The organism is Myxococcus sp. CA040A (assembly GCF_013336725.1).
Classification (GTDB): Bacteria; Myxococcota; Myxococcia; order Myxococcales; family Myxococcaceae; genus Myxococcus; species Myxococcus llanfairpwllgwyngyllgogerychwyrndrobwllllantysiliogogogochensis.
In genome coordinates this window covers 1,146,159-1,203,829 of sequence record NZ_JABUMR010000004.1, presented here as the reverse complement: position 1 = coordinate 1,203,829, position 57,671 = coordinate 1,146,159, and the positions used below count along the sequence as shown (strand labels likewise).

The 57,671-nt window shown below is 69.1% G+C and carries 23 protein-coding genes (1 of these 23 only partly in view); 11 read left to right on the top strand and 12 right to left on the bottom strand.

What is annotated here, in order from left to right; all coding sequences use genetic code 11:
* A protein-coding gene (locus tag HUA75_RS21805) for a M4 family metallopeptidase (protein ID WP_174487454.1) crosses the window boundary here: on the bottom strand, window positions 1–1,801 show its 5' portion. 416 nt of this gene lie to the left of the window's left edge; only the first 1,801 of its 2,217 coding nucleotides appear in the window; the start codon lies at window positions 1,799–1,801; its stop codon lies beyond the left edge, outside the window.
* Window positions 1,802–2,118: 317 nt separating this feature from the next.
* Window positions 2,119–4,335, bottom strand: coding sequence for a M4 family metallopeptidase (locus HUA75_RS21800; protein ID WP_174487453.1), 2,217 nt, complete (start codon window positions 4,333–4,335; stop codon window positions 2,119–2,121).
* A gap of 262 nt (window positions 4,336–4,597) precedes the next feature.
* On the opposite strand from HUA75_RS21800, the gene HUA75_RS21795 reads away from it, so the two are divergent.
* Window positions 4,598–5,188 carry a DUF4291 domain-containing protein gene (locus HUA75_RS21795; RefSeq protein ID WP_174487452.1) on the top strand — a complete coding sequence of 197 codons (591 nt, stop codon included), beginning with the start codon at window positions 4,598–4,600 and terminating at the stop codon, window positions 5,186–5,188.
* A 62-nt stretch (window positions 5,189–5,250) separates the two neighbouring features.
* Here the strand turns inward: HUA75_RS21795 and HUA75_RS21790 are convergent, their stop codons facing one another.
* Window positions 5,251–8,061, bottom strand: a complete 2,811-nt coding sequence (locus tag HUA75_RS21790; RefSeq protein ID WP_174487451.1) for a hypothetical protein — start codon at window positions 8,059–8,061, stop codon at window positions 5,251–5,253.
* Between the two features lie 555 nt (window positions 8,062–8,616).
* On the opposite strand from HUA75_RS21790, the gene HUA75_RS21785 reads away from it, so the two are divergent.
* Window positions 8,617–9,360, top strand: a complete 744-nt coding sequence (locus HUA75_RS21785; protein WP_254627656.1) for a class I SAM-dependent methyltransferase — start codon at window positions 8,617–8,619, stop codon at window positions 9,358–9,360.
* A gap of 59 nt (window positions 9,361–9,419) precedes the next feature.
* On the opposite strand, the gene HUA75_RS21780 is transcribed toward HUA75_RS21785, so the two are convergent.
* From HUA75_RS21780 to HUA75_RS21760, 5 genes are all read right to left on the bottom strand, one after another.
* Window positions 9,420–9,578 carry a XapX domain-containing protein gene (locus HUA75_RS21780; protein ID WP_141648147.1) on the bottom strand — a complete coding sequence of 53 codons (159 nt, stop codon included), beginning with the start codon at window positions 9,576–9,578 and terminating at the stop codon, window positions 9,420–9,422.
* Entirely contained in the window at window positions 9,575–9,802 is a 228-nt protein-coding gene (locus tag HUA75_RS21775; RefSeq protein ID WP_141648148.1) for a DUF1427 family protein, read from the bottom strand. The genes HUA75_RS21780 and HUA75_RS21775 overlap by 4 nt, the downstream gene beginning before the upstream one ends.
* Window positions 9,799–11,454 (bottom strand): MFS transporter, encoded by a 1,656-nt coding sequence (locus HUA75_RS21770; protein ID WP_174487449.1) that lies wholly within the window; start codon window positions 11,452–11,454, stop codon window positions 9,799–9,801. Before HUA75_RS21770 ends, HUA75_RS21775 begins: the two co-directional genes overlap by 4 nt.
* Window positions 11,444–13,300: an amidohydrolase gene (locus tag HUA75_RS21765; protein WP_174487448.1), complete on the bottom strand. Its 1,857-nt coding sequence runs from the start codon at window positions 13,298–13,300 to the stop codon at window positions 11,444–11,446. The genes HUA75_RS21770 and HUA75_RS21765 overlap by 11 nt, the downstream gene beginning before the upstream one ends.
* Before the next feature lie 111 nt (window positions 13,301–13,411).
* The gene (locus tag HUA75_RS21760) at window positions 13,412–14,071 is read right to left on the bottom strand and encodes a hydrolase (protein WP_174487447.1); all 660 of its coding nucleotides are present in this window, start codon (window positions 14,069–14,071) and stop codon (window positions 13,412–13,414) included.
* 425 nt (window positions 14,072–14,496) lie between these two features.
* Here HUA75_RS21760 and HUA75_RS21755 point away from each other — a divergent pair, with 425 nt between their 5' ends.
* Window positions 14,497–15,129, top strand: a complete 633-nt coding sequence (locus tag HUA75_RS21755; protein ID WP_174487446.1) for a response regulator transcription factor — start codon at window positions 14,497–14,499, stop codon at window positions 15,127–15,129.
* Between the two features lie 267 nt (window positions 15,130–15,396).
* Window positions 15,397–17,847 (top strand): lectin-like protein, encoded by a 2,451-nt coding sequence (locus HUA75_RS21750; protein ID WP_174487445.1) that lies wholly within the window; start codon window positions 15,397–15,399, stop codon window positions 17,845–17,847.
* A 60-nt stretch (window positions 17,848–17,907) separates the two neighbouring features.
* Here the strand turns inward: HUA75_RS21750 and HUA75_RS21745 are convergent, their stop codons facing one another.
* Complete coding sequence (locus HUA75_RS21745) at window positions 17,908–18,402, bottom strand: GNAT family N-acetyltransferase (protein WP_174457258.1); 495 nt, start codon at window positions 18,400–18,402, stop codon at window positions 17,908–17,910.
* Window positions 18,403–18,687: 285 nt separating this feature from the next.
* Here HUA75_RS21745 and HUA75_RS21740 point away from each other — a divergent pair, with 285 nt between their 5' ends.
* The gene (locus HUA75_RS21740; RefSeq protein WP_174487444.1) at window positions 18,688–19,797 is read left to right on the top strand and encodes a hypothetical protein; all 1,110 of its coding nucleotides are present in this window, start codon (window positions 18,688–18,690) and stop codon (window positions 19,795–19,797) included.
* A 27-nt stretch (window positions 19,798–19,824) separates the two neighbouring features.
* Here the strand turns inward: HUA75_RS21740 and HUA75_RS21735 are convergent, their stop codons facing one another.
* Complete coding sequence (locus tag HUA75_RS21735; RefSeq protein ID WP_141648903.1) at window positions 19,825–20,322, bottom strand: DUF3592 domain-containing protein; 498 nt, start codon at window positions 20,320–20,322, stop codon at window positions 19,825–19,827.
* A 226-nt stretch (window positions 20,323–20,548) separates the two neighbouring features.
* On the opposite strand from HUA75_RS21735, the gene HUA75_RS21730 reads away from it, so the two are divergent.
* Window positions 20,549–21,382: a 3'(2'),5'-bisphosphate nucleotidase CysQ gene (locus HUA75_RS21730; RefSeq protein ID WP_141648904.1), complete on the top strand. Its 834-nt coding sequence runs from the start codon at window positions 20,549–20,551 to the stop codon at window positions 21,380–21,382.
* A 7-nt stretch (window positions 21,383–21,389) separates the two neighbouring features.
* On the opposite strand, the gene mug is transcribed toward HUA75_RS21730, so the two are convergent.
* Window positions 21,390–21,947 carry a G/U mismatch-specific DNA glycosylase gene (gene mug, locus HUA75_RS21725; RefSeq protein WP_305794736.1) on the bottom strand — a complete coding sequence of 186 codons (558 nt, stop codon included), beginning with the start codon at window positions 21,945–21,947 and terminating at the stop codon, window positions 21,390–21,392.
* A 128-nt stretch (window positions 21,948–22,075) separates the two neighbouring features.
* On the opposite strand from mug, the gene HUA75_RS21720 reads away from it, so the two are divergent.
* A complete protein-coding gene (locus HUA75_RS21720; RefSeq protein WP_174487443.1) occupies window positions 22,076–23,026 on the top strand; it encodes a 1-phosphofructokinase family hexose kinase in 951 nt (316 codons plus the stop codon).
* Between the two features lie 112 nt (window positions 23,027–23,138).
* Window positions 23,139–24,461, top strand: coding sequence for a glycosyltransferase family 87 protein (locus HUA75_RS21715; protein WP_174487442.1), 1,323 nt, complete (start codon window positions 23,139–23,141; stop codon window positions 24,459–24,461).
* On the opposite strand, the gene HUA75_RS21710 is transcribed toward HUA75_RS21715, so the two are convergent.
* A complete protein-coding gene (locus HUA75_RS21710; RefSeq protein WP_174487441.1) occupies window positions 24,449–25,729 on the bottom strand; it encodes an amidohydrolase family protein in 1,281 nt (426 codons plus the stop codon). The genes HUA75_RS21715 and HUA75_RS21710 overlap by 13 nt on opposite strands.
* A gap of 167 nt (window positions 25,730–25,896) precedes the next feature.
* Between HUA75_RS21710 and HUA75_RS21705 the strand changes: the two genes are divergently transcribed.
* From HUA75_RS21705 to HUA75_RS21695, 3 genes are all read left to right on the top strand, one after another.
* Complete coding sequence (locus HUA75_RS21705; protein WP_141646878.1) at window positions 25,897–26,205, top strand: hypothetical protein; 309 nt, start codon at window positions 25,897–25,899, stop codon at window positions 26,203–26,205.
* Window positions 26,206–27,504: 1,299 nt separating this feature from the next.
* Window positions 27,505–28,401 (top strand): peptidyl-prolyl cis-trans isomerase, encoded by an 897-nt coding sequence (locus tag HUA75_RS21700; RefSeq protein WP_174487440.1) that lies wholly within the window; start codon window positions 27,505–27,507, stop codon window positions 28,399–28,401.
* Window positions 28,402–28,444: 43 nt separating this feature from the next.
* Window positions 28,445–57,671: Ig-like domain-containing protein (locus HUA75_RS21695; RefSeq protein ID WP_174487439.1), on the top strand; the 29,227-nt coding region annotated here is incomplete at its 3' end.

Here is a 57,671-nt window from a genome sequence, read left to right as displayed (position 1 = left end):
CGAAGGAGCACGCCTCGTTGTTGCCGGTGATATACGGCCGGCAGTCATAGGAGGAGGTCGTCGGGGCGTTGCCGAAGCGGACATAGAGGTCCGCGTCGCCCGTTCCACCCGACAGGGCGAAGCGCAGGTTCGTCGCGCCTTCGGGCACCTCACCCCAGGCATACTCCTTGACGCCACGGGCGGCGGAGAAGACCACGGGGACGTTGGGAACCAGGGGGGGAGGGAGCGGGGGCAGGATGATGACGCCCACCTGAACGGCCTTCCACGCGGCGGTGACGGAGGCGATGGTCGCCGCGTCGTAGCCCAACTGGGCGGCGGCCTGTTCCGTGGCGACCTTCGCCGTCTCGAAGCGGGAGGACGGAGTCAGGAGGTCCACGTTCGCCTTGTAGAAGATGCGGGCGGCCTTCTCGATGCCGATGCCTTCCACGAAGGGCCAGTCCGGATGGCTCGGGTGATGGCCCCCCTGGGAGAGCAGATAGAACGCCAGGTTGGCGATGCCCGAGCTGTAGTGGACGTCGACACCCGAGCTGTAGTCGGCGTAGTCATCCAGCGACTCCCCATCCAGCTTGGGGTTGAACAGGTAGCGAAGCGCGTCCCCGGGGGTCTCCGGCGTCCAGACGTCCTCGCCAATCATGAACGTCCCCTCGTCGATGACCTTGCCCTCCGAGTGCCACTCGCACACGGCGCCGAAGATGTCGGAGATGGCCTCGTTCAGGCCGCCGGACTCGCCGGAGTAGATGAGGTCCGACTCATGCTCCGTCACCGCGTGAGTCAGCTCATGGGCCGTGATGTCGACGGCATAGGGCAGGATGGAGGCGGTGGTCCCGTCGCCGTCGCCGAACACCATCTGCACGCCATCCCAGTACGCGTTCACATAGTTCACCCGGTGGTGAACGGTGGTGATGAGCGCGGCGCCCGCGTTGTCGTAGGAGTCGCGGTTGAACAGCTCCTTGTAGCAACGCCAGACGGCGCCCGTGTTGTCATAGGCCGCGTTGACGACGGGGTCGAGGACCGGCGGTTGTCCCTCCATGCGGCTCGGGGTGCCGGGAAGGCCGGGTCCGTTTTTGCCGTCGTAGACCCGGCGGTTCAGCGCGCCGTGGAGGTTGGTGATTCGCTCGAACACGTCGCCCGAGCGTGCGTTGACGAGCACCGTGTCATCCAAGCGCTCACCCCCGCGTGTCTCGCCCGTCATGCGCAGCCGGTAGGCGAGCAGGAGCTGTCCGTCATCTCGCCAGTAGACGAGCTCGGGCTTGCCCACGAGGGTGGCGTCGGGCGGCGAGGCGCGGTCCTTCCGGGCCTCCTCCACCGCGAGCTCCATGGAGACGCTGGCGCCCTCGGGGGCGGGCAGGTCCGTGCGTGCGTCACCGTTCGCGGCGAAGACCTGGCCATCGCGAGCGTGCAGCCTCAGCTCCGCGCCCATGACCTCCACGTCGTTGACTCGCACCCCGTAGCGGAAGTGCGCATCCCCGTCGAAGCCGACGTAGGCCTTCTTCAGGAAGAGCTGCTCGGGCTTCACCTTGAACAGCGGCGCCACCCGCGCGAGGACCGGCGCCAGCGTCGCCGGCTGGAGCCCCCGGAGGGCGTCGGCGCTCGTCGGCGCGGCGCCGAATGGCCCGTTGACGAAGGTGGGAACCCGGTCCTGGTCCACGGCGATGACCTGGTGCGCGCCGGTGAGCGCCTCCGAGGACTTCTTGCTCACCGCGTCCTTGCCTTCCTTCGGCGTGGTGGCCTCGGTGCAGGCTCCCAATGTCAGGCATAGCAGCGTGGCACCTATGACTCCGCGACCTCTCTTCAAGAGCATGCGCTTCCCCCAGCCGGATGATGAGGTCGTCATGTTGACGCCAAAGGCAGCTCAGTGACAAGGCGCACCCCGACTTCATCGCGATTCACGCAACAGGCAGGTCTGGACCTACCCCGCGAGAGCTCCCCATCGATGTCAGTCTTTGTTGGCGGAGTGGGAGGCGATGGCGCGACGCGTGTGACAGTTCACGTCACTCCATGCCAGGACTTGAGGACCACCCGCCAGGTCTCATGGGGTGGCCGGAAATGCGACGGCCCACCCGCCGAGGCTTCACGCCTCCGGACCGGGTGGGCCGTCTTGCATCAGGTCGGTTCAGCTCAGCGGTAGGTGACGACGACGGACGCGTTGGCGTAGCCGCCCTTCGCGCCGTAGAGCAACACGTAGTACTTGCCACCCTCGACGTACTTGAGGTCGCAGCGCTCCGCGTTGGTTTCCTTCATGCTTCGGCAGTCGTAGTCGCTGTGGGTGGGGATGGCGCCGCGACGGACGTAGAGGTCGGCGTTGCCCGTACCGCCCTCGACGCGCACGGTGACGTTGCGATAGCCGCCCTCGGGGGCCTCGGGAATCTGGACGAAGAAGCCGTGGGTGTCGTTGGTTGCGCCGGACAGGCCACCCACCACCACGTTGGGCTCGAGCGGGAAGAAGCCGCCCTGGTACGTCATCACCAGCGACGCATTGGCGTAGTCAGTGAAACCGTTGACCATGAAGTAATACTTGCCGGGCGTCGGATTGGCGAAGATGCACGCCTCGTTGTTGGTGGAGAGGTAGGGGCGGCAGTCGTAGGAGCCCGTCGTCGGGTAGTTGCCGACGCGGACATAGAGGTCCGCGTCGCCCGTTCCACCCGACTGGGAGAAGCGCAGGTTCGTCGCGCCCTCGGGCACCTCACCCCAGCCATACTCCTTGGTGGTGCGGGCTCCGGAGAGGACCACGGGGACGTTGCGCACCAGCTGGCGCGGATTCGGGGGCTCGAAGATGACGCCCACCTGCACGGCCTTCCACGCCGCGTTGACGGAGGCGATGGTCGCCGCGTCGTAGCCCAGCTGCGCGGCGGCCTGCTCCGTCCCGGCCTTCGCCGCGTCGAAGTTGGTGCCGGGGAGGAAGAAGTCCAGGTTCGCCTTGTAGAAGATGCGGGCGGCCTTCTCGATACCGATGCCCGCCACCGCCGGGCGCGTGGGGAAGCGCGGATGCGTGCCACCCTGCGCGAGGAGATAGAACGCCAGGTTGGCGATGCCCGAGCTGTAGTGGACATCGACGCCGGAGGTGTAGTCGCCGTAGTCGTCCAGCGAGTCCCCATCCTGCGTGGGGTTGTTCATGTAGCGAAGGGCATCCCCCTCGACGTCGGGCGTCCAGACGTCCTCGCCCACGAGGTACGTTCCGGCATTGATGGTCCGCGCCTCCGCGTGCCATTCACACACAGCGCCGAAGATGTCGGACATGGCCTCGTTCAGGCCGCCGGACTCGCCGGAGTAGATGAGGTCCGAGTCGAACTCCGTCACGGCGTGCGTCAGCTCGTGGGCCGTCACGTCCAGGCTGAGGGCCAGGTTGAGGGAGGTGGTGCCGTCGCCGTCCCCGAACACCATCTGCGTCCCATTCCAGAACGCATTCACATAATTCACGCGGTGGTGAACGGTGGCGATGAGCGTGGCGCCTGCCCTGTCGTAGGAGTCGCGGCCGAACAGGTCGTTGTAGCAATTGTAGACGGCGCCCAGGTTGTCGTAGGCGGCGTTGACGATGGGGTCCGCGACGGGCGGGTCTCCTTCGTTGCGGCCCACGGTGCCGGGAAGGGTCGTGGTGTTGCCACCGTCATAGACCCGGCGGACCAGCGCCGAGTGGATGTTGGTGTAGCGCTCGAACAGGTCTCCCGAGCGAGCGTTGACGAGCACGGTGTCGTCCACCGGGGTGCCGTCCTTCTGCTCGCCCGTCATGCGCATGCGGTACGCCAGGAGGTACTGGCCGCTGTCGAGCCAGTAGACCAGCTCCGGCTTGCCCTCGATGGCGGCCTTCGGCGGGGAGGCGCGGTCCTTCTGGGCCGTCTCCACCGCCAGCTCCGCGGAGACATTGGCGCCCACGGGCGCGCGCAGGTCGGTCCGCGCGTTTCCGTTGGCGGCGAACACCTGGCCGTTGCGAGCGTGCAGCCGCAGCTCCGCGCCCATGATCTCCACGCCGTTGAGGCGCACGCCATAGCGGAAGTGCGCGTCCCCGTCGAAGCCGACATAGGCCCGCTTCAGGAAGAGCTGGTCGGGCTTCACCTTGAACAGGGGGGCGACGCGCGCGATGACGGGCGCCAGCGTCTCCGCCTGGACACCCCGGACGGCGGCGACACTGGTCGGCGCCGCGCCAAACAGACCACTGACGAAGGTGGGGGTGGAGTCCTTGTCGACGGCGAGGACCTGGTGCTCACCCGAGAGCGCCGCCGAGGCCTTCTCGGTCACCGCATCCTTCGCATCCTTGGATGTGTTGGCCTCCGTGCAAGCCCCCAATGTCAGGCTCAGCAGCGTGGCGCCTACAACTCCGCGACCTCTCTTCACGAGCATGCGATTCCCCCAAACGAATGATGAGGTCGTCATGGTGAAGCCAAAGGCATCTCAAGAACAAGTCGACAGCAGCAACTTCATTGCATTTCCCGCAATAAACGCGAAGTGTGACATTTTCTGTCACAGTCTTCCAGGTGTTGAGAGTCTGGGTGATGCCCGTCGGTGAGGGTCTATCGACGCGGGTTCGTAGGGACCCCTGTGTTAATGTGCGAGGTATGACGACGGTTGGCAACAGCCTTCTTGCCCTGGCGGGCACCTGGCGGTGAGTTCCGTCCGGGAGATTCGCGCCGATTTCGACCGGGCGTCCATGGTGGTCTACCAGGCCTATCCGGACGCCATCGCGGACGTGGCGGTGAGACAGCAGAAGTTCGGCCCGCCGTTCTCAGTGGGTCGGATGACGTGGATCAAACCCAGCTTCCTGTGGCTGATGCACCGCTCGAATTGGGGCCGCAAGAGCGGCCAGGAGCGCACGCTCGCGGTGCGCATCCGACGCAGTGGGTGGGAGGCGGCGCTCGGTGAAGCGGTACTCACGGGGTATGAGCCCAAGGCCCATGGCACTCCGGAGGCATGGCGACAGGCCTTCGAGCGAGCGTCCGTCCATGTCCAGTGGGACCCGGAGCGCACGGTGCGGGGGGCGGGGCTCCCTCACGACAGCATCCAGGTGGGCCTGGGGCGCGGCATCATCCAGCGCTTCGTGGAGGACTGGGTGGTTTCCATCACAGACCTGACGCCGCTGGTGCAGAAGCTGCGCAAGCACCTGGACGAGGGGCGCGCGGACCAGGCCATGCGCCTGCTGCCCAGGGAGGCCGTCTATCCGGTGCCCGTGGAGCTGGTGCGCCGGCTGGGCATGTGACGCGGGGGGCACGACGCCTGGACTGTCTGGCGTCCTGCCCTCCCGCGACATGGGCTCCGGCGCTACCGGCCGAGCGTGTCCTTCATCACGGTGAAGTAGTCGGCGGGATAGACAATCTCATAGCCATAGAAGCCATAGGATTGGGTGCTCGCGCCGACGGTCAGGTTCTGGAGTTCGTCGTAGCGACGCGTGGCGAGCGCGCCCCATGTGGCCTGGGTGTCGAACCAGGCGGGGTTGCTGATGCGGCCCGCGGCGAGCTCCTGCTTGTACAGGCGGTCCAGATAGGCCAGCGGGTAGAGGATGTGGTGGTCGCCGCCGTCGTAGCCGCGCTGCGCTTCTGAGTACACGAAGAACTTGCGGGTGCTGTCGTAGCCATACTTGACGACGTAGTTCATGCCCTGGAGCAACATGTCCACCATCTGGGCGTGACTCACGCCGGAGGGCTTGCCCGCGGCGGAGAACAACACGTCGGCCTGATGAAACCTGATGAGGTTGCCCATGAAGGCCCCCGCCATCCAGGGGTTCGTCCCAGTGGCGTTGAACCCGGCGTTGTTGTCCATCTTGGTCATCGTCCAGTAGCCCGTTCCCTGGGTGGCATCATTCACGCCCAGGACGGTGTTGGAGACGGTGTTCGTGGCCGGGTTGAAGCCCACGTGATTGCTCGGGGTCCTGAACCACTCGACGATGTAGGCGGCCAGGTGGCCCGCCACGTCCTTGTGGTACGTCGCATCTCCCGTCACTCGCACGTACTCATTCATCACATAGAGGGGCCAGCCATAGTCGCGCTCGGCCTCGCGGTACCGGTCCGCGAACTTGAACGGGCGCTTGAAGAAGTGCGGGGTGACGAACTTCCACCAGTTGGCGATCTCCGTGAGCACGTCGAGCGAGCGCTTGTCGCCCGTGAGCAGGTAGAGATTGCTCATGCCGCTGACGTGCGCATGGCCCCAGTGCAGGTTGCGGACCTGGTGGTCGATGTTTTCATGGTTGATGGCATGCACCTCGCCCGCGGGCTGCGGCGCGCCGCCCGTGGCCCAGTAGCCCGCGCGGGGCCCATGCGACACGTCGATGTCCATGAAGTGACGGGTGCTGATCTCCCCGAGCTGGAACCAGCGAGCGTCTCCGCTGCGCAGGTACTGCGTGAGGAAGTTGTTCGCGCCGACGTGGGTGTCATTGTAGAAGCTGGGCACGTAGACGCCATTGACCTCGAGCGCCCAGCCCGCGCGCAGCCGGTCGCCGTAGTCACGCCAGCCAAACATCGTGGCGTTGCCATCGGACTGCTCGATGCTCCGCTCGTAGATGTCACGCATCAGCATGTTGTCGTAGCCCTTGTTGGTGCTGAGCTGGGGCGTGGGCGTCAGGTCGCCGAAGACACCTGACGTCGAGTACCAGGCCGGGGTGGCCGTCAGCTCCAGGCGGTGGCGCTGATAGCTGTCGTTGGCCGTGTGCAGCGCGCTGGTGGTGGGCAGGCCGGTGCTCGAGGCGAGCCGAAGCTGGTACGTCTTCGCGCCACCTGGGCGGGCGAAGTACATGCTCTGCGCCCGGATATAGCGAGTGCCGGACAGCGTGGGCTGCGTGGTCTCCGCGGTGCCGCCGCGTGCGGGGAAGAGGGAGGCGGTCAGGGTGTTGCCGTTGATGCTCAGCTCGCCCGGGAACTGCTGCCAGAAGTCCCGGACCATCAAGGCCAGGTGACGGCTGCCGGAATCCAGGGCGACCCAACCGGCGGCCTTGGCGCCTGTGCCCACGCCGCTGTAGTTGAACGTGTGGCCCAGGTCGACGCCGTTGTTGAAGGTGAACTCTCCCTTCTGGAGCAGGAAGTGCTCTCCGGAGACCTTGGCGGCATAGGCGGCGCCGCTCTCACCGCCGAAGCGGTAGTCGGCCGCGCTGTCGGAGAGGTAGGTCCAGCGCAGGCCCAGCGCCTTGCCGGCGATGGCGAACGACGCGGGGTTGGTCTGGACGTTCGGCTCCAGGCGGTCGTCGATGACGGAGACCTCGATGTCGACCTTGTCGGAGCCCTGGAGGGCGTAGTAGCGGACCAGGTACTTGATGAGCTTCGCGCCGCTGCCGTTGGTGAGGGAGCCCTGGGCCTTGATGACCGCGCGCATCGGCCCGTTCTCTTCCACGGTGACGACCGCGTCGCTGGCCGCGCCAGCGGTGTACTCCAGGTTGTCGTAGGCGTTGACCATGAACAGGTCTCCGCCGTTGAGGAGCTGCTCGCCCGTTTCGAACGTGCCGTTGGTGTTGGTGTCGCGCCAGAGCTTGTTGATGACGCCCTTGTTGTTGACGGCGAACTTCACCAGGCCCGTGTCGACGGTGAGCTCGGTGGTCGGCGTGCCGCTGATGGCCACGTTACGGGGCAGGGCGGCGCGCACGACGCCAGGGCCATAGGCGACGCGGTAGGAGCGAGCTTCGCCGAGGTCGGCGACGAGGTGGACGAGGGCTACCTTGATGGATCCATCCGGCCAGCGCGAGATGGCGTCGAACTGGGCTGGAACTTCCTGGCTGCCGTCACCGGTCTCCAGCCGCAGCTCGGCGATGTTCGACAGGGCTCCCTTGGGGAGGGGGACGCCAGTGCGCACGGGCGTCTTGTCGGCGATGGGGCCGGAGGCAAGGCTCAAGGGAATGTATTGGGTGCCCGCGACAGTGACCGGGGTAAAGCTCCCCTGCACGGTGGTGTCGGCGTCGAGGGTGATGGCGCAAGTCTCCGTGCCTGTGCATCCGCCGCCGCTCCACCCACCGAAGGCGTACCCCGTGTCAGGCGTGGCGGTCAGCGTGACGGCGGTGCCCTTGGTGAACGAGGCCAGACAGGTGCCGCCGCACGAAATGGCGGCGGGGCTGGAGGTGAGGGTGCCCGCGCCCAGGCGCGTGAGCGTCAACTGGACGGTCGTGTCGTCCCCCCCAGGAGGTCCTTCGGGAGGTGTAGGTGTGTCACTGGTGCAACCGAGGAGTAACGAGGCCGTGAGGGCCAGGGCCCGCCAGTTTTCTCTGCGGATGAGAGTTGTCATTGCGTCCAACAGAGCAATCGTCAGACCAATGGCGCGACATGCGGGGCTTCCCTGCGGGGATGCATGTTGCCTCGCGCGAGGAGCCGTGCCCCTGTGGTGGACAGCACCCACTGATCTGTGGGGCCTTGCCCCCGGCAAGGCAGAGGGGCGGAGGCACGGTTTCGCAGGGCGAACGGCCAATCCCCCGGTATGCCCTCGGCAATTTCGCCATGGAGTCACGGTCGCCAACGTGCGGCGTTCGAGGTCACCGGGCGGAATCCAGCGGGTTGTCCTCGTGTCCTCCTCGATGCCCGTTCGCAGGTGCCTGTTCTCCGCGCCCAGCCAGGTGCTCCCCGCGCGTGGGGGCGATACGCTGGCGCTCATCCCAGTGAGGGGCACCGGGACTGGCATCTCAACAGGAGCAGGGGGACTGATATGGGAATCACGATGTCGCCGCAGGAATACGCCACGGCTTTTCGCCTGCTGGCCGCCACCGCGCGCCACCCCGAGAACATCGCGCGTGTCGTCGAGGAGCGGATGCTCCCAGGTCTTCCACTCCCGCGCACGCTGCTGGACGTGGGCGCCGGGTCGGGCAAGGTGGCCGAGCGGCTCGCGCCACACTTCGGCTCACTCACGCTGCTCGAACCCAATCGCGAGCAGATTTCAGGACTGAAGCTCGACAAGGCGAAGGTCCTCGTCGAGCCCCTGGAGCGCTATGCCTCCACCGAGCAGTACGAACTCGTCCTGTGCTCACACGTCCTGTACCACGTGCCCCTCGCGGACTGGGGCGCCTTCATGGACAGACTGCTTTCGTTCGTCCGTCCCGGCGGCTACTGCCTGCTCATCATGGCCGCCGCCCGTGGGCCCACCTACGAGCTGTGCCGTGACTTCGCGGAGACGCTGAACTTTGGCGAGCTGATGCTGGACACCGTGCGGGGCAAACACCTGCCCCACGAGGTGCTCCCGACGATGAGCGGCTTCGTCGCGCAGACCTTCGAGGAGATGTACACGCTCTGCCGCTTCTTCGTGCTCGAGGGCTGCTTCACCGCGGAGCAGCTCGCGGCCATGAGCCCGGACCAGGCCCGCGAACTCGACCGGAAGCTCCGCCTGCATGCCGAGCGCTGCCGGGGCGCGGACGGCGTGTACCGCCTGGAGCAGGACGAGGACCTTGTCCTCATCCCCAAGCCCTGACGCATGCGCGACGCGCGGAGGCCGCCTGGCACGGCGTCCTCCGCGCGCGCGAGCGTGCTTCAGCCCAGGAGCCGCTCCCCCATGAGGAAGCCCACCGTCATGGCCACCACCAGCAGCGCGCCCTGGAGCTTCGGCGGAGCGGGCAGGGGAATGTCGAGCAGCCGGCACCCCGCGCCAATGATGAGCGCCAGGGCGAATCCCAACAGGGCCAGCATCATGAGCGCGTCCCCTGCGTCTCGCCGGTGGGACCGCCACAGTTGACGTGATTGCGCGCGGGACGGGACGCCAGCAGCTTGTCCGTCAGGGTGTAGCCGCTCGTCATCGCGACGACGAGCAGCGCCCCCACCAGCACCGGCGGCGCGGGCGCGGGCACGCCCAACCAGCGGCAACCAAAGCCAATACCCAGGCCCAGGAGCAGGCCCACACACAGTTTCCAGTTCACGAGTTGTTCTCCAAGGGGGTGAGACGGGGGCTCGTCGGCGCGGCGCCGACGAAGTGACGAACGGACGGCGGCTGGCTGTCCTGGTGGAGCGCGCGCAGCGTGTCCTGCAGCGCCTTCTCCTCATGCGTGACGCGCTCGTGTTGACGCAGGTGCTCCATCCACGAGCCGACGACGAAGTACTCGAGGAAGCGCCCAGGCTCCGCCGTGTCCTCCATGACGTCCCACTGCACGGCACCGTCGCGGCGCCGCGTGCCGCCGAGCTGGTGGATGACCGGAAGGAACGTCGCGCGGTCCCTGGGGGCGATGCGGTACTCCACGGTGATGAGCACCGGTCCCCGGTCCTGCTCGATGGCCTCGGTCAGCTCCGGCGACGGCCAGTGCGAAGAGGGCGCGGTGTTGCGCGTCATGGCCGCGCTCAGCCGGAAGCGCAGCGAGAAGGCGCCCGCGAGCACCGCCGCCAGGGACGCCGCCGTCAGCGAGACGGGGACTCCGAAGCGCTGGGCCACGGAGCCCCACAGGAGGCCTCCTCCGGCCATGCCCGCGGAGAAGACCACGATGTAGAGCGACAGCGCCCGGGCCCGAACCCACGTGGGAACGGAGACATGGGTGGCCGTCTGGAGCGAGGACAACACGCTGATCCACGCCAGGCCGTTGAACACCATGGCCACGCCCAGCACCTGGAGCACTCGCACGTGGGCCACGACGAGCATGGTGAGCGCGTAGAGCACCGTGGCGCCGAACACCAGCCGGTCGACCCCCAGTCGCGCACGGAGCCGGGGCAGCAGCACGGCGCCCGCGACGGCGCCCGCTCCGATACACGTCAGCAGCAACCCGTACGTGCCCGCTCCCGCGCCCAGTTCCTTGCGCACGACGATGGCGAGCTGCGCGGGCAGCGCGCTGGCGAAGACGTAGAAACAGGCCGACTTGAGCAGCACGGAGCGCAAGTCACCCGACTTCGACGCGTAGCGAAGCCCCGCGCGCAGGGCGATGCCAAAGGGCTCCGAGGGCAGCGTCGAGACAGTCGCCTCCCTCCGCCAGAGGAGCAGGGCCAGCAGCACGCCCAGGTAGGAGACCGCGTCCAGCGACAAGGCCCAGCCGACGCCGAAGCACGCGACAATCAGCCCGCCCAGCGCCGGTCCCACCGAGCGCGCGATGTTCATCCCGATGGAGCTGAGCGCCACGGCGGGCGCCAGCAGGGGCCGTGGCACGAGCTCCGCGGTCGTCGCCGCCTGCGCCGGCATCGCCATGGCCGCGCCCGTCCCGAGCGCGAACGTCAGCCCCAGCAGCACCCACTCATTCATCCTGCCGGAGAGGGCGAACCAGGCGAGCGTCGTCGCCATGACCAGCATCCACACCTGCACGGCGATGAGGTAGCGCCGCCGGTCGACGATGTCCGCCAGCGTGCCCGCGACGAGGGCGAACACCACGACGGGCATCGTCGTCGCGGACTGCACCGCGGCGACCATCAACGGGGAGCCCGTCCGCTCGGACATGAACCACGCGGCGGCGACGTCATGGACCCACGTCCCGATGTGGCTGGCCAGGACCGCGAACCACATCGTCCGGAACGAGGAGTGGCGCAGCGGCGCCCACGGGCCGACCTCCGGCGCGGGCACCGCCGGGGCCGCCGCGACGTTCGCCTCAGAAGGCATAGCAGAGGCACCCGAGCGCGCCCCAGAACCCGGTGTCGTCGCTCGTGGGGACCTGGTGGCGCGAAGCGTGAGTCCTGCCATGGCCGTGCATGGCGCAGGAGTCTCCATGCGCGTGCGAGGCCCCCTGGAAGGCGGCCCGGGCCTGGGCGACGGTGCCGCCCTGGTAGCCGCCGAAGCGATTCACCGGAGACCAGTCCGGCATCGGCCGGGGCAGTTGGGGCGCGAGCGGACCGAAGTCGCCATCGCCATGCACCACCTTGCCGCCCACCACCGTGAGCACGCTGGTGATGTCCAGGATGGACGCCTCCGGCACCTGGAAGAAGTCCGACGACAACACGGTGAAGTCCGCGAAGTAGCCGGGCTTGAGCAGTCCCTTGCGCTCCTGTTCGTGGGAGAACCACGCGCTGCCGTGCGTCCACAAGCGCAGGGCCTCCTCGCGCTCCAGGACGTTGTCCTCGCCGTACATCGCCAGCCCGCCCAGCGTGCGGCCGGTGACGAGCCAATACATCGCCACCCAGGGGTTGTAGCTGGCCACGCGCGTGGCATCCGTGCCGGCACCCACGGGCACGCCCAGCTCCAGCATCTTGCGCACCGGGGGCGTGCGGCGGACGGCGTCACGGCCGTAGCGCTCCGCGAAGTACTCGCCCTGGTAGGCCATGCGGTGCTGGATGGCGATGCCACCGCTGAGCGCGCGCACGCGCTCGATGTTGCGCTCGGAGATGGTCTCCGCGTGGTCGATGAGCCAGTGCAGACCGTCCAGCGGCACGTCCCGGTTCACCTTCTCGTACACGTCCAGCACCCGGCTGATGCTCTCGTCGTAGGTGGCGTGGATACGGAACGGCCAGCGCTTCTGGGCCAGGAGGCGCACCACCGACTCCAGCTCGCCTTCCATGCCCGCGGGCAGCTCCGGCCGGGGCATGCGGAAGTCCTCGAAGTCCGCGGCGGAGAACACGAGCATCTCGCCCGCGCCGTTGTGGCGCATCATGTCGTCGCCCTGGCGGGGGGTGAGCATGCCCGTCCAGCGCTCGAAGTCCGCCACCTCCGCGCCCTTCTTCTGGGTGAAGAGGTTGTAGGCGATGCGCACCGTCAGCTCGCCGTCGGCGTGCAGCTTCTGGATGATGTCGTAGTCCTCCGGATAGTTCTGGAAGCCGCCGCCCGCGTCGATGACGGACGTGACACCCAGCCGGTTCAGCTCGCGCATGAAGTGGCGCGTGGAGTTGAGCTGGTACTCCGGGGGCAGTCGGGGCCCCATGGCGAGCGTCGCGTACAGGATGAGCGCGTTGGGGCTGGCCAGCAGCAGGCCCGTGGGATTGCCGCGCGCGTCGCGCTCGATGCGTCCGCCCGGCGGGTCCGGCGTCTCCTTGCCGTAGCCCACCGCGCGCAGGGCGGCGCGATTGAGCAGCGCCCTGTCGTACAGGTGGAGGATGAAGACGGGCGTCTCCGGCGCGGCCTCGTTGAGCTCCTCCAGCGTGGGCAGGCGCTTCTCGACGAACTGGTGCTCGCTGAAGCCTCCCACCACGCGGACCCACTGCGGCGCCGGAGTGCGAGCCACCTGCTCGCGCAAGAGCGCCATCGCGTCCGCCAGCGAGCGCACGCCGTCCCAGCGCAGCTCCAGGTTGTAGTTGAGCCCTCCGCGAATCAGGTGGATGTGGCTGTCATTGAGGCCGGGAACCAGCCGCCGCCCGCCCGCGTCGATGACCCGCGTCCCCGGTGCGGCGAGCGCCATGAGGGTGGCCTCGTCTCCCACGGCCTCCACGAGGCCTCCGGAGATGGCCAGGGCCTGGGCCTCCGGATGGTCCCGGTCAAGGGTAGTGATGCGGGCGTTGCGGACAATCAGGTCGGCCATGGGGGTGCTCGTGCGCGGAGGAGGGGGCGGACAACGACACGACGACGGACGCGGCCCGGGGGGCTGGGGGCGCGTGTCCATCGCCGGGGTGTGACGGAAAGCGGGACGACGTCAGTGCTGGCCGCCCTCGGAGGCGTTGAACATGGACTTGGCGTACTGGACGCCCAGGCCGTAGCCCCCGCCGTTGCTGGTGGCGATGCCCGTGGTCAACGCGTAGGTGGCGCCGCGCGCCCAGTCCCGCTGGAGCTCCAGCAGGTACTGGAGGCTGGTCATCGGCATGGCGCCGGCCTGAACCATGCGCTGCACCGCGCGCTCGTGGGCCTCCTCGGAGATGTCCCCGCTGGCGTCGGTGATGACGTAGACCTTGAAGCCCTGGTCGATGGCGGACAGCACCGGCCCGACGATGCAGACACCCGTCCACAGGCCGGCAATCACCAGCCGCTCCTTGTCGAAGCGGTTGACCTGCTCGGTGACCTGCGGGTCCTCCCAGGCGTTCATCGTGGTGCGGTCCACGACCCTGGCCTCGGGGAAGACCTCCTTGATTTCAGGGAACAGGGGCCCCGAGAAGCTCTTCTCCGCGACGGTGGTCAGGAGCGTGGGGACGCGAAAGCCCGCGGCCGCCTTGGCGATGAGCGCGGTGTTGTTGCGCAGCAGCGAGATGTCGATGGAGCGCGTCGCGAAGGCCATCTGCGACTGATGGTCCACGAGGATGAGCGCGTGGTTGTCGGGGGTGAGCAGGTTCTTGCCGGGGGTAGGATTGGCGTTGGGCATGGGGCTCCTCGGGGGTGTTTGCACTTCATGGGGACGAGACTGCCGTCGACCTGGGTTTTACATAAAACACCCGGAAGTCCCGCGAGAGCATCCCCCGTTCGGGTGACGGCTCAATCCCCAGTGGCGTTGAAGGGCAAGGCCCCCGTCACGGGCAATCGCAGCCATAGTCAGGCCATTCCCGGCGTCCCCTCGGGAAACATCGAGATGAGTCGTTGCACGACGAGAGGATAGCGATGCCAGACGTCTGGATGAAACCCCATGCCAGGGAGGATGTCCTCCCCATTTCGGGGGATGGCGGGGGACTCGGCCTGTGCAGAGAGCGGCACGGGGCGTGAGGAATCCGCTGGTGTTGAGGGTGTATCAGTCCCGTTGTCGCGGTGATGGCCAGATTCCGGCATCCCTCCTGGAGTGGTATCCTTGACGTCATGAACGCGATGGACTCGAACATCCGAATCCTGGTGGCCGACGACCATCCGCTGTTGCGTGAAGGGCTCAGCGGGATGATTGCCGGCCAGCCGGACATGAAGCTGGTCGCCGAGGCGGAGAACGGCGAGCAGGCACTCCAGGCCTATCGGACCCACCAGCCCGACATCACCTTGATGGACGTGCAGATGCCGAAGATGAATGGCATCGACGCCATCACCGCGATTCGCTCGGAGTTTCCGGCGGCGCGCATTGTCGTGCTGACGACCTACAAGGGCGACGCGCAGGCCGTGCGGGCCATCAAGGCGGGCGCGTCCGGCTATCTGCTCAAGAGCATGCTGCGCAAGGACCTGGTGGAGACCATCCGCAGCGTGCATGCGGGGCGCCGCCGCATCGCCGCGGACATCGCGTCGGAGATGGCCGAGCACATGGCGGACGACGAGCTGACGTCGCGCGAGCGGGACGTCCTGAGCCGGGTCGCCGCGGGCAACGCGAACAAGGAAGTCGCCGCGCAGATGGGGATCTCCGAAGAGACCGTCAAGACGCACATGAAGAACGTGCTGACGAAGCTCTCTGCCAGGGACCGCACGCACGCGGTGGTGGTGGCCGTACGGCGGGGCATCATCGACCTCTGAGCGGAATTCCCCGCGCTCCCTGCCCAGCTCCGCGATACAAGAATTGTTCAACAGGCCGATGTTCCGTGCTTGTCCCGCAACGTAGGTGGATGTAGAAGGCGCGCCCCCTTGGCCGAACCGGGCCTGGGGGACATCCAAGGACAGCACAATATGAAGTTGGCCAATGCTTGCCTGCTCATGGGCATGCTTGCTTGCGTTTCTTGCAACACCCCTCCGACTGAAGCTGAACCCACTCCTCCCCAGGAGTCAGGGGCTGTCTCCCAGGCGATGGAGCCTGGTGATTACTGGGCGGCGCACGCCGCCAGATTCCAGCAGACCGAGCTCCAGCGAGACATTCCGGTCCAGCGCTTCCAGCGGCTTGGCGCGCACAATGCCCACGTCAGCAATGCCTATTCCCACGGCGGGCGTTGGTACATGCGCGTCAATCAGCACCGCTATGTCTACAACCAGCTCGCCATGGGCATGCGCGCGCTCTATGTGGACGTCTGGGACCATGGCTGTTTCTACAGCAAGGACGAGCCGAACGACCCCTACGGCAACGCACAGGCGCCGGGGTTGTGTTTCAGCCATGCCGTGGAGCCCTTCTCGACGCCGATCAATGGCATCCTGGGGGAGATCTCGACCTGGCTTCGCGAGCCCCAGAACCAGAATGAAGTTCTTCTGATTGGCATTGAGGACCTGGAGGTCAACTCGGCGGATTCCCGGACGCGAATGGTCAACCTGTTGCGCCATTTCTTCGACAAGTCCTATCCGAATGTCCCGGGGGATACACGGGGCAGTCTCATCTTCACTCCGCGGGACCTGCGAACCTACTTCTCGAACCCGTGGGCCATGGGGTCGGGCTCCCAGGCTCCCGGCGAGTATCATCCCCAGCGCTGGCCGACGAACGAGGAGCTGGCCAGGATGGGCAAGCGGGTCATCATCTCCGTGAAGGACCGATTCGACTATTCATCCCTGCCCGATGGAAACGGCGGCTCGCTCAAGGACTGGGTCTTCTCCGAGAGTTCGGGGCACCATGAGGGCGGCTCGGCCGAGCCGGATCTGTGGGTCAACGCGCCCGGTTACCCCGCGAACGAGGCGCAGAAGTTCACCGGATATCCCTCCTGTCGCTCGCAGGACCTGCCCGGGGCGCTGGGCCTGTATTGGACGGAGTTCTCGGAGCTGCGCATCTGTGACCAGACTCTCCACTGTGGGCTGCCGTACTCCGGGTTCTCCCACTACCTGGACTACTGGGCTGCCACGCGCTGTGGCTTCAGCATCTCAATGGACCAGGTGGAGTCGAACCTCTCGTATTCACCGTATGGTGTCAGTATGGATGCGATGAAGGAGGCGCTCTGGTCCTTTGGCGAGGATGAGCCGAATGACGGGGATGACAATGAAGACTGCGCGGAGTTCCAGGCGGATACCGGTCAGTGGAACGACGTGGACTGTGCTTCGAGTCTGCGGCGCGCCTGTCAGAAGGTGGGCGCGACCTGTGACGCCTCCTACTGTCCGTCTGATTACTGGAAGTTGTCGACGGGGGCCTACGAGTGGGCGCCCCAGTACAACTTCTGCCCGGACGGATATGCATTCATTCCCCCCCAGAACGGCTACGAGAACCAGAAGCTGCAGGAACTCGTCGATGGCGGAGACAACGTCTGGGTCAACTTCTCCGACCGCCTGCTCGAGGGCAAATGGCAGTACGAGGGTTTCCAGTGGTGGGCTGACGGCGAGCCCAACAACTACGATGGTGTCGAGCATTGCGCTGAGTGGAAGGGGCTGTATGGCTACAACGACGCCCCCTGCGCCACGAACAAGGCCTATGCCTGCCTCCGGATTGCAACCGGCTCCTCCTCCGGCAATCCCTGGTTCATTACGGACGCCACGGGCCCCTGGAACCGGCCGCAGTGCCCCGCGGGCTATGAGTTCGTCCCGCCCAGGAACGCCTCGATGGGTTATCAGCTCCAGGAACTCTCGTACCTCTCGGGCAAGAACGCCTGGGTCAACCTGACGGACCAGTTCGAGGCAGGTCGCTGGGAGGAGGTCCCCTTCCAGCCCTGGGGGACGGGCGAGCCGAACAACGCGGGAGGCGCCGAGAACTGCACGCTGGCCAACGTGACGGGCACCTGGAATGACGCGCCCTGCGATACCGCGGTGAAGCACGCCTGCCGGTGTACGAGCCAGGGCTGTGTGCTGAATGACTGGAAGCTGTCGGCCACGGCTGGCGCCTGGAGCGCGAGTGTCTGTGGCGATGGCTGGACGTTCTCGGCACCCAGGAACTCCATCGAGAACACGGCGCTCCAGCAGAAGCAGCAGGGAGCCATTGTCTGGGTCAACCTCACGGACCAGACAAAGGAGGGGCGGTGGGTTCACTGGGGCGGTGCCCCGGTGCCGTTTACGCAGTGGGCCGCGACCGAGCCGAACAACTACAATGGCAACGAGCACTGCGCCATGATTCTGGCCAATGGGACCTGGTACGACGCGAATTGCGCCGAAAGCCATCCGCATGCATGCCGGAAGTACGGGACAAGTTGCACTGCGACCGCCTGCCCGTCTGACTATTGGGCAATGGGTGGGACGGGGTCTTTCGACAACTTCCAGTGTCCCTCGGGCTATGGGGCCGGTGTCCCCAAGACCGCCGTCGAGAACGCCGCGCTGCTGACCAAGACGAACGGTCAGAACACGTGGCTGAAGCTGACGGACCGAGGCCACGAAGCAGACTGGACCACCTGGGACTGAGCCTCGCCCGGTGACACGCCCGCCGCCATTTGGGGCGGGCGTGTCGGAAGCCCTGAGTCCTCAGGGCTTCTTGGTCGTGTCGGGCGCCTCGCGGGTCATCTCCACCATGGTGGGGCGCCACCCGAGGCGCGCGAACATCCGCTGTGCGGGCTCGTTCTTGGCGGCGGCGTGCAGGACGACGCGCGGCACGCCCAGGGCCGTCAGCCGGCGCATCAGCTCCTCGGCGAGCAGGGGGCCTACGCCGGCGCGGCGGGCCTTCGCGTCCACCCACAAATCATGGAAGCCGCCGGAGCGGTCCAGCAGGGCGTTCCAGTCCACGTCCTCCACGCGGCCGTACGCATAGCCCACCACCTCACCGTCCAGCTCGGCGACGAGGACGACGGCGTCAGGCTTGCGGGCCTCTCGTCCCAGCCACCAGCGGTATCCAGACTCCACGTCGTCCGGAAGCATGAAGCGCTGAGGGTCGAGCTCGTGATGGAGCCGTGCGAGCGCCGCGCCCATCCGGCCCAGAGCGGGCTCGTCCGAGGGCTGGGCGGGGCGGAGGGTGACGGGCATGCGAGAGCTCCTTCAGGGAGGGCCGTCCAGGTGGCACGGCGCGGGGGCGACAGCGTCACACAGGGGCTTCGGGGCCGCACGGCGTTCGTTGGGGGTAGGTGTGGAGTGTTGGACGCACGCGGAACGAGTTGCTCCGAGGGGCGCACCTGCGTGCCGTCCGGACGCTGAGGCGTGCCGGGTGGACGCGAGGTCCGGCGCTCCAGCAAGGGAGGTCCTTGTCTTTACTGGGCTTGCGCTCCGGGTACACAGCTTGCTCCCCGGGCACCGACCAACCCGGGAGTCGTCATGCTGTGCAGCTTCTGCAAGCGGGAGGAGATGGAAGTCCGCCTCGAATGTGACACGTGCGCCAAGAAGTTCTTCATCTGTCTCAAGTGCTGGAATGGCTGGCGCGGAAAGGTCACCCACTGCGGGAAGCTGCTCGACGTCAAGCGCTTCATCTCGCGCTCGGACGCGCATCCTCCGCTCGATGAGCTGCTCGGTCGCGCCGCCGCCGAGGGACGGAAGTTCCAGTCGCGGCTCTCGCTCTCCACCATCGAGATGTTCGTGTGCTCTCCGCTTTCCACCTATGGGAGCACGACGACGAGCGACCTGGAGGAGGTTGTCCGGGTCTTCGCCCTGAAGACCTCCGTGGCCACCCTGCGGTCCATGCTGTTCGCGGACTACGTGGAGTTCACCGCGAAGCACAACCTGGAGTCGGGCTCGTGCGGCGCCACGTCCTCCTGGATGGATGACGTCACGACGGTGGGAGGCGACGCGCCGGCCGTGGGAGACATCGGCGCGCCCGCGCTGCTGAGCCTGCTCGAGAACACGCCGGGCCCCTACTACTGTCGCATCTCGCGCAAGCCCCACTCGTTCATGGTCGAGCGCCTGGGCGACGAGGTCCGCGTGTACCAGAGCTATGCGAGCAAGTACTCCCTCGCCCACTGTCTGGAGGCGATGCGGCCCATGACCCACGCGAAGTTCTGCGAGGACTTCACGCTCGCGCTGACGGAGCTGGGGACAGGCGAGGAGGTCCGCCAGGCCAAGAAGCGCCTGTTCCTCATCGACGTGCACTGGAGCCAGCCCCGCATCCAGTACCGGCTGAACACCGCTCCCGCCCGAAGCTCCCTCGTGCTCCAGAACCTCCAGGCGCGCCTGCAGGCCTACCGGGGCGAGTGGGCGACCTGTCTGACGAAGACCATCGAGGAGCTGGCTCCCGACCCGGTGCCCCAGGTGTTCGCGACAGCGCCGCTGGGGCCCCTGGAGCTCGTCGACACCCGCCAGAAGCTCCTCGTCTACTTCGACGAAGACACGTTTCCGGATCCACTCCAGCTGGGCATGGACGTGGATGGTGACTTGGGGGGCTACAGAGTCGTCGCGCAGAATGGCGACGTCTTCACCTTGCGAAGGCGCTGAGGCGGAAGCCCGCGCCCGCGACCATGGCTACCGCGCGAGCCGCTGCCCCTTGAGGCGGCGCCGCTCGCGCACGTCGGAGCGCACCATGTCCACCATGCCCGCGCCCGCGAGTCCCGCGAAGGCCAGGCCGCCGAACATCACCACGTAGCTGGACATCCCCGCGTTGCCGCACTCCACGCACGCGATGGCCGGGTCGTCCGGTTCGTAGTGCACGGGCAGCTTCGTGCCGGAGGCATACCGGTGCGTCAGGCGCTGGGCATCCGGCAGCGCGCCCGTGTCATTGCCTCCGAACGAAATGGTGTCCGCCGAGTAGGAATGGCCACCCACCGAGTACTCGTACTTCACCTCGGGGTGGAAGCGGGTGGTGCGCCGGTTGCGCACCGTCTCCACGCCCGAGGACACCACGGTGCCCTCCGTGGTGGGCCAGCGCTCGCTCGCATGGGCGCGGTACAGCATGCGCCCGCCCCCGAAGGCGAGCATCCCCCCGAACACCAGCATCAACCCCGCCAGTAGCACCTTCATCATCTCGGCATGTCCTCACTTCGCGTCGGGGGCTTGGGCGCGGGCCCGCTCCCCGAGCGCTCACGGTTCGCTTCGTGCAGTGCAGGAGCCACGCCACCATTTTCCCTCGTGGGCGCGTCCGGCCGGGTGGGGCAATCCGCCCCGCGCGGGGCGGTCCGCCCCATGCTCCAGGTTCACACCGACGCGCAAGCTCCCACCCAGGCCCCATTCGAGGGCAGACTGTCCGCCCATGCCATCCCTCGACACCGAGCTCGACACCGCCCGCCGCATCGCCCGTGAAGCGGGCGCCCTCTTGCTGGAGGTCTACGCCACCCCCTTCTCCGTCGAGGACAAGGCAGGCGGCCAGGGGCCCGTCACCGAGGCGGACACCCGAGCCAACGCCCTCATCGTGGAGGCGCTGCGCCGGGCCTTCCCCGGTGACGGCGTGGTGGCCGAGGAGTCCGACAACAGCGCGGCCGCTGGCCGCTTCGAACGCTGCTGGTTCGTGGACCCGCTCGACGGCACGCAGGAGTTCGTCAACCGCAACGGCGAGTTCGCCATCCACATCGGCCTGGCCATTGGCACCGAGGCCGTGCTCGGCGTGGTGTACCGGCCGGTGGGCGACACGCTCTATTCGGGCGTGGTGGGGCAGGGGGGCTTCGTGGAGAAGGCGGGCGCGCGCCGGGCCCTGCGCGTGTCGGACGTGGCGGAGCCCGCATCGCTGCGGCTGGTGGTGTCGCGCTCGCATCGCTCCAAGCTGACCAACCAGGTCGTGGCCCGGCTGGGCATTACCCGCGAGCAGGAGTCCGGCTCGGTGGGCGTCAAGTGCGGCCTGCTCGCGGAGTCCCAGGCGGACCTCTACCTCCACGTCAGCGACAAGAGCTATCGCTGGGACAACTGCGCGCCGGAGGCCGTGCTGCGCTCGGCCGGGGGCATCCTCACGGACCTGGGCGGCACGCCGTATCGCTATGACGGCTCCGAGCTGCAGAACCTGCGCGGCCTGCTGGCCTGCAACGCCGCCGCGTTCCCCCACGTGCAGCCCGTCGTCACCCGCTTCGCGCGCGAGGCGGGGCTCATCACCTGAAGCGCCGTCAGCGCGCGTCCGCCGCGAGTCGCAGTTGTGCGTAGAGCCGGGCCAGGTCCGGGAGCTGGTAGTGGGCATTGAGCCCGCTGGGATTGGGCAGCACCCACAGCCGCGTGGTCCCCAAGGTCTCCTCCTGGAGTCCGAGCTGCGCCTTGGGTCGCGCGAAGGCGGTGCGGTAGGCGCCCATGCCCAGCACCGCGAGGAAGCGCGGGTGGTAGCGGCGCACCTTGGCTTCGAGCGAGCGGGCGCCCTCGGTCAGCTCCGACTTGTCGAGCAGGTCCGCGGTGGCGGTGGCGCGGTCGACGACGTTGGTGATGCCCAGGCCCTGCTCGCGCAGCTCGCCCTGCTCCGAGGGGCTCAACTGTCGCGTCGTGAAGCCCGACAGGTGCAGCGTGGGCCAGAAGCGGTTGCCGGGGCGCGCGAAGTGGTGGCCCATCACCACGGAGTAGAGGCTGGGGTTGATGCCGCAGAAGAGCACGCGCAGGCCGGGCGCGATGATGTCCGGCATGTGGCGGCCGGTGGCGGCGTCGAGCTCGTCCCGCGTGGGGCCTCGTGGCGAGGGCATGTCACGCATCTCGCATCAGCCGCGCGGGGATGGCAACGGCCGGGCTGGCGGGGACGTGCCCGGTGGGGCACTCTCTGCGCTTGCGTTCCGAGAGGGACGACCTCTTCCCATCGCTGGAGACCTGGCACATGGCGCACATCGTGACGCTGACGCTCAACCCCGCCATCGACGTCGCGACGTCGGTGCCGGAGGTCACCCCGGAGCACAAGCTGCGGTGCGGCTCGGTGCGCAGGGACCCGGGCGGTGGCGGCATCAACGTGGCGCGCGTGGTGCGGGAGCTGGGAGGGGAGTCCATCGCCGTCTACACGCGGGGCGGTGCCACGGGGCTCATGCTGGAGGAGCTGTTGGAGGAGAAGGGCCTGCTGCGCCGCTCCATCCCCGTGGAGGGCTCCACGCGCGAGAGCTTCACCGTGGCCGAGGGCGCCAGCGCCCGGGAGTACCGCTTCATCCTCCCCGGGCCGGTGCTCTCCGAGCTCGAGTGGCAGCGCTGCCTGAGCGCGGTGGGGGAGGTCGCCACGGGCGCCGCGTTCATCGTGGCCAGCGGAAGCCTGCCCCAGGGCGTGCCCGACGACTTCTACGCGCGTGTCGCGCGGCTGGCGAAGCGGCTGGGTGTGCGCGTGGTGGTGGACACCAGCGGGACGCCGCTCTCGGCGGCGCTGGAGGAAGGGGTGTTCCTGGCCAAGCCCAACCGCCGCGAGCTGCGCGAGCTGACGGACCGGAAGGCGGAGGACCTGGCGACCCAGGCCGAGGCGGCGCGGGAGCTGGTGGCGAGGGGCCGGGCGGAGGTCCTGGCAGTGTCCATGGGGGCCGACGGCGCGCTCTTGACGACGCGTGACGCGCAGCTTCGCGCCTCGCCTCCTCCGGTGGAGACGCACAGCTCGGTGGGCGCGGGGGACAGCTTCGTCGCGGGGCTGACGCTGGCGCTCGCCCGGGGCCAGTCCCATGAGGAGGCCCTGCGCTGGGGCATCGCCTCCGGCACGGCGGCCCTGCTCTCCCAGGGCACGGACCTGTGCGGCCGAGCGGACGTCGAGCGCCTCTTCACGCAGGTGAAGGCGGAGCCCCTGGCCCGCACTCCGTAGCGCCGACCCGGGTAGACTCCGCCTCCTCGGGTGGCGTCCGACCAAGGGAGGGGGCGGCGTGTCTCTCTTTCCCCGCGACAAAAGCAGCCAGGATTGGACAGAGTGCGCTCGCGTGTCCGCCTCCACCCCTCCTTCTCCCGCAGCTTCCGCTTCCGCCCGTCTCGGGCCCTGGCACTGGGTCGCGTTCCTCGTCGGCGTGACGCCGCTCGTGGTGTACGCGTTCTCGCCGCGTATCGGCGACCTGGACCTGTACTTCAAGACGGCGCGTGCCTTCCTCGCCGGCGCCACGCCCAACCAGGACTTCCGCTTCGAGTACCCGCCCTACGCGCTGTTGTGGTTCGTCCCCGCCGCGTGGGTGCGCCATACGCAGTGGGAGTTCATCCCGCTGTTCGGCCTCCAGCTGGCGGTGATGGATGGGTTCATCAAGTGGGTGCTGCTGACCGAGGGCGCGCGCAAGTGGGGCAGGGCGTGGCGCTCGGTGGTGCCGTGTCTGGCGTACTCGGTGACGTCGTGGATGGCGGCGCTCTACTACCTCAAGCGCTATGACCTCATCCCCGCGGCCCTGACGATGGCGGCCCTCTTCGCGCTGGCGCGCCGCCGCGAGACGGTGGCGGGCCTGGCGCTCTCGGTGGGCGTGGTGACGAAGCTGTACCCGGTGGTGCTGGTGCCGCTCGCGCTGGCCGTGTGTTGGAAGCGCGGCACGCTGGGCAAGCTGGTGGTGGGCCTGACGCTGGGCGTGGCGCCGCTGTTGCCGCTGAGCGCGGTGTGGCCCTGGTGGGGCTTCGCGTCGTTCCATGTCGACCGGGGACTCCAGGTGGAGTCGCTCGGGGCCTCGCTGCTGTGGGCCGCGCATCACCTGGGGCTGGTCCAGGGCGTGCTCTGGATTCACGCCCCCGCGGCGTTCGAGCTGCATGGCGCGGCCGCCGAGGGCGTGAGGGCGGTGAGCCGGTGGCTGTGGGTGGTGGGCTCGCTGGGCATGGCCGCGGTGGGCATGTGGTCCGTGCGTCGCAGGCTCCCCGAGCGGATGGAGGACCTGGCGCGGCTGGCGCTGGGGCCGCTGGTGGCCTTCATCATCCTCAACCCGGTGCTCAGTCCGCAGTTCCTCACGTGGGTCATGGGCGCGGCGGCGCTGGCGCTCTTGTCCGGCTCGCGCACGGCGCCCGTGCTCATCCTCGTGGCCGCCGTCCTGTCGCGAGGTGTCTTCGTAGGGCCCTCGTACAAGTACGGGCTGGGCATTCCCCAGACGCTGCTGTTGCTGGCGCGCAACGGGATGTTGTTCGTCGCGGGCTATCTGCTGCTGCGGGATGCGTGGCGCCGGGTGGCCTCGGAAGACGCGGCGCCCAAGGCGTCGGCGGCGCTGGACTACCTGCCCGCGTCGGTGGAGGCGGGCTGCGCGGAGCCCGCGGGCATCGGGCTGGCGAGTCAGCGCCGGTAGGGCGTTCCGTTCTTCATCACCCAGCGGACCTTGCGCACGGCGGAGATGTCCCGCGTGGGGTCTCCGTCCACGGCGACGAGGTCCGCGAGCAGCCCGGCCTTCACCTGGCCGAGCCGGTCCTCGCGGTGCAGCATCCGCGCGTTGCCGGACGTGGCCGCCTGGAGCACCTGCGCGGGCGTCATGCCGTACTCCACCATCAGCTCCATTTCGCGCCCGTTCTCCCCATGGGTGAAGACGCCCGAGTCTCCACCCATGCACATGGGCACACCCGCGGCGAGTGCTGCGCGGAAGCTGGCGCGCTTCTCCTGGATGGGGGCGGGCTCCGGGCCCACGCCCTTCTTCCAGCCGTGGTAGCGGAACAGCGCGTCGCCCGCCGCGAGCGTGGGGCAGAGGAAGACTCCGCGCTGCGCCATGAGGCGGAAGACCTCCGGTGTTCCCCCATCGCCGTGTTCGATGGTCTCCGCGCCGGCGAGCACGGCGCGGCGCATGCCTTCGGGCGTGCTGGCGTGGACGGAGACGGGGCGGCCGCCGTCGCGCGCCGTCTCGACGATGAGCTTCATCTCCTCGAGTGAGTAGGTGGGGCGCGCCTCGCCCGAGGGGCCCCAGCGATAATCGCCGTAGACCTTCACCCAGTCGGCTCCCCGGCCCATCTGTCCGCGCACCGCGCGCACCAGGTCATCGACGCCGTCGGCTTCCTCGGCGCCCTGGGGGACGTGCCACTCGGGGGCGAAGCCCTTGGGGGCATAGGTGCCAGTGGCCACCAGGGCCCGGGTCGCCACGAGGAGGCGAGGTCCAGGGATGATTCCCTGCTGGATGGCTTGCTTGAGTCCGACGTCGGCATCACCCGCGCCCTCGGTGCCCAGGTCTCTCGCGGTGGTGAAGCCCGCGAGCAGTGTCTCTCGCGCGTGCTGGGTGGCCCGGGCCACGCGCAGGGACAGTGGCTCCTTCAGCACCTGGTCGTTCCAGCTCGTCTCGTTGTACGGGTGGAGGAACAGGTGGGAGTGGCCCTCAATGAGCCCGGGCAGGAGCGTGGTGCCGGCGAGGTCGACGACTTCCGTGCCCTCGGGCGCCTTCACCTGCGAGGCGGGGCCAGCGGCGACGATGCGCTCTCCGGTGACGAGCACCACCCAGCCCGCATGGGGCTTGGGGGTGACGCCGTCGAAGACGCTCGTGGGGCGCAGCAGGTAGGACCTTGGAGCAGGGGCCGAGGCTCCAGACTGCTGGGCCGAGGCCGTGGTGACGACGAGGGCCAGGAGGAAGGCGCGCATGGCGGTTCCGGGGAGTGGGTGTGGGGGAGGGGATGATGACGCGGCGCCAGGAAGGCAGCCACTTCGCCGCTCCCTGTCCTGGAGGGCAAGCTGGACTGAGAGGGCGCTTCAGGTGCGCTCATCCCCCGTGCTGCGAGCGCCAGCGGGGGGTGGTTAAACCCAAGGGCATGGCCCGAGAACAGAGCGTCAACGCGTTGTTGCCGGTGGAGGCCGAGCTCCAGAAGGAGAAGGCCTCCGCGCTCAAGCGCACCGGCGAGAAGCTGGAGAAGGCCCTGGCCGCGCTGGAGGGCGCCGAGCGCGAGCTCTTGATGTCCCGGGGCCCCACGCGGGCGGTGCGCCTGGAGCGCTACCGCGAGGTGCGCAAGGAGGCGGAGCTGCAGCGTTGGTACCTGATGGTGCAGCGCGAGGCGTGTGGCATCCGCAACAACCGGGACCTGGACCTGATGTACCCGATGCCTCCGCTGGTTCGGGAGTGACACCGGGGGGGCGGGCATTGGTGGGGTGACTTGTCCCCTGTGTGATGGATCTACCCATTGGATCGCTTGCGGGTCACATCGAGAGTTGGCTACGCCGAAACCTGAACGGTTCCGCGCCCTTGCCCCTCCCGCGCGCGGACACCGGACAATCAATCTGCCAAGCCTGTGCGACCAAGACTCGCGATCCGTTTGGCCGACCCGCTTGCGGTCCATGACCTCTGCAAGCCCCGCACCGACGATGACCTGCCGCTATCATGAGCGGCGCGCCTCGGGGCCGGGTGCGCGCAAGCGCGGAACTCGTCGTGCTCGGATTGGTGCGGCTGCCAGCCATTGCCTCGGCCTACCTGCTGCCTGCGCTTGACGGTCCCTACCTGGTACCTGGGGACCGCAATAACTGGCAGCGACTGCATTCTCCGCTTGAGCAGCGCCGCGTCCCTCGCATCCTGAGCCGGCGCTTCCGCGCCAACCCGGTTGGCTATCTTCGAGACATCGAAGATGGGCTCAGGCCATATGTGCCGGCGTAGAGCCAATGGGGTGCGTGCCCGAACTGGAGACTCCCAGTCCATCGAGCGAATGAAGGACGTGCTGAAATTGTACGCGTATCCCCTGTGCTCGGCTGAACCTGTCGTGTGCTTTGTTGTAGGATGTCGCCAATCACTACCCGGGCGCGGAGCCCATCCACTTGGTGCTCGACAACCGCAGCATCCACGGCCGCCTCGCCCTGGGGGTGCGGTATGGGATACGAGCAGGACGTCGACCCTGGGGCCGATTCAGCGTGCATTACCCGCCTGCGCACAGGAGCTGGTTCAATCAGGCGGAGGTAGTGATTTTCCCGCGCTTTCGTTGGTGCCTCGGCAATTGGTGCATTCCAACCCGAAAGAAACGGGATCAGGAATCAGACGCCTGGGAGCTGTGGGCCAACCGCCAGCAGCTCCGAATCCGCTGACGATTCACCGTGCCGAAGGGCCGGGCGAGGTCCGGCGAGGACCCACCCATCCCCTCCTGGTCAAGGACTGGCTTCGAAATCCCAGGAATGCCTGTCTGGGCATGCTGACGCCCTCGCGCCCGTCCTCCTCTCTTCTCCTCGTCTGGCCTCGAAGCTGTAGGCATATTGCTCGGCATGCTTGGAATTCCTGTTACGCGTCGCGGGATTCATGCGCGGCATGACGGAGGGTGATTTCAGAATGTCAGAATGTTGATGTATTGATCCCCCCGCAAACGGTCGGCCAGCGGTCGAGGTGCGTTTGCGCGCTTGGGCACGGGGATATGTCACAACGGGTATGGATCGGGGCGGTCGTCGTGTGGGGCCTGCTCGGCGGAGGCGCCTGTGAGAAGCAGGCGCCCATCACGGATGTCACCGAGGGAGGGCCCGTCGCGGCCCGATTCGAGGGTGGCATGCTCACCGTGGCCGAGGTCGAGCGAGAAAGCCGGCGCCTTCCTCCCGCGCTGCGCGCGAAGTTCGAGACAGGGCCCGGTCGTCGGGAGTTCATCCGCTCGTTGGTCGACAAACGATTATTGGCCCTTGAGGCCGCGCGCCAGGGTTTGACCGCGACTCCCGAGATTCGCAGGCAGGTGCGAGAGCTTGAGGAGCGCTTGAGCATCGAGGCGCTCCTGGCGGCGGAAGAGCATGCTGCTGCGGCCCCCACGGAGGCCGAGGCCCGTGCCTTCCATGAAGCCCACGTGGAGCGTTTCGCCGAGCCGGAGCGACTGAGGGTGGCCCGGGTGCTGGTGTCAGTGGCGTCTGGCAGCACGAAGCATGCCTGGGAGCAGGCAAGGGCTCGCGCCGACGGGTTTCGCAAGCGTCTGTTGGCGGGCGAGCCGGTAGGGAAGGTGGCGGTGGAGGGGGAGGGGCCGGAGCGGATTCGCGGTGGAGACCTGGGGTTGCTGGCCCGCGGCGAGCTGGGAAGCGAACCGCAGGAGAGGGCGGCCCTGGCGCTGACGAAGGTCGGTGCCGTATCCGGAGTAGTGGAGTCCTCCGAAGGTGTCTTGGTTCTGGTGCTGCTGGATCGGCGGCCCGCCAGGGTTCCCGCCTTCGAAGAGGTTCGCGCGGCGGTCCTGGGCCAGATGCGACCAGGTGGCCAGCGCAAGGTCCTGTCTCAGGTGCTGACGCGCTTGCGGACGGCGGCCCACGTCAAGTTGGAAGAGGGCGACGCGACAACCACGGCCGCTGAGACCAGCGCCGGGGCGCGGCGCTGACGCGGCAAACAGCGGTCTTCCGTGTAGGAATCGAGGGGGAGCCGTGCTCCTTACGCTTTCGAAGAAGTTCCTGACCTGCGTCGTCTTGATGACTGGCCTGGTGGTGGGCTCCGTCGCCCATGCACAGGCGCGTGTCGCGACCACGTTTCCCCTGGTGCCGCTCCGGCCGGGCATCAACGCCCTGGATCTCGGCTTCTCGACCGAGGGGGACGCGACCCAGCTTCGGGTGGCTGTGAAGGCGACCTCCGCGTCCACGGGAGTCCTCGTGGATGTGCGCGATGTCATCGTCGATCGGGACCTCGCGGGTGCCATCCCCTTCCATCTTCGGGTTCCCCTGCGGCGTGAACTGCCGGTGGACGCCGTGGTGGATGTGGAGGCGCAGCCGGTCAGTGGCGGCACCGGTTCGCCCCTGCTGGCGCACTATGACCTGAGCACGCCACCCCTCGTCCTGCCGGCGGGCTCCATCCAGGTCAATGCGAGCGCGGACCTCTCGCAGTTGCTCGTGCGCATCACCGCCCAGGGGCAGCTCGCTCATGCCGAGCTGTCTCTAGTGGGTGCCTCGGTCGAGGCGCTGCGGCGCGTGCACGGCAGCCTGAGCGACGCGGAGTCCGTGGCCTTCGCGAGCGTGCGCCGGGAGGTGGGGCGTCCTCGTGTTCAGGGGGCGGGGCAGGTGGACTTCGTCATCACGCTTCCCGAGGGCGTCAAGGTCCCCGGGGACGGCGTCGTCGTGGCCGATGTAGCGGTTCATGACCCATACGGGCGGGTGGTGAACACGTCGGCGGTCGAGTTCACCAGTGGGCGGGCCTTCGATCCTCTCGTGGATATCTCCGTGAGCCCAGCGCCCCTGTTGCTGAAGGGGGGCTATGGCACCACTGTTCCGCTAAAGGTCACGGGCCATTTCGCGCTGGGTGGGGATGTGGACCTCAGCGGTCCCAGGCAGGGGGTGGTCTATGCGTCCTCCGACTCCCGCTATTTCGTCGTCTCTCCAGAAGGGCTCGTACAGGCGAGGGAGGATGGAACGGGTCAGGTGACCGTGAGCTTCGCCGGGGCCACGGCCACCGCGGACATCATCGTCGACTCCGACGCCGACCTCTCCTCGCTGCGAATCGAGCCGTCCCAGCCGCAGGTGTCACGCGTGGGAGGCGACACCCAGCTCAAACTGGTCGGCGTCCTCACGGATGGTCGGCTCGTCGACCTCACGTCCGGAGCACTGGGAACGGTGTGGACGTCAGAGCGACAGGACGTGGCGACCGTGGGCCGTGACGGCCGGGTGTCGGGCATCCGTCCGGGTGTCGCGCGCCTTCGAGCGAGCCGCGATGGGGTCGAGCCTGTCTACGTCGACGTCGTCGTGCGTGATGGAGCCCCCACCGTGCGCGTCGTCGCGCCCTCGAGTGTCACCGCGGGCAGCGCATTCGATCTCCACGCCACCGCCACGGACGACATCGCCGTGGCCTACGTGGAGTTTCTGGTCAATGGGGCGCCCGCGGGGCGCGTGACGCAAGCCCCGTACGCGCTACGTGTCCAGACACCTCCCTACGGAGGGGCGACCCTCACGCTCTCCGCCGCGGTCGTGGACAGCGAAGGCAAGCGGGTGGTGGGCAATGAGCTGAAGGTGAAGGTCGCGGGGACTCCGCTGCCCAGCAGCCAGCCCATCACCATCGAGCTGCCCGCGCCAGGAGCGCTCCTGGTCCAGGGGCTGCCCCAGGTCCTCCGGGTCACGAGTGGGGACTGGATGGGCGGTGGCCTGGCGGCGGACGACTTCCAGTTGGTGCGCTACTACGTCGATGACGCGACGGCTGGAACGGTCGACCTGCCCCGGGTGGAGATTCGCAAACACCCGGTGACCGGTGCCGCCATCGCCGTGCCGCTCTGGGAGCTTGCCTTCACGCCCCGGCAGGGCACCGCGGGCTCGAGCGTGGCCTTTCGCGTGGAAGCGTTGGACCGCGCGGGCGCGCTGGTTCGCTCGGAGACGCTGTTGGTGCGCGTCGTTTCCGACGCGCCACCGCTGCTGACCTTGCAGCAGCCGCGCGGAGCCACCGCGGAGGCGGTGGCCGCCGTCCCCATGCAGGTGGCGGGAACGGTGAGCGACGACGCGATGGCATTTGGCACGCTGGTGACACTGAGGGTGGATGGCACCTCGGTGGACTCCGTCCGGCTGACACGAGGGAGCGTGGGCGGTACGTCCCTGGGCATCGAACCGTTCTCTCTCCGGTGGACACCTCCGGAGCAAGACGTGGGGAGGGTTCGTCAGCTCGAAGTGGTCGCCACCGACAGCGCGGGGCAGGAGCGCCGGCAGCGGGTGGATGTCACCGTCAAGGCGGATCGTCCTCCGCAAGTCGCCATCCTGAGCCCCGCCTCTTCCGCGACCTGGGTGGGAGGCTCTCTCATCGAGCTGTCCGCGAAGGTGGTGGATGACACGGCGGGAGCCGTGGAGGTCGTCTGGACGGTGGGCGGCATCCCCGTGGGGAGCTCCGCCGTGGAGCCCTATCGCGTCTCCTATGCGTTGCCCGTGGTGAAGGAGCAGACCCCGCTCACGGTGACCGCGCGGGCGCGTGATGCCTCGGGCCTCACGTCGCGGGGGGACGTGACGTTCTTCGTCGTTCCAGACGCAACCCCGCCCTCCGTCTCCTTCGTCGTTCCGCGAGATCAGGCCCGGGTTCCAGAGACCCAGGATCTGCTCGTCACCGTGGCCGGGCTCGACGATGTGGACGTGGTGAAGGTGGAGCTGCGCTTGGACGACGTGCTGGTCCACACGGACAGCTCGCCTGGAGAGAACGGCGGGGTGCGTGGCTCGTTCGTCACGCACGCGCTGGTGGAGGCTTCCAGGCTTCAGCCAGGGCAGACGCACGTGCTGACGGCGAGGGCCTACGATGCGTCTGGCAACCAGGGCTCGGCGCCAGTGATTCGTGTGCTCGCCCAGGAAGACACCGCGCCCGAGGTGTCCTTCATCGCAACCACTCCGACAAAAGCCACTGCCGGTACTCGCGTGGACGTAGAGGTGAGCGCGCGGGACGACGTGGGGGTGAGGTCCGTGGAGCTGTGGATGGACGGGCAGCGCGTGGGCGTTGCCACCGCGCCCCCCTATCGCTTCGCCGTCAACGCGGCGCTTCCCGCCCGCTCAGTTGTTCTGGAGGCGCGGGCGACGGATGGGACCCGGGTCCAGACGGCGCGGCACACCCTCTCCATCGAGGAGGACACGCGGGTCCCGCTGCTGACCTTCCGCGCGCCTTCGCCAGGAGCCCCCGTGTTCGCGGGCCGCCCACTCCAGGTGGAGCTTGCCGCCTCGGACGATGTCGCCGTGCAGCAGGTGGAGCTGTTCACGTCCACCAGCCTGGGCGTGCAGACCACGGGGACAATGGAGGGGCTCTACACGGTGTACCGCTGGACGATGCCCGTGAACGAGAGCCTCGTGGGCGGGAAGCTGACGCTCAGGGCCGTGGCCACGGACTCCTCCGGGCTCACCGCGGAGCGCCTGTTGGAGATTCCGGTGGTGAAGGATGAGGCGCCCGTGGTGGGCATCTTCGCTCCTGCTCCCGGGACACCGTACAAGGAGGGCGACGACGTCACCCTGGCCTTCACCATGGGGGACGATGATGGCGTGGTCGGCTTCGTGGGGCTGTCCGGAGGCGTGCGTGAGAAGCCCCTCCCGGAATCAGGAACGCCCCTGGTGCTGAACGGGCAGCAGCTCCTGGGTGTACGAGCCCCCATCATCAGCAAGGGGCTGCCGCCGTCGGTGGGCGTGGAGGCGTTGGATACCGGAGGGCAGACGGGCAAGGCGGAGGTCCACCTCCAGGTGATTCGCGACATCGAGGCCCCGTCGGCAGTGCTCGTCACGCCCCTGCCTCGTCCAGAAGGGGAGCGGCTCACGGTTCGAAAGGACGGTGCGTTGGGGCTCCGGGTGGAGGTGGGCGACGACGTCCGTGTGTCCAAGGTCAGCCTGACATTGGATGACCACCCTGTCGTGACGAACGGAGGCGCGGAGGTCCTGGTGGTCAAGGACTCCCGCCATGAGGAGACGCGCACGCCCAACCCCCTGTCACCCGGGGAGATCATCACCAGCCGTCGATTCCTGGCCAGCTTCGAGGGGACGCTCGACCTCAGCGGCCGGGCTCCGGGCATTCATCGCTTGACGGCACGCGCGCTGGATCCCGCGGGAAACGGAACCGATACCCGCGAGCTGGTCTTCGAGATCGTGGAGACCCAGGACACGGAAGCCCCGAGCCTGACGCTGCGGTTGACGGGAACGCCGTCGGCGAGGACGTGCGTTGCGGGCTCCTCCGTCACGCTCCAGGCATTGGTCATGGACGACGGCAAGGTCCGGTCCCTTGCGGTCGAGGCGGATGGGAAGGCGCTCGCGGTCCCAGCTTTCGACCCCATCGCGAAGCTGCCGCAGTCCTGGTCTCTGACCCTGCCCGCGCTGGGCGTGGAGGGGCCCCGGACCTACGCCGTGAAGGCCCAGGCCACGGACCTGGCGGGGCGTACGACCCACGCGACGCTGACGTGTGAGCTGATCCCAGATGCCGCGCCCAGCATTCGCTGGGTGAAGCCCACCGAAAATGCGTCGTTGACCGAGGAGGCCGCGCAGCAGGTCCAGGTGGAGGTCGAAGAGGATACAGGCGTCTCCGCGGCCTGGCTGGTGGCGTCGACGCGGGCCCCGGCGAGCTTCGGCGCCGATGGGCACTTCCTGCTCCCCACGCCCGCCGCCACGGGAGGGCTCTACGCCGGTCAGGTTCGCCTCGAGTTCGGAGAGGCCCAGGTCTTCGACCTGCGAGCCCGACCGACGGCGCTGGAGGTCCAGCCGCCCTTGACGGGGCAGTTGGGAGCGTCCCCCCGAAGGCTGGTGCTTTCCGCGCCGACCGAGGCGGCCGCCGGCCTGCGTGGCGAGGTGCTCTATCGCTTCACCCTGACTCCAGGCCTGGAGGGCAACGCACAGGTCCAGGCCTTCCTCGCGGCGAATCCCGGAGGACGGCGAACGTTCAACCTGGGCACCGCCGCTCAGCACGCGGAGGTGCTGACCTTCCCAGCGGGTATCCAGGTCGAAGAGGTCAAGGTGACCCTTCTGCCCTCGGAGTCGGGGGCGGCCGCGGCCATCACCGAGGTGGGAGTCCGCTACGAGACGAACATGGTTCAGGTCCGCGCCGTGGCGGCCGGGGAGCGGCTGACGGTTCGCCCGTGGGCCATGAGTGTCCAGCCAGGACAGCTGGGCACGTCGAGCGCCGAGCAGCGGATGCCCGAAGGCTGGGCGCCCAACCCGGCGCTACTGACGCTCGCGGTGAGGGACCTCGCGGGTGCGGTGGCGGTGCAGAGCCGGCAGGTACGGGTGGGCGCGGACGTTCGCGGTCCCACGGTGCGCATCACGCAGCCGCTGACGGGGACGTCCCGCGTGCGCCAGGAAAGCTTCAATGTCCAGGTCGAGGCGCAGGACGAGGTCGACGTCCGGCGGATCGAGCTGCTCGTGGACGGCGTCAGCCGGGGTGTCCGTGAAGGCATCCGGCTTGGATCGGTGTCCTTTCCGTTGAGCATTCCCACCGCGACGGTGGGCACGCCGCTCCAGTTGATCGCGGTGGCCGAAGACCGCGCTGGCAACACCCGCACGTCCTCCACGGTCTTCCTGGAGATCGCCGAGGACCAGGGGCCGAAGGTGGGGCTGTCCCGGCTGGAGTACCACCTGGGCGGAGACGTCGCGGGCAACTATCGCGCGGTGCCCGAGGTGGAGCTGCGCACGGGCCATGTCCGGTTGCTGCAAGGTGCCGCGCATCGCGTGCAGGTGGACGCCGAGGACGACGTGGGACTCGTCCGGGTGGAAGCGCACTACGCGGGCCAGCGCATCTTCGAGCGGGACCTGGCGGCGGGACAGAAGACTTTCTCCCACGGCCTCGACTTCATGCCACCGACGGGGGCCAGTGGTGCGGCGACTGCCCTGGTGGTGACGGCGAAGGACAGCCAGGGTGTCGTCCGAAGCACCCAGCTGCTCGTCGAGGGGCGCCAGCCCACGGCGCCGGCCCTGGCCATCGCGAGCCCGGCCCCGGGTGCGACGCTCACCGAGGGGAGCATCTCGTTGCAGCTTTCCGCGGTGTCGGGTGACGACACCTCGGTGGCGCGCGTTCGTTTCTTCATCAATGGGCAGCTCGCGCTGACAGTGCCGCGCCCCGAGGCGCGGTTGATCGAGACCCTCCCGACGGATGGCAGTCCTGAAGCCGGGTTTCCGTTGGCGCGTGATCCCGCGCTGCGAGGGGCCATCGCGTCCCTGTCCGCGCCCTACAAGGACAGCGCGCTGCTCCAGGAGTTTCGTGGCCGCGTCATGTTGCCGCCGGGCTTCGTGGAGCTGGACCCGACCCGCCCCGACGTCGGGCTCGTGCTCCGTGCGGTCGCCACGGACCTGGAAGGGCATGACACGGTGGTGGAGCAGGTCGTCCGCGTGGTCGCGGACACCACGCTTCCCCAGGCGATCATCCTGACTCCCTCTCTCGGCAAGGACCTGGTGGAGGGGAGTCCCGTCCATATCGAGGTCGTGGGGACGGATGACACCTTCGTTCAGGACGTGGAGATCCTCGTGGGCCCCACCCTGGATACGTTGAAGGTCATCCGCCGCGCGGGAGGTTTCCCGCCCGAGAATGCCATCGAGAGTGGGGGGTACTCCGTTGCCAGTCCGGTGGTGAGCGCGGACTTCACGCTGCCGAGGCTCAGCGAGCTGGGCGCGGGGGACTCGGCCCCGTTCCTCATCGCCGCGAGGGTGCGTGACTCCGCGGGCAATGCCAGCGAGCAGGCCCTCCAACTCGTGGACGTGGTGAGGGATCAGGCTCCCTCGGTGGCGCTGGTCTCGCCCTCGGATGGCCGACCGGTGGTGACGCAGTCCCTGGTCCCAGTGATGGTCGCGGCCGAGGACGACGTGGCGATCACCAGTCTGCGGCTGAAGGTCAATGGCGCCTTCCTGGACACCATTCTGCGTGCTCCCCCGTTCGCCTTCCTCGTCTACGTGCCCGCCGGGGCCGAAGCCGTGGAGCTCCAGGCCTTCGCGACGGACTCCTTCTTTCACGAGGTCCGCAGTCAGGTGGTGAGGTTGCCCGTCGTGGATGACCGGCCTCCCACGGTGGCCATCGCCGAGCCCCGCCAGGGCCAGAAGGTGACCCAGGGGCGCGACTTCGCCTTCGTCGTGGCGGCCCAGGACGATGTCGGCGTCCAGTCCGTGGAAGCAACGGTGGAAGGTGGGCTGGGTGGAACGCTGACCTTTGTCGGCACCAGCGCGCCCTATCGCTTCCGGGTGCCGCTGCCTCCGGGCTCGGCCGGGCGCACGCTCGTCCTGAAGGCGCGCGCACGCGATACCTCGGGCCAGGAGACGCTGGCGCCCACCCAAGAGGTGGAGGTGCAGGCGGATACGGCGCCCCCGACCGTGAGCTTCCGCGCCCCCGCAGACCAGTCCGAGATCGTGGCCGGTCAGCTGCTGCGCATCGAGGCGGATGCCGACGACAACGTCGCGGTGGTTCGGGTGGACCTGTCCATCAATGGAGTCCGGCTGGCGACGATGCCCGCGCCGCCCTTCGTGGCCAACTACCGTGTCCCCAGGGAGCTGGCGGATAGCGACCTGACTCTCGAGGCGAAGGCCACCGACGCCTCTGGCAACGAGCGCGCCGCCACGGTGGAGGTCGGCGTGGTGGAGGATGAGCCACCCACGGTGACGCTGGAGCCGGTGTCGGGGCTGGTGGTGGGGCGGCCTTCCGTGCTCTCCGCGCATCCAGCCGACGACCTGGAGGCCGTGGCCAGCGTGGGCTTCTTCATCACGCGACCTGGTGGGGAAGAGGTGGAGGTGGGGCGGCGCCATCAGCTGCCCTTCCAGTTCGTCTACACACCTGACAGGACCGAGGCCGAGCAGACGCTGGTGTTCCGTGCTCGCGTCGTGGACCTGGCGGGGCAGGAGGACTGGAGTGAATCCAGGTCCGCCATGGTGGCGAAGGACCAGCCCCCCACGGTGGTCATCGTCAAGCCTCTGCCTGACAGCGCCATCTTCGAGAGCACGCTGGTGCGGGTGGAGGCGGATGCACGGGATGTGGAGGAGCGCGTCAAGACCGTCCATTTCTTCGTGGATGGACGCAGGGTCGCGACCGCCAACGCGCCGGCGGGCTTCGCGGGCAAGCCGACCGTCTTCGCGGCGAGCTTCCAACCCGACGTCGGCAGCGGCAATCGCGCCCTGAAGTTGATGGCGGTGGCCGTCGACTCGGTGGGCCAGGAGACGCAGTCGGACATCGTCACCCTGGGCACGGTGCGTGACACCGCGGCCCCCACGGTTGAACTCGTCGAACCGCCAGGCCTCGACGTGGTGACCGAGGGGACGCTGATGCCGATGGCGGCGGCGGCCGTCGACAACGCGGCGATAGCGGGCGTGACGTTCCATGTGGACGGTGTCGACGTGGGAACCACCGCCGTGTCCCTGCCGGGGCCGTCGGGGCGTCCGCTGTATCGCCATGAGTGGCTCGTCCCGACAGGTGTCGCGGGCACGCAGCGGCAGGTCCGCGCCTCGGCCGTGGACCCAAGCACGAACCGCGGAGAGTCCATGCCCGGGTGGGTGGAGATTGGCATGGCGCCCGCGCAGACCTTCAATCCCTTCCCGGGTCTTGGCACGCAGACCGTGCTGAGGGGCGGGGACTCGGCTCGGCGGGTCCTGTCGGGGGTGACGGACGGCACGACCTTGAACCGGGTGGCGGTGACGCAGGTGGATCAGGGGACGACCACGGCCCTGGGCTCCTTCGACGTCGAGGGGCCCCCTCGGGCCATGGCCTTCCACGGCAACCTCGCGCTGGTCGCCACCAGTCGGTCCGCCCCGCGGGGCGGCGGCTCCATCCCGCCCCGGTTGACGGTGCTGGACCTCGCCACGACGCCCTTCCTGAGCCTTGGCTCGGTCGACCTTCCTGGCGAGGACGTTCACGGCGTCGCCTCGGCCGGGCGGCTGGCTTTCGTGGCGAACGGAGACGTGGGGGTGGCGGTGGTGGATCTGGGCGAGCCGGCTCAGGCCTCTCCGATGCGTCTGGATACCGTCGTCACGGAGGGACCCGCGCTGGACGTCGCCGTTCTCGGCGACCTGCTGCTGGTGGCAGCGGGGCCCGCGGGGCTCCAGGTGCACAGCCTGCGAGACCCCCTGCTCCGTCCCAGTGGCTTCGTGGCACTGCCGGGCGAGGCGATCCGTGTGGTGACCCAGGGTTCGCTCGCCTACGTGGCGTGCCGGGATGCCAATGCCACGCTGGCTGTGGTGGACGTCTCCAACCCCGTCGAGCCGCTGGTGCGCGCGCTCCTGCCTCACCGCTCCGAGCGGGCGGATCTGCTGGCCACTGGCCTGTCCGACGTGGCCGTGAGCGGGAACCTCGCGGTGGTGGTCGCCTCGCTGCGCAACGCCACGAACCAGCCCGTGAAGGGGCTGCTGTCCGCGTCGGTGCTCCGCTCGGATGGAACGGCGCCCATCTTCGTTCGTGCAAACCTCCCGCGCGCGGGTGGGGTGACGATCGAGTCAGGCGCCCCCGTCGCCCAGTACGGCGACCAGGGAGCCGCTGTCTACAACCTGCCCGACTTCGTCGTCACCTGGGTCTCGCCCGTGGATGGTGACGCCCAGGTGCCCGTGGGGGCCGTGGTGTCCCTCGAGTTCTCCGCGCCGCCGAACCCCGACACGGTCACCGCACAGACCGTCATGCTTCGTGAAGCCGACCCCACCCTGGGCCGGGTCATCACGGCCACGGTCGCGACGAACGGACGCCGCGTGACGCTGACGCCCTCCTCGAGGCTGAAGGTCTCCACGCCATATTTCGTCTCGGTCACCAAGGCCGTGACGAATGGCAACGGCCTGCCGCTCGCCGAGTCGTTCATCGCCCGGTTCGCGACGCTGTCCACCGTGGAGCCCGCTCCGGTGGTGGTGAGGGTGTCACCCGGGGCAGGCCCGCTGGAGGGGGGCCTGCGAGTCACCGTGTCCGGCGACCACTTCGTGCCGGGGGCCCAGGTGTTCTTCGCAGGTGCCGAGGGACGCGGAGTCTCGGTAGCCCCGGATGGCAAGAGCTTGAGCGTCGTCGTTCCCGCCCAGCAGAAGGGGCCGGCGGTGGTGACGGTGGTGAATCCAGATGGAGGGGAGGGGTCGCTGGTCGGCGGCTTTGTCTACCTGCCCATCCTCCAGGTCTCCTATGTGTCGCCGGCCTCGGGCTCCGTGGACGGAGGCACGCGTGTGGAGATCTCAGGCGGGGGCTTCCAGCGTGGCGCCACGGTGACGTTCAATGGAGTGCCCGCGACACAGGTCCGGGTGCTTGCCCATGGCCGCCTGGAGGCGCTGACCCCGCCCGGGGCCTTCGGGGCCGCGGACGTCGTGGTGCGCAATCCGGACGGAGAGAGTGCGTTCGTCGCGGGCGCGTTCCTGTACAGCAAGCTGGTCGTTGCCTCGATCATTGGGCGTTACGACCCAAGCATCGATGGAGAGACACAGCCCGACCATCGCCTGTCGCGAGGCACTCCGCTGGCGGTCTCCCTGCGTGAGAAGACGGCCTGGGTGCTGTCCTCGGCCCAGGTCCACGCGCAGGCCAAGACTCCCGCGGAGTTGCTGACCCGGAGCACGCCAGGAGGCCTGGGCGCGGTGGATGTCTCCGTTCCGGAGAACGCCTCCGTGCTGGGGGGTGTCTCCATCCTTCCGCCCTACGAGCCCTCGGACCTGGCCGTGCGGGGGACGCGTGCCTATGTGGTCGCCAACGCGCCGACGCTGCCGTTCATCGACGCCGTGGGGGAGGGTGGCCCGTCCCTGCTCGTGTTTGATTTGACCAATCGCTCCGCGCCCACCCACCTGGATGCGGTGCCCTTCCAGGGAACGGCCCACTCCATCGCGCTCGCGGGTGACCTCGCGCTCGTGGCGGCTGGCGACGCGGGCCTGGTGATCTTCTCCCTGGCCACCCCGGATCGACCGGTGTTGCTGGGCGCCCAGCAGCGCTTCCTGATGGCGGGCTCCATGGCCCCTGTCAGCGTGGATCGCGTGGCGGTCAGCGGGCGCTTCGCGCTGGTCCAGGCCCATCGGGACGGTGCTTCCAGCACGCTCCTGGTGGACTTGACGACGCCAGGGCTGGCGGCGGTGGGGGAGCTGACGGACGCCCTCGGAAGCGTGTCGATGCGCGGGACGCAGGCTCTGTCCGCCTTGCGAACGCTGCGGACCGTGTCCCTGACGCCGGCTTCGCGTCCGTTCGTCCAGGCCATGGTTCCTCCGCTGCTCTCCTCGGGGGTCTTCGTCGGTGCCTCCACGAGCCAGCACGTCGCGGCGGCCATCCTGTCGCCGCTCGGAGCGCAAGGGAGCCCCGCGGCGCTCCAACTGGTGGAGGCCTCGAACCTCGCGGCGCCCCAGAGCATCGATGCGCTCGACCTGTATCCGGGAACCAGCCTCTCCGACGTGGACATCGAAGGGGATGTCGCGGTCGTCTCCATCTCCGAGACGGTGCGAGGCGAGGCACTCGATGGCCTCGCCATCGTCAAGATGCCCTTCCCGGTGGTGGTGGCAAGCCGCCCCCTGGCCGGAGAAGAGGCTGCCCGTCCGACCGAGGTTCCGAGGCTGACGTTCAACATGCCAGTGGAGCTGTCGCCCACCGCCCACATCCAGCTCGTGAAGATGAACGGGTCCGCCACGGGCGCCGAGGTCCCCGTGACGTCGGCCGTGTCGGGAGTGGAGCTGTCGATCTCTCCCACCCTGGAGCTGGCCACGGCGACGTCCTATCGGCTGCGCGTCTCGGGTATTCGCGGCGTGAGCGCCCAACCCGAGAGCCCGGGGCCGTCGATGCCGGGCACCTTCACGCTCGAGTTCAAGACCTCCGCTATTCGCAACGCGGTTCCCATGGCCCTCTCCGCCCTCCATCCCCGCCAGGGACCGACGGCGGGCGGAACCCAGGTGACCCTTGAGGGCAGCGGCTTCGACAGCTCGCTGGAGGTGCGCTTCAACGGCCTGTTGGCGAGCCAGGTCACCGTCGCCGAGGACGGCTCCCAGGTCACGCTGCGGACGCCTCCAGGAGTCGAGGGCGCCGCGACCCTGGAGCTCAAGAGTGCCTCGGGCGGAGCCGTGCTGCGGCCCGGTGCCTTCCTCTACACGGAGTCACTCGCGCTCACCGGGCTGTCGCCCAGTCGCGGCCCCACAGCGGGCGGGACGCGGGTGGTCCTGGAGGGGCGCGGCTTCTCTCCCACGGGGACCGTGCGGGTTCGCTTCAACGGAGTGGAGGGGTACCTCACTCGCGTCCTGGGGCTGAATCGGTTGGAGGTCTACACCCCCAATGGCCAGCGGGGGCCGGCGGACGTCGTGGTGGAGAACCCGGATGGCACCACGGTGGTCCTGGAGGATGCCTTCGTCTTCGATCAACCCACGGGTGCCTCGGTGTCGCTCGGCGGCGCGCTGCGCGACGCGGTGGTCATTGGCACTCATGCCTATGTGGTGGGGAGCCGTGGCCTCGACATCATCGACATGTCGGGCCTCTATACGCGCGGCCCGAAGGCGGATGCCGGCATCGCCATTCCCCCGGAGCTCCAGGCGAAGCAGGTGGACGAGGACAAGGACGGCGTCGACGACCGCGTCATCGGGAGCGTCGGTGGTGGTGACCTGTGGGCGGTGTCCTATCCGCCCTCGGAGGGAGACAGGCTCTTCGCGAGCGGTCTGCTCTCGACGGGTGGGGCCAATGGCGGCCCCACGGGCGTGGTCTACGAATACGACATCTCCAGGCCCTCCGCTCCGCGAGTGGTGGCCGCTCGCACCATCCCCGGGGCTGGCGTCTACGGCGTGGACGCACGTGGCGACCGCCTGCTCGCGGCGGCCTCGAGTCAGGGGTTCCACACCTTCGACATCTCCCATGAGCCATTCCCCATCCGTCGCTTCCCGTCTGAGGCGGGGGCCCAGGTGGTCGCCATCCAGGACGGCCTGGCGGTGGTCGGAGTGGGGACGCGCACGGCATCGGGGACGGTCGCGGGTGGACGGCTCCAGACGTTGTCCGTGGAGGGCGCCCTCTCGGTCCTGGGAGAGCTGGAGCTGAATGTCCAGCGCATCCGCCTGCGCGGCGCGCTGGCGGTGGTGGCGGCTGGAGACGCGGGGCTGGTGCTGGTCGATGTCAGCCAGCCGGAGAACCCCACGCTCGTGGGCTCGGTGGATGTCCATGGGTTCGCCACGGATGTCCGGCTCGCGGGAGATCTGGCCTACGTGGCGGCCGGTGCCGCCGGTGTCGCCATCGTGGACCTGAGCAACCCCACCGCGCCCAAGCTGCTCTATCACGTGACGGGCGCACAGCCCGGCAGCACGACCTCCGCGGTGGTGACGCCTGGTGGGCGGCTGGTGAGCCTGCGCGAGCGAGCGTCGGGCGGAGGATGGTCGCTGGACTTCGGTCCCGCGACGGACCTGTCCGTGGTGAGCGTGAGCGTGGAGCCGGGCGCCGTGGTGCCACTCGACCTCCCGTCCATCTCGGTGCTCCTGTCCACCACGGTCGCTCACGACTCCGTCGGCGCGGCGGTCCAGTTGACCGCGAACGGCAACCCGCTGCTGGAGGTGCCGGATGCGGGAGATGTGCAGGACGCACGCAGCACCATCGTGATCCCACTGACCGCACCGCTTCCTCCGGATGCACAAATGCGCCTGACTGTCGGCACGACGCTCCGGAGTCGGGATGGACGGACGTTGGTCGCCCCCCTCCAGGTCGACTTCCGGACGGCCATGGCCGAAGGTGTGGCGCCGCGAATCACCCGGCTGGAGCCGCGCGTGGGACCGGTCGCGGGCGGGGGGCTCAGCGAGGTCCTGGGCTTCGACTTTGATGCCACCTCCGAGGTCTACATTGGCGGGGCGAAGGCGCAGGTCCTGGCTCGCTCGTCCACACGCCTGCGCGTCGAGATTCCGGCCGGAGAGGCCGGACTGGCGGACGTGGTGGTCCTCAACGAGTCGACGGGCCTGCGGGCTCGGCGACCGGGTGGCTACTTCTACACGGTGCCGCTGCAGGCGAGTCTCGCGAGCCCTCGCTTCCTCAACCCGCGTGGCGGCAGCACGGTCGAGGTGGAGGGAGAGGGCTTCCTTCCGGACTGGGCCCACGGGCTCGGCTCCACGCAGCTCCGCGTGCGAGGGATTCCCGCGACGAGCGTGACGGTGCACTCGCCCACGCGGCTCACGGCCGTGGCGCCACCTGGCTCGTTCGGAGATGCGCCGGTGATGCTGGTGTCTCCGGACGGCATGGAGCGGAGCGTGGCCCCCAGCAAGGTGGGGTATGGCCTGCCGTTCCTGGGGGAGGAGCGGGCGCTGTCGGTGCGCCCTGGTGCGCTCGCGCCCAGTCCCTTGTCGCCGTTCTACGTCTACACGTCAGGAGGCGCGGCCCACAACGGCAACAAGTTCCTGCAGTCCTACCAGGGCTCCCTCACGGGAGACGGGATGATTCCCCAGTCCTTCCGGATGGCGGCCCTCGACGTGCAACTGCGTGGGCGCCCGCGTGCGGCGGGAGCGCACGTTGTGAATCCGGACCCGAAGGACGAGGGGAAGGTCGACCTGCTGGTGGCCATCCTCAACAACTGGGTGCCTCGCGAGACGCCCATGCCCGACGTGGAGGTCATGCCCGATTCGCTCGACGTGGCGACATCCGGGGATCGGCTGTACGTGGCCAATGGTTTGAGCGGGCTCTCCGTGCTGGATGGCCGTGGGACCTTGGAGCCACGGCCCGAGGGAGACCTGATGAGCCTGGGCCTGCTGGGGCGCGCGAAGCTGCCCAGCTCGGAGGAACTGCTCGCCACACGGGTCGTCCCGACGCCGGCCGGGGCGTGGGTGCTCGCCAATGGCTTGACCGATCCTCCCTCCAACGGAGGGTCATCGACCTGTCAACCCAGCAAGGAGCAGGTGGGGGGGGATGGAAGCCTGTTCCTCGTGGACGCACGCAATCCCGCGGACCCCCTGCTGGTGGCCCACGAAGGCGGGGAGGGTTTCGAGCCCTATGGCGCCACGGTGGCGGAGGGACGGCTCTACGTCGTGACGGGGAATCACCAGGGCGTGAAGTACGCCAAATGCGAGCCGGCGCAGCCTTGGCCGCCGGTGCCGTACTACTCGATGAGCGGTGGCGCGCGTGGTGGCCAGCGAACCAGCTACCCGGGGCCGACCCCGACGAAGCCGCGAGGCTCGTTGCTCATCTACTCCTCGGCGGGCGCGAACGCGCAGGTGGTGGGCTCGTGGGTGGAGGATGGAAACCTCACCGACGTGGTGGTGCGAGACGGGGTCGCCATCCTGGCCTCCGCCGAGTTCGGGCTCACCTTCGTGGATGTCACGGATGTGGAGCACCCCACGCTCATCCGCCGTATCGAGTTCAACACGACGCTGTCGAACACTCCTGGAGAGCCTCAGCGCTTGAGGCTGGTCGGCGACGTGCTGTTCGTCGCGGCCAATCAAGGTGGCGTGGTGCTGGTCGACGTCTCGAACATCCGCGAGCCCGTGCTGCTCAGCGGCGGCAATACCGAGACGGCCATGGATGTCCTGGCCGTGGGAGATCGGCTGTTGCTAGCGGGGCAGTCACGGCTGAGTGAGCTCGAGACACCGTTCATGCTGGTGACAGGGTACGAGCCGGGACGGGGTGCGCTGGTGCCGCCGTCACTGGCGCGGTTGGTCGTCCAGGTAAGCCGCCCCCTGGCGGCCGCGAGTGTGACCTCGGACACGGTCCGGTTGAAGGGCCCCGATGGCGACGTCCCCCTGACGCTCACCGTCCGCGCCGACCCGGCGAAGCTGGACTACGCGATTGTCGCCACGCTGGAGGAGCCCCTCCAGGCCCGCGCGCTGTACACGCTGGAAGTGGATGGGACGGTGGCGGACCAGCGCGGCGGTGCCCTGCTGGTGCCCCTCAGCGCCACCTTCCACACGGCGGACAGCGGCGCCCGCGCGCCAGTGATTGCTTCGGTGTCTCCCTCCACGGTGTCGACGGCAGGAGGGCAGCAGGTCACCGTCCTCGGGCAGGAATTGGAGGGCGTGAACGCGGCGACGGTGGGTGGCGTTCCGGCGTCGGTCTCTCGCTCGGAGTCCGGGGAGCTGCGGCTCACGCTGCCCCCGCTCCCGGCGGGGCCCGCCGATATCCGGCTGGTCGACCAGGGCGGACCGGCGACCTTCTTCCCGGCGGGCGTGTTGGCCCTGGATTCCCTTGTCGGCAGGACGGTGACACTGGGGCCGAGCCACGGCCCCGTGGAAGGCAAGACGCGCGTCAGGGTGTCGGTCTCGGGACAGGCCATCGCGCCAGGGACTCGCGTGTATGTAGGTAATGAGCCGGGGGTGGACGTCGACGTCCTGGATCTCTCGTCGCTGGAGTTCTCCACGCCCCGGGCCCCAGGAGCAGGCCTGGTGCCTGTCACCCTGGTGCGTCCGGGCGAGGAGGGGGTGGTGGTGGGGACCTTCTCGTACGACCTCCCCATCGGCGTGACGATGTCCTTGCCGGGCTTTCCTCCCAAGGAGGTGTCCGACCTGAAGCTCGTGGGAGACCGGCTCTATGTCGGCGTGCCCACGCCGGGCGCTTCCGGGATGGAGATCTTCGACGTGCGCCTGGAGGAGCGTCCGCTGCGGCTGGGCACGCTCTCCACCTTGGACCCCGTGTACGGACTCGACGTGGACGGGCCTCTGGCGCTGCTGGCGAACGGCAGGTCGGGGCTCGCGGCGGTGGACGTCTCACACCCGGAGACCCCCTTCATCGTGCGGCGGGTCGCCACCCTCGGAGAGTCGGTGGCGACGGGGGTCCGGCTCGAGGGGACACACGCCTATGTCACGACCACGGACACCAAGTCGGCCATGGGCCATGTCCAGGTCTTCGACGCGGCCTCCCCCGAGCTGCGCCTGGAGGGCACGGTGGCGCTGGATCAGGATGCACTCGCCCTGGACCTGGGACCCGAGCGCCTCTACGTGCTCACCTCGAGCGTCCAGGATGCCCAGACCGACGGCCTCTCGCTTTCTATCTACACGCGCACCGGCCTGTTGCGAGGACGCATCCTGGTGGACGCGTCCTCGGGCCTCTTCGACGCGCGGGTCCGCAGCCGGGTGGTGGTGCGGGCGAAGCGCGCCTACGTCACGGCGGGACACAAGCTCCATGTGTTCGACCTCTCCGATGAGGTGAACCCGGTACGGATGCAGGCGACCGACCTGGGGGCGGAGCTGTCGGGGATTGGCTGGGTGGGGGGGACCCTCTTCGTGGCCGGGTCGGGCGAGGAGACCCTCCAGTCCGTTCCTCCGGTGGAGTTGTTGCCGGTGGCCATGACCCCCGCGCCCGACTCGCTCGTGGCCGAGGCAGGGCAGATCCGGATCGACTTCACGCTCCCGGTGCAGGAATCGTCGCTGACCGCGCAGACGCTGCAGGTCTCCGTCGTCCACGCCAATGGCGTGAGCGTGCCTTCGGTTCCAGGGACACGAACGGTCGAGTTCGCGGTCCGAGGCTCATCGGTCGTGTTCACGCCCGCCACCCCCTTTGTCGCCGGGGATGTCGTCACGGTGTACGTCGACGGGCTCAAGTCCTTCGGTACCCAGCGGCAGGCGGAGCCCTTCCTGGGCACGTTCGAGCTGGCGGAGGAGGGCGCTGTTCAGCCGCGCATCGCGTCGCTGACACCTGCCTCCGGGCTCGCGGACGAGGAGACGATGGCGGTGCTCACGGGCAGCGGCTTCCGCGAGGGAACGCGCGTGTTCGTGGGTGGGCAGGAGGCGCTGACGACGGTGGTGTCCCAGGACCCGCAGTCCATCATCCTCCGCATTCCGAAGGCGCGCCTGGAGAATGGAGTCCGCCTCGTGGGCGCCGCGATGGTGGAGGTGCGTGACCCCAGCACCCTGGCCGCGCGTCTCATGGGTGGCTTCGTCTATCGGGATGCCCCGAAGCTGGTCAGCCTGTCGCCGGAGCGTGCGCCCGGGCAGGGCGGGGTGCTTGTGGCGCTGCAGGGGCGCGGTTTCGCGCCCGGGCTCCGCGTCAACTTCGGCGGTACGGACTCGTTCGATGTGCGCGTGACGAGCTCCCAGAGCGCCGAGGCGGTGGCACCGACGCATACGCCCGGGCTCGTCGACGTCTCGGTGTCCGTGGGAGCCGACAGCGGCACGCTCCCGGCGTCCTTCCTGTACGGCTCTGGCGCAGTGGCTCGACTGAGCACACCGCCCGTGCGCGATGTGGTGGTCGACGGCGCCATTGCCTATGTGGCGCTGGGCGCGACCGTGGACGTCTACGGCGCGGATGGCCAGCTGCTCATGGCGAACCGCCAGACCGCCGTAGGCGGGTTGTTGTTGGCCAACCTGAGTGAGCCGACACACGTGACGCTCATCAGGTCGATCTCCTTCCCGGGACTCGGCGGAAGCCGGCGCGTGCTGAAGCGCGGCAACACCGTCTTCGTGGCGGCCGGGAGCGGGGGAGTTCGTCGGGTGGATGTCACCCGTCCGGACGAACCCCTGGAGCGTCCGGAACTCTCGGGGAATGCCTCGGACATCGCGCTCGATGGGTCCCTCCTGTTCGTCGGCGGCCCCGAGGGCGTCCACGTGTACGACGTCTCGGACGAGGCGCGACGGCCGCTGCGCGTGGGTTCGCGGTCGATTCCTGGCGGCGTCAGTGCGCTCGCGCTCCAGGGGACGAACCTCCTGGTGTCGAGTGCGTCCAGGAGTCCGGCGCGGCTGTATGTGCTGGACGCCCGGACGGGCGACCTGGCCGAGCGCGGTACGACGGACCTCGTGGCTCCCGCGGTGCACATCACCGCGGAAGGGAACCGTGCGTTCCTGTCCCTGGGGCGCGCCAGGCAGGTGGCGATCTATGACCTCACGGCGCCGGCAAGCCCGGCGCCGGCGGGAACCCTCGTGGTGGATGACCCCCTGGGGGGAAATTGGGTTTCGGCGGAGCAGACGCGGGTCGCCGCGGGCATCGCCTACGTCGCGGCGGGAGGCGGCAAGGTGCAGCGCTTCGCCGTTCCCGTGGGAGCGGTGCCGACCCGGCTTGGACGTGCCTCGGTGGTGGGGGATGCACGCACGCTGGCGTTCATGGGGCGGCATCTGCTCGTAGGGACGCTCGTCCTGGATGGAGACGGGACGCCCGTGGAGCTGCCGGTGAGCGACCCGGACGACGCCGACCTGCCTCTGGCGGGAGCGCTGGCCTCCGTGGAGCTGGACACCCTGGAGATTCGCGGGACGCAGCCCGGAGAGGGCGACACCGTGGCGCCGGGTGAGGTCGCGCGAGTGCTGGTGACCGCGCTGCCCGACGTGGCCACGGCGAGCGAGGTGGTGTTGGTTCGGGGCTCGGACGGTGAGCCGGTGGCGGTCTCGCGGCAGGTCCGCGCCGACGAGCAGGGCGGGCAGGTGGTGCTGACGCCCTATGCCCCCCTCGCGCTGGATACGGGGTACGAACTGCGCGTGGGCGCGGACCTCGCGGATCTGCGAGGCGCGCGCCTGGGCACCGCTGCCCGGATTCGCTTCCGGACGAGCCGTGATGCCTCCCTGGAGCGGCCGGAGGTGTCGTCCGTGGCGCCTGCCCAGGGTCTTGAGGCGGGTGGCACCATCGTCGAGGTCTTGGGGACAGGCTTCCTGCAAGGTTGTGTCGTGCGTGTTGGTGGGCAGCCCGCCGTCGTCCAGGCGGTCGCGCCAGACGGACGGTGGGTGCGCATCGAGGTGCCTCCGGGCAAGGCGGGAGCCGCCGCGGTGGAGGTCATCAACCCGGGTGGGCTGACGGGGCTGCGCCTGGGGGCCTATCGGTATCTGGTGCCTCCGGTCATCGCCAAGGTCCAGCCAGCCCACGCACCGTTCGGAAGCCGGGCGGTGGTGACGCTCACAGGTGAGGGCCTCTTCCCGGGCAGCGAAGTCGCCTTCGGGCAGACCCCCGCGCGCGGCGTGACGATGGATGACACCGGCGCGCTTCGGGTGGAGGTGCCGGACGACGTGACAGGGAGCGTGGCACTGACCGTGCTGACGCCGGGAGTCCCGCCCAGGCAGTTCTCGTTGCCGGAGGGTTTCACCTTCACGCTGGCCGAGCGCGCCCGCCTCGATGACGTGGGTGGAGTGCTGGTGCGCGCAGGGCCTCGACTGTTCACCGCCCGGGAGGGCTGGCTGTCGACGGTCGACCTGTCGGATGCGCGCAGTCCGCTCATCACGGGGACCGTGGAGGGCGTGGCGGCTCCGGTGGATCTGGCTGTTGACGGAGACACGCTCTATCTGGCGGGCGAGGGCGAAGTGGTTCGCTATGACCTGTCGGCGTGTACCGAGGCGCCCCGGTCTCCCTGCGAGCCGGCCTTCATCGAGCGCGTGGCCCTGGCGCCCTCGGGAGGGGTGCTCTTGAGCGCCGTGGCGGCGGGTGGCAGCCGCGCCTATATCGCCGTGGCGGGTGGCCATGAACTCGCGCTGATGGCGCCGGTGGGTGGGACCTACGTGGTGGTGGGGCGTACCGTGCTCGGCTCGGGCGTGGTGCGAGACCTCGACGTGGTGGACGACAGCTTGCTGGTGCTCGTGGAGGATGGCGCGAGCTCCCGTCTGGAGGTCCGAGGCACGGAGGGAAGCGACCTGCCGTTGATTGGCGAGGTGCGTGGGCTCACCGCTCCCGTGGGCGTCATGGCCCGCGAGGGGACTCGCGTGGCGGTGGCCGCCGGCCGTCGCCTGAGCCTGGTCGATGTGACGGACCTGTCCGCGCCCATCGTCGTGGCCGCGGCAGCGGACCCGAGCGGGACGACGTCGAGTTCGCTGTCGCTCTCGGGCCCCTGGCTGTTGGCGGTGGGTGGAACCCGGGTCGCGTGGATCGACACCAGTCTCGGCTTGGATGAGGCCACGTTCGCCGAGGGCGTGGGAGCGGGACCGGGCTCGGCCATCGTCAACGGCGTGGCCGTGGTCGCGGCGGGGGATTCATTGCGAATCCTCCGCGTGCCGTATCCCACGGTGGACACACTGTCTCCTTCTCCGGGAGGACGGGTGCCGTCGGGCGCGAGTGTCGCCGTGACGCTGCCGGTGGAACTCCCGCAGGCGATGACCACCAGCTCCATGGTGGAGCTGCGTGACGGTGCCGCGCTGGTTCCGGGCTCGCGACTGCCTGGCACGCTGACCTTCGTTCCGTCGGAGGCCTTGGACCCCACGCGGATCTACTCGGCGCAGGTGACCCTCGCGCCGATGGCCGACATCGAGGGCGGTGCCGTTCAGGGCCCCTGGGCGTACCCCCTGCGTGGCGGTGGAGCGCCGGTGTCCCTGCGTGTGGACGCCGTGGATCCTGTCAGCGGCCCCGTGGCCGGAGGCGTGGCGGTGACGGTGCATGGACTGGGCTTCGATGCGTCCACGCATGTCCAGGTGGGCGGTGTCGAGGCGCAGGTCATCGAGTCCGTGTTGCCCGAGCAGTTGACGGTGACCCTGCCCGCCTCGTCGCTGGCGGGGCCGGCCGTCGTGCGCGTGAAGCGCGAGTCCGACGGCGCGGAGGCGAGGGCGGTGACACCCTTCCTGTACGTCTCGCCGCTGACGTTCGCGAGCGTGGCTCCGGGCGCGGTGGACATGGCGGGCGGTTGGGTCCGCATCTCGGGGGCGGGGTTCCACCGGGGCCTCGAGGTGTTGTTCGGCTCGACGGTGGCGTCGACACGGAGCTGGACACCCGACAGCGTGGAGGCCCTGGTTCCCTCGGGGCCGGAAGGGCACCTGACGCTCACCCTGCGGCAGCCCGGCGTGTCGCCAGTGGTCGTGGCGGACGCCGTCTATCGCGGCGACGTGAGGGCTCCCCTCGTGGCTCGCGTGGAGCCCTTGGATACGGTGGGGGCCTCGTCGGTGCCGCTGACCGCCACCTTCGACGTGCGTTTCGACGAAGGCCTGTCGTTGGCGAGCGCGAGTCGCCTGCGCCTGATGCGCTCCCCGACGCGCGTCGCGGAAGCAGGCGTGTCGACGCTCCTTCCGGATGGGCGCACGCTGCGGTTCACGCCGACAGCACCACTTGTCTCCACGACCTTCTATGTCTTGAGCGCGGAAGGCGTCACGGACGTCGCGGGCAACATCGCGGCCCCGTACGAGCGAGTCTTCCGCACGGTGGATACGGTGAAGCCCACCCTGCGACTGCGTCGCTCGGATGGTGGCCTGGTCGTGGACCACGCGGTCTTCGCCGCTGGCGTGGCCTGGACGTTCCAAGTGGACGGGAGCGATGACAGTGACGGCTCGCTGACGACGTCATTGCGCGTGGACGGTCAGCCACTGACCGCACTGTCGGGAGGCGACTACCGCTACTCGTGGCCGATGGACGCGGTGAATGGCCCGTCGACGCTGGTGGCCACGGCAACGGATTCGAGTGGAAACACCAGCCAGCCGCTGACGGTGGTGGTCAGCATCGTGGCGGACTCGCCACCGACCGTGAGCATCGACTCACCGGCGGAGGACTTGACGGCGGAGGAGGGGGAAACCCGGAACGTGGTCGTCTCCGCCCTCGACAACCATGAGCTGAGGGTGCTCGAGCTTCACGTGGACGGCGTTCCCGTGGTGCGCCACGAGCAGGCCTCCGGGACGAGCGCAGCCGTCTCGTACCCTGTCGGATTGGCGAGGCTGACGGGCGCGGCGACCAGCGCGACGCGGGTGCTCACGGCCTTTGCCACTGACGACGAGGGCCAGGTGACGGCGGCGACGCCTCGCACCATCACCGTGACGAGAGACGTCACGGCGCCTGTGGTCGCCCTGCGGACTCCGGTGGCAGGTGGCCGGGTGGTCGGTGGAGCGGCGCTGGTGCTGGAAGCGACCGCCACGGATGCCAACGGTGTCGTGGAGGTGGAGTTCCTCGTGGATGGCGTGTCCATGGGCGTTGCTCGCAGAGCCCCCTGGACCGTGACCTGGGCGGCCCCCGTCGTGACGTCGGCCGAGGCTCATCAGGTGGTGGCGGTGGCTCGTGACGCGCGTGCGAACGCGACGGAGGCCGTGGCCTCGTTCACGGTGGAGCCGTCCTCGGGACGCCCCTACGTGTCCTTCGCCGCGCCGTCCGTTGGAGCGGTGCTCTCGGAGGGGCGCTCCTTCGACGTGTCGGTGGATGCCACGGCCCAGGCTGGCGTGGCGTCGGTTCGGATTCGCTCGGGCGCCGATGAGCGCGTTCTCACCCAGTCTCCCTGGCGCGCGACGTTCAAGGCTCCGGTCCTGGATGGCGCGAGCGCACCGCTGCGACTGGAGGCCCAGGCGACGGACAGGGCTGGGGCGATGAGCCCGAACATCCAGCTCCACGTGACGGTCATGGACGATGGGGCCTCCTCGGTCTCGGTTTCCCTGGCCCAGGAGCCCGCCGGCCCCGTGCTGCTGGGTGGGTCGACGCTCGCCCTCGTGGGCACCGTGGAGGCCGGCGCGACGCCAGCCCTCTCCGTCAGCGTGGCGGACGCGGAGCTGCCCGTGCGACTGGCGGCGAACCAGTCTTCAGGGGAGACAATCCTTCCGGAAGGTCCGGAGGGTGCCGCCGTGGTGGCGCGGGCGGCCGGGACGGCGCCGGGTGGAGCACGGGGTGTGGCCGAGCACGGCGGCGCCTTGGCTGTCTTCGCGCACGGGCAGGCCACTCAGGTGGAGGACTCGCTGGCGGCCATGGAGCCCGTGGCGCTCGTCTCGCAGGGAGACGACGTGCTCGTGCTGAGGGCGGATGGCGGCGGCGGGGGCGAACTGGAGCTGCGCTCGCGGCTCACCGGTCAGCGGCGTGCATCACGCTCGCTGGTCGGCATCCCCGTGGGAGTGAGCTTCGGCGGAGACTCCGCCGTGGTGGCGCTGCGACGCGGCGGAGCCGGTGCGCTGGAGCGGTTCACGCTGCCAGGGCTGGTGTTCCAGACCTCGACGGAGTTGGTCCGGAGCCCCACTGCGATGGATGGCTCGGCAGCCTGGCTGGCGGTGGCCACGGACGAGGGCGTGGAGTTGCGGACGTGGACGGGCGGCCGCCTCGGCTTTGTCCCGCTGGGGCCGGTGTCGGCCGTTTCCATGGAAGGAACACGGTTGTTCGCCGTTGCCGGTACGGAGCTGGTGCTGCTCGATGTCTCCTGGCCTCAGGCTCCGCGCATCGCGGCTCGCGCGGGACATGGTGCGACGGTCTCCGCGAAGGTCGCGGCGCTGGCCGACGGCGGGGTGTGCGTGGCCGGCGTCCGGGTGCGTTGCTTCGCGGCCGACGTCGTGGCGGGGACACTGACCTCGAGGGGCGAGGCGGTCCTGGGGGCGAGCGCCCTGAGCGCGGCGGCCTTTGGAGAGCTGCTCGTCGTCGGGACGCAGACGGGCGCACGCTTGCTCGATGCCCGTGGCGCGCCAGTGGCGGCGGGCCTATACCCCGCCGTCACGGGGGTGGCCGGTCTGGTCCCAGGTGCGCTGGTGGGTGGACTTGTTCGGGGCGTGTCCCGTCAGGCGGTGGTTCGCGGAGCCGCGACGCCACGGCTCACGCTGGCGGCCCTTCCCGCAACGGCCCTCCGTGGAGGGCGGCTGCAGTTGATGGATGCCCAGGTGTCCGACGACCTGCTGGGCCTCAATGGCTATGTGTCCGAGGTCTCCGTCAACCAGGTCGTGGTGGACGTCAGGGACTCCCGGCCGCCCTCCTATGTCGACCTCCCCCTGACTGGCGATACGGCCACGGTGGAGTGGTGGGTGCGGGATCTGGCTGGAAAGCAGGCTCGGGTGACACGGCAGATCTCGTTGTCGGGTGCGGCCACGGGCCCGGCGCTCGCCAGCATCCAACTGCCGCTCACGGTCGCCGAGGGGGCCTACTTCCCCGTGGTGGCGATACCCGAGGAGCCCGCGCGTGTCGCGCAAGTCGAAGTGACGCTCGAGGGAGCGCAGCCGATGCTCCTGGTGGCGCCCGTGTTGGCGGGTGAGCTGCGTGCTCCGCTGGTGGGGTCGACGACGCCGTTGACCGTGACGCTGGTGGCCATCGATGCCGAGGGACGTCGAGGGCCGGCCCGCGAACACACGGTGCAGGTGGTCGATGGGTTGAACGGTCAGGGACCCGCGGTTGTCCTGGAGCGCGTGGGGACGGGGCTCGTGTACGAAGGGAGCCGCGTCACGGTGCGTGCGTCGCTCATGCCCGGAGGAACGGGCGACAGCGTGCGCTTCCTGGTGGATGGTCAGGACGCGGGAGCTGGCGTTGGCTCGGTGGTGGAGGCCGCGCTGCGAATGCCGCTGGGTGTGGGGACACGCGCGGTGGTGGTGACCGCCGTGGCAAGAGACTCCGCTGGGCGCGAGTCCGCGCCTACGGTGCTGACGCTGAATGTGGTGGATGACCTGGCGCCACCGCTCGTGGCCGTGACGGTGGACCCCTCGGGGGACATCGTGGCCGCGGGGAGCGAGTTGCTCGCGCGTGCCGAGGCCTCCGACGATGGGACGTTGGAGCAGGTGAGCCTGGAGGTGCGGCTGTCGGGAGTCCTCCAGGCAACGGGAGGACCGGAGCTGCGCTTCCATGTCCCGGACGCGACGCCGACGGGAGCGCTGCTGGAGCTTCGCGCGACGGCGAAGGACCGCGCGAACAACACGGCGACGGCAGCGGTGTCCCGAACCGTGGTGGGGGCGAGGCTGCCGACCGAGGTGGCCAGTGTGACGCTGGATGGCGCCACTCGACTTGTCCGGCTTGGAGAGCACGTCCATGTCGCGACTTCGAGTGGTCTGTGGATTGGGCGGCTGATGGGAGCGGCGTCTTCGCCTGGGCTGGCCCCGGTGGCGACGGTGAGTACCCCCGTGGCCCCCGTCTCGCTGGCGGTGCTTGGAGACCATGTGGCCCTGGCGCTTGGAGAGGCCGGATTGTGGCTCGTGGACATCGGTGTCCCGGCGTCACCTCGAGTGGTGGGGCGGCTCGAAGGCCAGTACACCGGTGTCGCGGCCTCAGGCCGCTTCTACGCCGCGCGCACGCGCACCGACGGCCAGCGCGTGGTGGAGGCGCTGGATCTCGGAGACCCGACGATGCCCATTCGCTCGGTGCTGTCACAGGGCAGCGCCGAGCTGCTGCTGGGCGCACAGGCGGACGGGCCGATCATCGCGGTGGGGACCTCGACGGTGAGGGTGCCACTCGTGACGCCCGAGGGGCAGGGTGGCGTGGGCGAGCTGTCCGTGGCCCCCGCGCAGGTTCGGGCGACGCAGGTGGATGGTGATCTCGTGGTGTCGGCGACGGATTCCGCAGTGCATGCCTGGGTGCGTGCGAACGGAACGACGCTCTCCCATGTGTCCGAGGTGGGAATGCCCTCGGGTGTCCGCGCACTCGACGTGGTGCGGGGCGTTGCCTATGTGGCGGGGGGGGATGGCTGGCTTCGCGTGGTGGACCTGCGCGAGCCCTCTCGTCCGTGGGTCGTGGCCCGCTCCGCGCTCGATGTGAGTGACGTGCTGGTCACCGAAGGACTGTTGCTGACAGCCGGCCCCACGGGCGTCCGGGTGTTGAAGCTGCCGGACTCCGTGCCGACGGTTGTCGCCAAGCCAGTGGCGCTCCCCGACACGGTGGTGGGACTGGCTCCGTTCCGAGGCGGCGTCCTCGCGGCGGCGCGTCTGGCGGGTGTCCAGGCGATTGACGTGGCTGGCGGGGCGAAGCCTCGAGTGGTGGGGCCGTTGTTCGCGGGGCAGGACGTGCGACAGGTGGAGCGCGCGGGGCGTGATGTGCTGTTCCTGGATGGCAGCACGCTGAAGGTGGTGAGGGAGACGGCCGAGGGGGCCTTGTCGGCAAACGACCTCCGCGCGGATGCGCTCGTCGCACTGGGGGCAGTGGAGCGCTTCGCCGCTACTCCGGGACGGCTGTGGACGGTGTCGTCCGGCACGGTGAAGTCACTGCGCTGGCCGGCGGCGGAGGCGCGTGACGCCCTCGTCCTGGGCAGCGCCGCGCTCGATGTGGCGGGTGATGAGAAACGCGCGCTCGTGGCCCTGGGGAACCAGGGGGTGGCGGTGGTGGAGGTGGCCCCCTCGGGTCAGCTTCGTCGGGTCGCGACGCTGCCCGTGGCGGCGACGAACGTGGTGCTGGATGGGACGCTCGCGGTGGTGGGCGGCACGACGTCGCTCGCGATCTACAGGTGGGAGGACGGTGCCTCGCCGGTGCTGATTGGCACTGTTCCCACGGCGGGAGCAGTCCAACGCATCCGGCTGGAGGGGCGGCTGGCGCTCGTGAGTGAAGGGACCGAAGGCGTCGAACTCTGGCACCTTCCGGAGGGCGCGGCGGCCGTTCGGTTGGGCAAGCTGTCCGCCACCGGCGCGAGCGACGCGGTGTTGGCCGCGGGCCGAATCCTGGTCGCGGACGGCGCCACGGGAGTGAGGGACTTCATCCCGCCCGTCGAGGTCATTCCGTCGGCGCGTGTCTACGTGCCTGGCGGGACGGTTACCGCGGAGGCGGGGGCGGACGTCGTGTTGGCCGCCGAGGCACGTGGCGTGGCGGTGGACGACGCGGAACTCGTGGTTGATGGCGTGCCGGTGGTCGCGGTGGATGAGCAGGCACCGCGAGCGCGGTGGTCCGTGCCCGCGGACTCGGTGGTAGGCCAGCGGCATTCATTGCGGTTCCGGGTGCGTGGCGCCGGCGGCGTCGAGGCCCTGTCTCCGGTGCTCTTCGTCGACGTGAAGGCGCCCTCCACGGGCGCTCCAGCGGTGGCCGTGGTGTCGCCGGGGGCCAACCAGCAGCTCCGCTCAGGGGCCGTGTTGACCGTGTCCGCGAGACGCACGGGGGGGCTGTCTCCCGTGTCGGTCGTCGCGCGACTGGGCTCGCTGTACCTCGGAAGCCTGACCTCCGAGCCGTCGGACCCGACCTTGTTCAAGGCCTGGGTCCGTGCACCGGTTGTGAGCACGTCCGTGGACCTTCCCCTCACGGTTCAGCTCACCGACGGCGCGGGCCGAAGCGTGGAGGCCGCTGTGACGGTTCGGGTGTTGGCCGATACCCAGGCGCCCGGGGTTCCCACGGGGTTGCCCTCGGAGCTGCGAGTCAGCCCGTTCGTCAACCTGCTGCATCTGGTGACTACGGATGATGGACAGGTGTCGCTGTCCCTGGAGAGGGATGGTGTCGTGGTGGCGTCAGGCGCCGAGGCGAGCGGGAGCGCGAGCCTCGACCATGCCCTGGTGCTTCCCGAGGAGCTGATCGGCCAGGAAGTCCGCCTGACGGTGACGGCCGAGGATGCCGCGGGCAGGAGGAGCGTGGCGGAGCAGCGCTATGTCGTGAAGCCGGATGGTTCGGCGCCGACGGTGGTCCTGGGAACAGGCACGCCGCCGGAGACGGGCCACGAGGGAGCGACCCTCGTCGTTCAGGCCACCGCGTGGGATGCGGACGGCGATCTCGTGGGAGTGCGGCTCTACGCGGACGGCGTGGAGATTGGGGCGGGCACGGGTGGACAGGTGTCGGCGAGCCACGTGTTGCCCATGCAGTCGGCGAAGGCGTCGGTTCAGTTCCGTGCTGTCGCGACAGATGCTAGTGGCCGGACGGCAACGGCCGAGCGCACGACGACGGTGAACTCGAATGTTCCGCCAGTCCTGACGTTCTCCATGACGCCCGATCCGGCGATTCGGGGAGAGCTGGTGCGGGTCTGCGCGCGAGCGACAGACACCGTCGGGGTCTCGGTCCTCACCGCCACGGTGGATGGCGTGCCCATGCTGGTGCCGAAGTCGTGCGGCGCGGGCTGCCTCGAGCTGTGCACCGACGCGACGGTGGCGAGCACCGCGACGGCGGTCCAGGTCGCTGCGAGCGCCGAGGACACCATGGGCTCCGTGGTGGCTGGCGAGCGGACGTTCCAGGTGAATGCGAATCAGCCGCCCGTCATCAGCCTCGGCGCCATCAGCTTCCTGAGCGTCGGGGTTGATGCGGACCTGTCTGGGTGGATCGCGGATGAACGTGGGCCGCTGGCGTGGGCCGAGTTCCGGGTCAACGGCGCGGTCCTGGGCAGTCGCGTCGTGTCCCCGAATGTCGGGGCAACCCTGCGACAGCGCTATACGCCCGCGGTGACTGGCACCGTCGAGGTGTGCCTCTTCGCGGAAGATCGGATGGGGCTCGTGGGCCAGTCGTGCCAATCCGTGTCCGTGGTCGAGCCGCAGCAGCCGACGGAGATCACGGAGGTCATTGCCGCGGACGACTTCCGCTTCGAGAACCAGGACATCGTCGTCAAGGGCGACAAGGTCTTGCGCATTGACGGAGCCCATACGTTCCGAAGCCTCTACGTGCTGGACACCGCGACAGTGACCCACAGCGCGCATGGCGTCTCGGGCCAGAATGGGATGGCGCTCACTGTCACCAACGAGGTGCGCGTCGCCAGTGGTGCCCAAATCGACGTGAGTGAGAGGGGGTACCTGGGAGGGTACCGGGAGGGGAATGCGCAGAGGGCGGGGCGGACGTTGGGGAATGTGACGAGCGGGCTGGAGAACGCGGGTGGCAGTCACGGAGGCC

Coding starts and splice junctions, on each gene's coding strand:
- HUA75_RS21710 (WP_174487441.1), bottom strand. CDS start 25,729: ATGCGCGCCTTCCTCCTGGCCCTCGTCGTCACCACGGCCTCGGCCCAG.
- HUA75_RS21735 (WP_141648903.1), bottom strand. CDS start 20,322: ATGATGAAGGTGCTACTGGCGGGGTTGATGCTGGTGTTCGGGGGGATG.
- HUA75_RS21765 (WP_174487448.1), bottom strand. CDS start 13,300: ATGGCCGACCTGATTGTCCGCAACGCCCGCATCACTACCCTTGACCGG.
- HUA75_RS21760 (WP_174487447.1), bottom strand. CDS start 14,071: ATGCCCAACGCCAATCCTACCCCCGGCAAGAACCTGCTCACCCCCGAC.
- mug (WP_305794736.1), bottom strand. CDS start 21,947: ATGCCCTCGCCACGAGGCCCCACGCGGGACGAGCTCGACGCCGCCACC.
- HUA75_RS21720 (WP_174487443.1), top strand. CDS start 22,076: ATGGCGCACATCGTGACGCTGACGCTCAACCCCGCCATCGACGTCGCG.
- HUA75_RS21770 (WP_174487449.1), bottom strand. CDS start 11,454: ATGCCTTCTGAGGCGAACGTCGCGGCGGCCCCGGCGGTGCCCGCGCCG.
- HUA75_RS21780 (WP_141648147.1), bottom strand. CDS start 9,578: ATGATGCTGGCCCTGTTGGGATTCGCCCTGGCGCTCATCATTGGCGCG.
- HUA75_RS21740 (WP_174487444.1), top strand. CDS start 18,688: ATGCTGTGCAGCTTCTGCAAGCGGGAGGAGATGGAAGTCCGCCTCGAA.
- HUA75_RS21800 (WP_174487453.1), bottom strand. CDS start 4,335: ATGCTCGTGAAGAGAGGTCGCGGAGTTGTAGGCGCCACGCTGCTGAGC.
- HUA75_RS21705 (WP_141646878.1), top strand. CDS start 25,897: ATGGCCCGAGAACAGAGCGTCAACGCGTTGTTGCCGGTGGAGGCCGAG.
- HUA75_RS21755 (WP_174487446.1), top strand. CDS start 14,497: ATGAACGCGATGGACTCGAACATCCGAATCCTGGTGGCCGACGACCAT.
- HUA75_RS21730 (WP_141648904.1), top strand. CDS start 20,549: ATGCCATCCCTCGACACCGAGCTCGACACCGCCCGCCGCATCGCCCGT.
- HUA75_RS21750 (WP_174487445.1), top strand. CDS start 15,397: ATGGAGCCTGGTGATTACTGGGCGGCGCACGCCGCCAGATTCCAGCAG.
- HUA75_RS21745 (WP_174457258.1), bottom strand. CDS start 18,402: ATGCCCGTCACCCTCCGCCCCGCCCAGCCCTCGGACGAGCCCGCTCTG.
- HUA75_RS21785 (WP_254627656.1), top strand. CDS start 8,617: ATGTCGCCGCAGGAATACGCCACGGCTTTTCGCCTGCTGGCCGCCACC.